At 68.8% G+C, this 54470-nt stretch carries 53 protein-coding genes and 2 riboswitches (1 of these 55 running past the window's edge); of the genes, 22 read left to right on the top strand and 31 right to left on the bottom strand.

All coding sequences use genetic code 11. From position 1 onward, the window contains the following. The 12 genes from rpsE to katG all read left to right on the top strand — a co-directional run. Positions 1-313: the 3' portion of a 30S ribosomal protein S5 gene (gene rpsE / locus RN02_RS16370; protein WP_009617173.1), read on the top strand. It extends 188 nt beyond the left edge of the window; the window shows 313 of its 501 coding nt (coding positions 189-501); its start codon lies off the left edge, out of view; its stop codon occupies positions 311-313. Positions 314-315: 2 nt separating this feature from the next. Beyond that, complete coding sequence (gene rpmD, locus RN02_RS16365) at positions 316-492, top strand: 50S ribosomal protein L30 (RefSeq protein ID WP_009617174.1); 177 nt, start codon at positions 316-318, stop codon at positions 490-492. Positions 493-495: 3 nt separating this feature from the next. Next, positions 496-930 (top strand): 50S ribosomal protein L15, encoded by a 435-nt coding sequence (gene rplO / locus RN02_RS16360; protein WP_009617175.1) that lies wholly within the window; start codon positions 496-498, stop codon positions 928-930. Next, positions 931-2265 (top strand): preprotein translocase subunit SecY, encoded by a 1335-nt coding sequence (gene secY, locus RN02_RS16355; RefSeq protein WP_009617177.1) that lies wholly within the window; start codon positions 931-933, stop codon positions 2263-2265. Between the two features lie 29 nt (positions 2266-2294). Next, positions 2295-2411, top strand: coding sequence for a 50S ribosomal protein L36 (rpmJ, locus tag RN02_RS32375; RefSeq protein ID WP_002555468.1), 117 nt, complete (start codon positions 2295-2297; stop codon positions 2409-2411). A gap of 130 nt (positions 2412-2541) precedes the next feature. After that, positions 2542-2898: a 30S ribosomal protein S13 gene (gene rpsM, locus RN02_RS16350; protein ID WP_009617178.1), complete on the top strand. Its 357-nt coding sequence runs from the start codon at positions 2542-2544 to the stop codon at positions 2896-2898. Positions 2899-2916: 18 nt separating this feature from the next. Then, entirely contained in the window at positions 2917-3306 is a 390-nt protein-coding gene (gene rpsK / locus RN02_RS16345; protein ID WP_003093689.1) for a 30S ribosomal protein S11, read from the top strand. A gap of 16 nt (positions 3307-3322) precedes the next feature. Next, complete coding sequence (gene rpsD, locus RN02_RS16340; RefSeq protein WP_009617181.1) at positions 3323-3943, top strand: 30S ribosomal protein S4; 621 nt, start codon at positions 3323-3325, stop codon at positions 3941-3943. Between the two features lie 22 nt (positions 3944-3965). Next, positions 3966-4967 carry a DNA-directed RNA polymerase subunit alpha gene (locus RN02_RS16335; protein WP_009617182.1) on the top strand — a complete coding sequence of 334 codons (1002 nt, stop codon included), beginning with the start codon at positions 3966-3968 and terminating at the stop codon, positions 4965-4967. Positions 4968-5010: 43 nt separating this feature from the next. Continuing rightward, a complete protein-coding gene (gene rplQ, locus RN02_RS16330; RefSeq protein WP_009617183.1) occupies positions 5011-5400 on the top strand; it encodes a 50S ribosomal protein L17 in 390 nt (129 codons plus the stop codon). 202 nt (positions 5401-5602) lie between these two features. Then, a complete protein-coding gene (gene bfr / locus RN02_RS16325) occupies positions 5603-6067 on the top strand; it encodes a bacterioferritin (protein ID WP_009617184.1) in 465 nt (154 codons plus the stop codon). A 260-nt stretch (positions 6068-6327) separates the two neighbouring features. Beyond that, positions 6328-8472 (top strand): catalase/peroxidase HPI, encoded by a 2145-nt coding sequence (katG, locus tag RN02_RS16320; RefSeq protein ID WP_177331062.1) that lies wholly within the window; start codon positions 6328-6330, stop codon positions 8470-8472. 304 nt (positions 8473-8776) lie between these two features. On the opposite strand, the gene uvrA is transcribed toward katG, so the two are convergent. Further along, positions 8777-11632, bottom strand: a complete 2856-nt coding sequence (gene uvrA, locus RN02_RS16315) for an excinuclease ABC subunit UvrA (RefSeq protein WP_009617186.1) — start codon at positions 11630-11632, stop codon at positions 8777-8779. A gap of 211 nt (positions 11633-11843) precedes the next feature. Between uvrA and RN02_RS16310 the strand changes: the two genes are divergently transcribed. From RN02_RS16310 to RN02_RS16300, 3 genes are all read left to right on the top strand, one after another. Beyond that, on the top strand, positions 11844-13232 hold the full coding sequence (locus tag RN02_RS16310) for an MFS transporter (RefSeq protein WP_043315336.1): 1389 nt from the start codon (positions 11844-11846) through the stop codon (positions 13230-13232). Positions 13233-13250: 18 nt separating this feature from the next. Beyond that, entirely contained in the window at positions 13251-13748 is a 498-nt protein-coding gene (gene ssb / locus RN02_RS16305) for a single-stranded DNA-binding protein (RefSeq protein WP_009617188.1), read from the top strand. 525 nt (positions 13749-14273) lie between these two features. Continuing rightward, positions 14274-14471: a hypothetical protein gene (locus tag RN02_RS16300; RefSeq protein ID WP_043315334.1), complete on the top strand. Its 198-nt coding sequence runs from the start codon at positions 14274-14276 to the stop codon at positions 14469-14471. A 42-nt stretch (positions 14472-14513) separates the two neighbouring features. Here RN02_RS16300 and RN02_RS16295 read toward each other — a convergent pair whose 3' ends face one another. The 26 genes from RN02_RS16295 to cobG all read right to left on the bottom strand — a co-directional run bounded on the left by RN02_RS16295 (position 14514) and on the right by cobG (position 40948). Then, complete coding sequence (locus RN02_RS16295) at positions 14514-15749, bottom strand: hypothetical protein (RefSeq protein WP_052267755.1); 1236 nt, start codon at positions 15747-15749, stop codon at positions 14514-14516. 356 nt (positions 15750-16105) lie between these two features. Further along, a complete protein-coding gene (locus RN02_RS16290) occupies positions 16106-17062 on the bottom strand; it encodes a PDR/VanB family oxidoreductase (protein ID WP_043315333.1) in 957 nt (318 codons plus the stop codon). Next, positions 17059-17496: a RidA family protein gene (locus RN02_RS16285; RefSeq protein ID WP_043315332.1), complete on the bottom strand. Its 438-nt coding sequence runs from the start codon at positions 17494-17496 to the stop codon at positions 17059-17061. The genes RN02_RS16290 and RN02_RS16285 overlap by 4 nt, the downstream gene beginning before the upstream one ends. Then, positions 17493-18524 (bottom strand): aromatic ring-hydroxylating oxygenase subunit alpha, encoded by a 1032-nt coding sequence (locus tag RN02_RS16280; protein WP_043315330.1) that lies wholly within the window; start codon positions 18522-18524, stop codon positions 17493-17495. Before RN02_RS16280 ends, RN02_RS16285 begins: the two co-directional genes overlap by 4 nt. Before the next feature lie 18 nt (positions 18525-18542). Further along, complete coding sequence (locus RN02_RS16275; protein WP_043315329.1) at positions 18543-18764, bottom strand: recombinase-like helix-turn-helix domain-containing protein; 222 nt, start codon at positions 18762-18764, stop codon at positions 18543-18545. A 1-nt stretch (position 18765) separates the two neighbouring features. Continuing rightward, entirely contained in the window at positions 18766-19083 is a 318-nt protein-coding gene (locus RN02_RS16270) for a hypothetical protein (protein WP_043315328.1), read from the bottom strand. A gap of 9 nt (positions 19084-19092) precedes the next feature. Then, the gene (locus tag RN02_RS16265) at positions 19093-20235 is read right to left on the bottom strand and encodes an FAD-dependent monooxygenase (RefSeq protein WP_043315326.1); all 1143 of its coding nucleotides are present in this window, start codon (positions 20233-20235) and stop codon (positions 19093-19095) included. Positions 20236-20246: 11 nt separating this feature from the next. After that, complete coding sequence (locus tag RN02_RS16260; protein ID WP_043315324.1) at positions 20247-21215, bottom strand: VOC family protein; 969 nt, start codon at positions 21213-21215, stop codon at positions 20247-20249. Then, positions 21212-22699, bottom strand: a complete 1488-nt coding sequence (locus tag RN02_RS16255; protein WP_043315323.1) for an aldehyde dehydrogenase — start codon at positions 22697-22699, stop codon at positions 21212-21214. The genes RN02_RS16260 and RN02_RS16255 overlap by 4 nt, the downstream gene beginning before the upstream one ends. A gap of 10 nt (positions 22700-22709) precedes the next feature. Continuing rightward, the gene (locus RN02_RS16250) at positions 22710-23513 is read right to left on the bottom strand and encodes an aspartate dehydrogenase (RefSeq protein WP_043315322.1); all 804 of its coding nucleotides are present in this window, start codon (positions 23511-23513) and stop codon (positions 22710-22712) included. 10 nt (positions 23514-23523) lie between these two features. Beyond that, positions 23524-25206 (bottom strand): thiamine pyrophosphate-binding protein, encoded by a 1683-nt coding sequence (locus RN02_RS16245; protein ID WP_043315321.1) that lies wholly within the window; start codon positions 25204-25206, stop codon positions 23524-23526. Next, positions 25199-25996 (bottom strand): SDR family oxidoreductase, encoded by a 798-nt coding sequence (locus RN02_RS16240; RefSeq protein ID WP_043315319.1) that lies wholly within the window; start codon positions 25994-25996, stop codon positions 25199-25201. The genes RN02_RS16245 and RN02_RS16240 overlap by 8 nt, the downstream gene beginning before the upstream one ends. Beyond that, the gene (locus RN02_RS16235; protein ID WP_043315318.1) at positions 25993-26814 is read right to left on the bottom strand and encodes an IclR family transcriptional regulator; all 822 of its coding nucleotides are present in this window, start codon (positions 26812-26814) and stop codon (positions 25993-25995) included. The genes RN02_RS16240 and RN02_RS16235 overlap by 4 nt, the downstream gene beginning before the upstream one ends. Before the next feature lie 4 nt (positions 26815-26818). After that, complete coding sequence (locus RN02_RS16230; RefSeq protein ID WP_043315316.1) at positions 26819-27655, bottom strand: alpha/beta fold hydrolase; 837 nt, start codon at positions 27653-27655, stop codon at positions 26819-26821. A 19-nt stretch (positions 27656-27674) separates the two neighbouring features. Next, complete coding sequence (locus RN02_RS16225) at positions 27675-28208, bottom strand: cupin domain-containing protein (RefSeq protein ID WP_043315315.1); 534 nt, start codon at positions 28206-28208, stop codon at positions 27675-27677. Positions 28209-28219: 11 nt separating this feature from the next. Then, positions 28220-28981: an SDR family oxidoreductase gene (locus tag RN02_RS16220; RefSeq protein WP_043315314.1), complete on the bottom strand. Its 762-nt coding sequence runs from the start codon at positions 28979-28981 to the stop codon at positions 28220-28222. A 10-nt stretch (positions 28982-28991) separates the two neighbouring features. Continuing rightward, positions 28992-29765, bottom strand: coding sequence for an ABC transporter permease (locus tag RN02_RS16215; protein WP_043315312.1), 774 nt, complete (start codon positions 29763-29765; stop codon positions 28992-28994). A gap of 16 nt (positions 29766-29781) precedes the next feature. Next, positions 29782-30780, bottom strand: coding sequence for an ABC transporter substrate-binding protein (locus RN02_RS16210; protein WP_043315311.1), 999 nt, complete (start codon positions 30778-30780; stop codon positions 29782-29784). A 20-nt stretch (positions 30781-30800) separates the two neighbouring features. Then, positions 30801-31643: an ABC transporter ATP-binding protein gene (locus RN02_RS16205; protein ID WP_152623772.1), complete on the bottom strand. Its 843-nt coding sequence runs from the start codon at positions 31641-31643 to the stop codon at positions 30801-30803. Positions 31644-32127: 484 nt separating this feature from the next. Beyond that, positions 32128-34569, bottom strand: coding sequence for a TonB-dependent siderophore receptor (locus RN02_RS16200; protein ID WP_043315308.1), 2442 nt, complete (start codon positions 34567-34569; stop codon positions 32128-32130). Between the two features lie 441 nt (positions 34570-35010). After that, on the bottom strand, positions 35011-35988 hold the full coding sequence (locus RN02_RS16195; RefSeq protein WP_043315306.1) for a FecR domain-containing protein: 978 nt from the start codon (positions 35986-35988) through the stop codon (positions 35011-35013). Further along, entirely contained in the window at positions 35985-36485 is a 501-nt protein-coding gene (locus RN02_RS16190; RefSeq protein ID WP_043315305.1) for a sigma-70 family RNA polymerase sigma factor, read from the bottom strand. Before RN02_RS16190 ends, RN02_RS16195 begins: the two co-directional genes overlap by 4 nt. A gap of 132 nt (positions 36486-36617) precedes the next feature. After that, complete coding sequence (gene cobJ, locus RN02_RS16185; RefSeq protein ID WP_043315304.1) at positions 36618-38261, bottom strand: precorrin-3B C(17)-methyltransferase; 1644 nt, start codon at positions 38259-38261, stop codon at positions 36618-36620. Further along, a complete protein-coding gene (locus RN02_RS16180; RefSeq protein ID WP_161796250.1) occupies positions 38261-39004 on the bottom strand; it encodes a precorrin-2 C(20)-methyltransferase in 744 nt (247 codons plus the stop codon). The genes cobJ and RN02_RS16180 overlap by 1 nt, the downstream gene beginning before the upstream one ends. Next, entirely contained in the window at positions 39001-39627 is a 627-nt protein-coding gene (locus RN02_RS16175; RefSeq protein ID WP_043273429.1) for a precorrin-8X methylmutase, read from the bottom strand. Before RN02_RS16175 ends, RN02_RS16180 begins: the two co-directional genes overlap by 4 nt. Further along, positions 39620-40948 carry a precorrin-3B synthase gene (gene cobG / locus RN02_RS16170; RefSeq protein WP_043315301.1) on the bottom strand — a complete coding sequence of 443 codons (1329 nt, stop codon included), beginning with the start codon at positions 40946-40948 and terminating at the stop codon, positions 39620-39622. The genes RN02_RS16175 and cobG overlap by 8 nt, the downstream gene beginning before the upstream one ends. A 91-nt stretch (positions 40949-41039) precedes the next feature. Continuing rightward, positions 41040-41223: riboswitch (cobalamin riboswitch) on the bottom strand. A gap of 77 nt (positions 41224-41300) precedes the next feature. Between cobG and RN02_RS16165 the strand changes: the two genes are divergently transcribed. The 3 genes from RN02_RS16165 to RN02_RS16155 all read left to right on the top strand — a co-directional run bounded on the left by RN02_RS16165 (position 41301) and on the right by RN02_RS16155 (position 44081). After that, positions 41301-42503 carry a bifunctional cobalt-precorrin-7 (C(5))-methyltransferase/cobalt-precorrin-6B (C(15))-methyltransferase gene (locus RN02_RS16165; RefSeq protein WP_043315300.1) on the top strand — a complete coding sequence of 401 codons (1203 nt, stop codon included), beginning with the start codon at positions 41301-41303 and terminating at the stop codon, positions 42501-42503. Continuing rightward, the gene (locus RN02_RS16160) at positions 42500-43228 is read left to right on the top strand and encodes a cobalt-precorrin-6A reductase (protein WP_043315298.1); all 729 of its coding nucleotides are present in this window, start codon (positions 42500-42502) and stop codon (positions 43226-43228) included. The genes RN02_RS16165 and RN02_RS16160 overlap by 4 nt, the downstream gene beginning before the upstream one ends. A gap of 229 nt (positions 43229-43457) precedes the next feature. Beyond that, complete coding sequence (locus RN02_RS16155) at positions 43458-44081, top strand: glutathione S-transferase family protein (protein ID WP_009617208.1); 624 nt, start codon at positions 43458-43460, stop codon at positions 44079-44081. 7 nt (positions 44082-44088) lie between these two features. Here the strand turns inward: RN02_RS16155 and RN02_RS16150 are convergent, their stop codons facing one another. Together RN02_RS16150 and RN02_RS16145 are read right to left on the bottom strand one after the other, a co-directional pair. After that, positions 44089-44772 carry a vWA domain-containing protein gene (locus RN02_RS16150; RefSeq protein WP_236695193.1) on the bottom strand — a complete coding sequence of 228 codons (684 nt, stop codon included), beginning with the start codon at positions 44770-44772 and terminating at the stop codon, positions 44089-44091. Next, complete coding sequence (locus tag RN02_RS16145; protein WP_043315297.1) at positions 44754-45755, bottom strand: ATP-binding protein; 1002 nt, start codon at positions 45753-45755, stop codon at positions 44754-44756. The genes RN02_RS16150 and RN02_RS16145 overlap by 19 nt, the downstream gene beginning before the upstream one ends. Positions 45756-45911: 156 nt before the next feature. Here RN02_RS16145 and RN02_RS34470 point away from each other — a divergent pair, with 156 nt between their 5' ends. Both RN02_RS34470 and RN02_RS16140 read left to right on the top strand, forming a co-directional pair. Further along, positions 45912-46046, top strand: a complete 135-nt coding sequence (locus RN02_RS34470) for a hypothetical protein (protein WP_267853702.1) — start codon at positions 45912-45914, stop codon at positions 46044-46046. A 275-nt stretch (positions 46047-46321) separates the two neighbouring features. Then, positions 46322-47419 (top strand): 3-deoxy-7-phosphoheptulonate synthase, encoded by a 1098-nt coding sequence (locus RN02_RS16140; RefSeq protein WP_043315295.1) that lies wholly within the window; start codon positions 46322-46324, stop codon positions 47417-47419. A gap of 378 nt (positions 47420-47797) precedes the next feature. On the opposite strand, the gene cobN is transcribed toward RN02_RS16140, so the two are convergent. Both cobN and cobW read right to left on the bottom strand, forming a co-directional pair. Next, the gene (cobN, locus tag RN02_RS16135) at positions 47798-51529 is read right to left on the bottom strand and encodes a cobaltochelatase subunit CobN (protein WP_043315294.1); all 3732 of its coding nucleotides are present in this window, start codon (positions 51527-51529) and stop codon (positions 47798-47800) included. A gap of 195 nt (positions 51530-51724) precedes the next feature. After that, positions 51725-52777, bottom strand: coding sequence for a cobalamin biosynthesis protein CobW (gene cobW, locus RN02_RS16130; RefSeq protein WP_043315292.1), 1053 nt, complete (start codon positions 52775-52777; stop codon positions 51725-51727). Positions 52778-52869: 92 nt separating this feature from the next. After that, positions 52870-53060, bottom strand: a riboswitch (cobalamin riboswitch). 99 nt (positions 53061-53159) lie between these two features. Here cobW and RN02_RS16125 point away from each other — a divergent pair. Then, positions 53160-53564 carry a cobalamin biosynthesis protein gene (locus RN02_RS16125; protein ID WP_043315291.1) on the top strand — a complete coding sequence of 135 codons (405 nt, stop codon included), beginning with the start codon at positions 53160-53162 and terminating at the stop codon, positions 53562-53564. Between the two features lie 46 nt (positions 53565-53610). After that, complete coding sequence (gene cobM / locus RN02_RS16120) at positions 53611-54360, top strand: precorrin-4 C(11)-methyltransferase (RefSeq protein ID WP_043315289.1); 750 nt, start codon at positions 53611-53613, stop codon at positions 54358-54360. Positions 54361-54470: the final 110 nt, after the last annotated feature.

Here is a 54470-nt window from a genome sequence, read left to right as displayed (position 1 = left end):
GGCCATGGAAGCTGCTCGCCGCAACATGATCCAGGTGGATCTGAACGGCACCACCCTGCAGTACCCGACCAAGTCCGCCCATGGCGCCTCCAAGGTGTACATGCAGCCGGCTTCCGAAGGTACCGGCATCATCGCCGGCGGCGCCATGCGTGCCGTCCTGGAAGTGGCCGGTGTGCAGAACGTTCTGGCCAAGTGCTACGGTTCGACCAACCCGGTCAACGTGGTATACGCCACCTTCAAGGGCCTGAAGAACATGCAGTCCCCTGAGTCGGTAGCGGCCAAGCGTGGCAAGAGCGTCGAGGAGATTCTCTAACCATGGCAACTGTCAAAGTTACCCTGATCAAAAGCCTGAACGGCCGTCTGGCCAATCACAAGGCCTGCGTCAAAGGCCTGGGCCTGCGTCGCATCAATCATACCGTCGAAGTTCAGGACACTCCTGAGAACCGCGGCATGATCAACAAGGCCTACTACCTGCTGCGTGTGGAGGGTTAATCCATGCAACTGAACGATCTGCGTTCCGCGCCGGGTGCCCGTCGCGAGAAGCTGCGTCCGGGCCGTGGCATCGGTAGCGGTCTGGGCAAGACCGGTGGCCGTGGTCACAAAGGTCAGACCTCGCGCTCCGGCGGCACCATCGCCCCGGGCTTCGAGGGTGGTCAGCAGCCGCTGCACCGTCGTCTGCCGAAGTTCGGCTTCAAGTCCCTGAAAGCCCTGGATCGCGCCGAGGTTCGCACCTCCGAGCTGGCCAAGGTCGAAGGCGAAGTCGTCACCGTGCAGGCCCTGAAGGATGCCAACGTGATCAACCGCAACGTACAGCGCGTCAAAGTCGTGCTGTCCGGTGAAGTTGCCCGCGCGGTCACCCTGAAAGGCATCGGCGCCACCAAGGGCGCTCGTGCGGCTATCGAAGCAGCTGGCGGCAAAATCGAGGACTAAATGGCTAAGCAAGGTGCTCTCTCTGCGCTGAGCAACGGTGGCGGTCTGTCCGAGCTCTGGGCACGTCTGCGTTTCCTGTTCCTGGCGATCATCGTCTATCGGATAGGTGCGCACATCCCGGTTCCGGGCATCAACCCCGATCGCTTGGCGGCACTGTTCCGGCAGAACGAGGGGACCATTCTTAGCCTCTTCAACATGTTTTCCGGCGGCGCGCTGGAGCGCATGAGCATCTTTGCACTGGGGATCATGCCGTACATCTCGGCGTCGATCATCATGCAGCTCATGACCGCTATCAGCCCGCAGCTGGAGCAGTTGAAGAAAGAGGGTGAGTCTGGGCGTCGCAAGATCAGCCAGTACACCCGCTACGCAACGCTCGTCCTGGCGCTCGTCCAGGCCATCGGCATGGCCGTTGGCCTGGGCAGCCAGGGCGTGGCCTTCTCCAATGACTTCGGCTTCTACTTCGTGGCAGTCACCACCTTCGTGGCGGGTGCGCTGTTCATGATGTGGCTGGGCGAGCAGATCACCGAGCGGGGCGTCGGCAATGGTATCTCCATGCTGATCTTCTCCGGGATCGTCGCCGGCCTGCCGCGCGCCATCGGGCAGTCCTTCGAGTCCGCCCGTCAAGGTGACATCAACATCTTCGCCCTGATCGCCGTAGGCCTGCTGGCCGTCGCGATCATCGCGTTCGTGGTGTTCATCGAGCGCGGTCAGCGCCGCATCGCCGTGCATTACGCCAAGCGCCAGCAAGGTCGCAAGGTGTTTGCCGCGCAAACCAGCCATCTGCCGCTGAAAGTGAACATGGCGGGCGTGATCCCGGCCATCTTCGCCAGCAGCATCCTGCTGTTCCCGGCGTCCCTGGGCGCCTGGTTCGGTCAGTCGGAGGGCCTGGGTTGGCTGCAGGACGTCGCGCAAGCGATCGCTCCGGGGCAGCCGCTGAACATTCTGCTGTTTAGTGCAGGGATCATCTTCTTCTGCTTCTTCTACACAGCGCTGATGTTCAATCCCAAGGACGTGGCGGAAAACCTCAAGAAGTCCGGTGCATTTATTCCGGGTATTCGTCCGGGCGAACAGTCCGCTCGCTACATCGATGGCGTGCTGACCCGTTTGACCATGTTCGGTGCCCTGTACATGACGGCGGTGTGCCTGTTGCCCCAGTTCCTGGTGGTGGCTGCCCACGTTCCGTTCTACCTCGGCGGGACCTCGTTGCTGATCGTGGTCGTGGTTGTGATGGACTTTATGGCCCAAGTACAATCGCACCTCGTTTCTCACCAGTACGAATCCCTCATGAAGAAAGCCAACCTGAAGGGTTATGGCGGCAGCAGCATGCTGCGCTGACCGGCCCGTAAGGTTAGTAGGAGTCACTGATGAAAGTTCGTGCATCGGTTAAGAAGCTGTGCCGCAACTGCAAGATCATCCGTCGCGAAGGCGTCGTTCGCGTGATCTGCAGCGCGGAGCCGCGTCACAAGCAGCGCCAAGGCTGAGTGTGATCCACGCGTTATAGCCCGGCAGCTAGTGCGCTGCCGGGTTGATTATTTGTTATTACAGCGCTAATATCCGCGCCCTTTCTTGGCTTCCTGGGCGCCGGGTAGCTGTCAATTGGAGTTTTTCTGAATGGCCCGTATTGCAGGCGTAAACATTCCGGATAACAAGCACACTGTTATCTCGCTGACCTACATCTATGGTGTAGGTCGCACCACCGCACAGAGCATCTGCGCTGCCACGGGCATCAGCCCGGTAGTGAAGATCAAGGACCTGAGCGAAGAGCAGATCGATTCGCTGCGCAACGAGGTGGCCAAGCTGACCACCGAAGGTGACCTGCGCCGCGAAATCAACATGAACATCAAGCGTCTGATGGACCTCGGTTGCTACCGCGGTCTGCGTCATCGTCGCGGTCTGCCGGTTCGCGGTCAGCGTACCAAGACCAACGCGCGCACCCGCAAGGGCCCGCGTAAGCCGATCCGCAAGTAATCGCTTAGGAATATAGTCATGGCAAAACCTGCTGCTCGTCCTCGCAAGAAAGTCAAAAAGACGGTGGTCGACGGGATCGCGCATATCCACGCGTCCTTCAACAACACCATCGTTACCATCACCGACCGTCAGGGCAACGCCCTGTCCTGGGCCACTTCCGGTGGTTCGGGCTTCCGCGGCTCGCGTAAGAGCACCCCGTTCGCTGCCCAGGTAGCGGCCGAGCGTGCCGGCCAGGCTGCTCTGGAATACGGTCTGAAGAACCTTGACGTCAACGTCAAAGGCCCGGGCCCGGGTCGCGAATCGGCTGTTCGTGCGCTGAATGCCTGCGGTTACAAGATCGCCAGCATCACCGACGTAACCCCGATCCCGCACAACGGCTGCCGCCCGCCGAAAAAGCGTCGCGTGTAATAGGAGACAGTGAGAAATGGCTCGTTACATTGGTCCCAAATGCAAACTGTCTCGCCGTGAAGGCACCGACCTGTTCCTGAAGAGCGGCGCTCGCGCGCTCGACTCCAAGTGCAAGGCCGAACAGGTTCCTGGCCAGCACGGCGCTCGCCGTGGCCGTCTGTCCGACTACGGTCTGCAGCTGCGTGAGAAGCAGAAAGTCCGCCGCATCTACGGCGTGCTGGAGCGTCAGTTCCGTGGCTACTACCAAGAGGCTTCCCGCCGCAAGGGCTCCACTGGTGAGAACCTGCTGCAACTGCTGGAATGCCGTCTGGACAACGTCGTCTATCGTATGGGCTTCGGTTCCACCCGTTCGGAATCCCGTCAGCTGGTGTCCCACAAGACCATCAGCGTAAACGGTCAGACCGTCAACATCCCGTCCTATCAGGTGAAGGCCGGCGACGTCGTTGCTGTTCGCGAGAAATCGAAGAACCAGCTGCGTATCGCTCAAGCCCTCGAACTGTGCGCCCAGCGCGGTCGCGTTGAGTGGGTCGAAGTGGACACCGACAAGAAGGCCGGTACCTTCAAGAGCGTTCCGGCTCGTGCCGACCTGTCCGCCGACATCAACGAAAACCTGATTGTCGAGCTCTACTCCAAGTAAGGGCTAGAAAATAGGTGCATCCATGCAGAGTTCGGTAAATGAGTTCCTGACCCCCCGCCACATCGATGTGCAGGTGGTCAGCCAAACCCGCGCCAAGATCACGCTCGAGCCTCTCGAGCGTGGCTTCGGCCATACCCTGGGCAACGCGCTGCGTCGCATCCTGTTGTCCTCCATGCCTGGCTGTGCAGTGGTCGAGGCCGAGATCGACGGCGTACTCCACGAGTACTCGGCGATCGAAGGTGTTCAGGAAGACGTCATCGAAATCCTGCTCAACCTGAAAGGTCTGGCCATCAAGCTGCACGGCCGTGACGAAGTGACGCTGACCCTGGCGAAAAAGGGCTCGGGTGTGGTGACCGCTGCCGATATTCAGCTGGATCATGATGTCGAGATCGTCAACGGTGACCATGTTATCGCCCACCTGGCCGATAACGGCGCGCTGAACATGAAGCTGAAAGTCGCTCGTGGCCGTGGCTACGAGCCGGCTGATGCCCGCTCGAGCGATGAAGACGAAAGCCGCAGCATCGGCCGTCTGCAGCTCGACGCCTCGTTCAGCCCCGTGCGTCGTGTTGCCTACGTGGTCGAGAACGCCCGTGTCGAACAGCGTACCAACCTGGACAAGCTGGTCCTCGATCTGGAAACCAACGGCACCCTGGACCCCGAAGAGGCTATCCGTCGCGCCGCTACCATCCTGCAACAGCAGTTGGCAGCGTTCGTGGACCTCAAGGGCGACAGCGAACCCGTCGTTGAAGAGCAGGAAGACGAGATCGATCCGATCCTGCTGCGTCCGGTCGATGACCTGGAGCTGACCGTTCGTTCGGCCAACTGCCTGAAGGCGGAGAACATCTACTACATCGGTGACCTGATCCAGCGCACCGAAGTAGAGCTGCTGAAAACTCCGAACCTGGGCAAGAAGTCCCTGACCGAAATCAAGGACGTTCTGGCCTCTCGCGGTCTGTCCCTCGGTATGCGCCTCGACAACTGGCCGCCGGCAAGTCTTAAGAAAGACGACAAGGCTACTGCCTGATCGTCGTAGCTACCGAACGTAAAGTTTGGAAAGGAATTGAACCATGCGCCATCGTAAAAGTGGTCGTCACCTGAGCCGCACCAGCGCGCACCGCAAGGCTATGTTCCAGAACATGGCTGTGTCGCTGTTCGAACACGAACTGATCAAAACCACCCTGCCGAAAGCCAAGGAACTGCGCCGCGTTGCCGAGCCGCTGATCACCCTGGCCAAGGAAGACAGCGTCGCCAACCGTCGTCTGGCTTTCGACCGTACCCGTTCGAAAGCTGCCGTAGGCAAGCTGTTCAACGAGCTGGGCAAGCGCTACGCCAACCGTCCGGGCGGCTACCTGCGCATCCTCAAGTGCGGTTTCCGCGCTGGCGACAACGCCCCCATGGCGTACGTCGAGCTGGTTGATCGTGCTGTCGGCGGCGAAGCGGTCGAAGCTGCTGAGTAAGGCGAACGCCACTCATGAAAAACCGGGCTCAGGCCCGGTTTTTTATTGCCCGCTGGAAATGTATCTCGTTCCCTTCGGCCCAGGATCCGCGCGTCTTGCAAGGCACTCTCGCGCCGGCGGGACTATCCTCGAATTGATGCGGGTCATGGTCGTCGAGGACCAAATTCTCTTCAATTATTCACCGGACTCATGGAGCTGACTGATGCAAGGCCATGCTGAAGTAATCGACTACCTCAATACCCTGCTGACCGGCGAGCTGGCCGCGCGCGACCAGTACTTCATCCACTCGCGCATGTACGAGGACTGGGGCTTCGCCAAGCTCTACGAGCGCCTCAACCATGAGATGGAAGAGGAAACCCAGCACGCCGACGCTCTGATCCGCCGCATCCTGTTGCTGGAGGGCACGCCGCGCATGCGTCCCGACGATATCCACCCGGGCCGTACCGTACCGGAAATGCTCGAAGCCGACCTCAAGCTGGAGCGCCAGGTGCGTGCGGCCTTGGCCAAGGGCATCGCGCTGTGCGAACAGCACAAGGACTTCGTCAGCCGCGACATGCTGAAGGTCCAGTTGGCCGACACCGAGGAAGACCACGCCTACTGGCTGGAGCAGCAACTCGGGCTGATCGCCAAGATGGGCCTGGAGAACTACCTGCAGTCGCAGATATGAGGTTTCGTCTGCAATGAAAGAAGCCCCTCGCGCCTATCGGTCGCAGGGGCTTTTTTGTTTCCACCAGGCGCGCCAGGGGGAGGATTCCGGTGCTGTATTTCCGTTGTTCGGGAGGCTATCGCGCACGGTTCTGCTAAGAGACAAAAACTATCGTGCCGTTGCTTTTCATAAATTGGTCCCCCCAGCGGAGCGGTACTAGTCTTAATCCACCGTCGGCAGCTGTCGACCAGACCGACCCGATGAGGACAAAGGAGAAAGCAATGTCGAATGAATCGAAATGCCCGTTCCATTATGTTGCTGGTGGCGGTACTACCAACGAGGACTGGTGGCCGAATCAACTGAAGTTGGACCTACTGAACCAGCATTCGGAAAGATCCAACCCGTTGGGTGAGAAGTTCAACTACCGCGACGAGTTCAAGAAACTCGACTACTCGGCCCTGAAGGCCGACCTGAAGCACCTGATGACCGACTCCCAGGAATGGTGGCCGGCCGACTGGGGCCACTATGGTGGCCTGATGATCCGCATGGCCTGGCACGCCGCCGGGACCTACCGTATCGCCGACGGCCGCGGCGGCGTGGGCCGCGCCCAACAGCGCTTCGCCCCGCTGAACTCCTGGCCGGACAACGTCAGCCTGGACAAGGCGCGGCGCCTGCTGTGGCCGATCAAGCAGAAATACGGCCAGAAGATCTCCTGGGGCGACCTGATGGTGCTCGCCGGCAACGTGGCCCTGGAAAGCATGGGGTTCCGTACCTTCGGCTTCGGCGCCGGCCGCGAAGACGTATGGGAGCCGGACAACGACGTCAACTGGGGCGACGAGAAGACCTGGCTCGTCCACCGCGACCCCGAGGCCCTGGCCAAGAACCCCCTGGCGGCCACCGAGATGGGCCTGATCTATGTGAACCCCGAAGGCCCCAATGCCAGCGGTGACCCGTTGTCGGCCGCGCCCGCCATCCGTGCGACCTTCGGCAACATGGCGATGAACGACGAAGAGATCGTCGCCCTGATCGCCGGTGGCCACACCCTCGGCAAGACCCACGGTGCCGGCTCGGCGGACCACGTCGGCGCTCCCCCGGAAGACGCCCCCCTCGAGCAGCAGGGCCTGGGCTGGGCCAGCAGCTATGGCTCCGGCGTCGGCGCCGACGCCATCACCTCCGGCATCGAGGTGGTATGGACGCAAACGCCCACCCAGTGGAGCAACTTCTTCTTCGAGAACCTGTTCAAGTACGAATGGGAACAGACCCGCTCGCCCGCCGGGGCCATCCAGTGGGTCGCCAAGGATGCGCCGGAGATCATTCCTGATCCCTTCGATCCGTCGAAGAAGCGCAAGCCCACCATGCTCACCACCGACCTGACCCTGCGCTTCGATCCGGAATTCGGGAAAATCTCCAAGCGCTTCCTCGATGACCCGCAGGCCTTCGCCGATGCGTTCGCCCGCGCCTGGTTCAAGCTGACCCACCGCGACATGGGGCCGAAGGCCCGCTACCTCGGCCCGGAAGTGCCGAAGGAAGACCTGATCTGGCAGGACCCGCTGCCGCCGGCCACGCACAACCCGAGCGCCGCGGACATCGCCGACCTGAAGGCGAAGATCGCCGAGTCCGGCCTGTCGATCGCCGAGCTGGTGTCCACCGCCTGGGCCTCGGCCTCCACCTTCCGCGGTGGCGACAAGCGCGGCGGCGCCAATGGCGCGCGCATTCGCCTGGCGCCGCAGAAGGACTGGGAGGTCAACAACCCGCAGCAGCTCGCCAAGGTATTGGCCAAGCTCGACGAGATCCAGCGGTTCTCCGGCAAGGCCTCGCTGGCCGACGTGATCGTGCTGGCCGGCAACGTGGGCGTCGAGCAGGCCGCCAAGGCTGCCGGCGTGAACATCGAGGTGCCCTTCGCTCCGGGCCGCGCGGATGCCCGCCAGGACCAGACCGACGTCGAGTCCTTCGAGGTGCTCGAACCCATCGCCGATGGCTTCCGCAACTACAAGAGCGCCAATCCCGGCGCGTCCACCGAGGCACTGCTGGTCGACAAGGCCCAGCTGCTGACCCTGACCGCTCCGGAAATGACCGTGCTCGTCGGCGGCCTGCGCATGCTGGGGGCCAACTACGACGGTAGCGCCCATGGCGTGTTCACCGACCGGCCCGGCGTGCTCAGCAACGACTTCTTCGTCAACCTGCTGGACATGGGCACCGTCTGGGCGCCGGTGGACGGCTCCGCGGAGGTCTTCGAGGGCCGGGCCCGCAAGGGCGGCGAGCTGAAGTGGACCGCTACCCGTGCCGACCTGATCTTCGGTTCGCACTCGGTGCTGCGGGCGCTGGCCGAGGTCTACGCCAGCAGCGATGCCAAGGAGAAGTTCGTGAAGGACTTCGTCGCCGCCTGGACCAAGGTGATGAACCTGGACCGCTTCGATCTGGCCTGATGTTCTTGGGCTGGGAAGAAAAGGCGCCGCTTTGGCGGTAGCAGTGGCCACTTGAAAGAAAATGCCGTTTCCCTTTTACGGGGAAGCGGCATTTTCATGTGGGTTGCCGGCTGCTTCGAGGTGCTTTTCGTAGGATGGGTTGAGCTTGCGAAACCCATGCGGCCATCGGTGATGGGTATCGCTTCGCTCAACGCCATCCTACGAAAAGCTACGCTCGCTCCTACGCCGCCCAGGCTATGACATTGCCATGTTGGACTCACCGGCCCCCGGACGCCCCGGGGGCACGGACAGCCCCTTTCAGCGGTCAGGCCCGATCGCGTTCCAGCAGTGGCTTGAGGAAGCGCCCGGTGTGCGAGGCCTCCATCTCCGCCACCTGCTCCGGCGTGCCGCTGGCGATGATCTGGCCGCCCTTGGAGCCGCCCTCGGGGCCGAGGTCGACCAGCCAGTCGGCGGTCTTGATCACGTCCAGGTTGTGCTCGATCACCACCACCGTGTTGCCGTGGTCGCGCAGGCGGTGCAGTACGTCGAGCAGTTGCTGGATGTCCGCGAAGTGCAGGCCGGTGGTCGGCTCGTCGAGGATGTACAGGGTCTTGCCGGTGTCGCGCTTGGACAGCTCGCGGGACAGCTTCACCCGCTGCGCCTCGCCGCCGGACAGGGTGGTCGCGCTCTGCCCCAGCTTGATGTACGACAGGCCCACGTCGATCAGCGTCTGCAGCTTGCGGGCGATGGCCGGCACGGCGTCGAAGAACGCGCGGGCGTCCTCGATGGTCATGTCCAGCACCTCGGTGATGCTCTTGCCCTTGTAGCGGATCTCCAGCGTCTCGCGGTTGTAGCGCTTGCCCTTGCAGACGTCGCAGGGCACGTAGATATCCGGCAGGAAGTGCATCTCTACCTTGATCACGCCGTCGCCCTGGCAGGCCTCGCAGCGGCCGCCCTTGACGTTGAACGAGAAGCGCCCAGGGCCGTAGCCGCGCGAGCGGGCTTCCGGCACGCCGGCGAACAGCTCGCGGATCGGGGTGAACAGGCCGGTGTAGGTCGCCGGGTTGGAGCGTGGCGTGCGGCCGATCGGGCTCTGATCGATGTCCACCACCTTGTCCAGGTGTTGCAGGCCGTCGAAGGAATCGTAGGGCGCGACTTCCAGGCTGGTGGCGCCGTTCAGCGCGGTGGCGGTGATCGGGAACAGGGTGTTGTTGATCAGCGTCGACTTGCCCGAGCCGGACACGCCGGTGACGCAGGTGAACAGGCCGACCGGGAGCTCCAGGTTGACGTTGCGCAGGTTGTTGCCGCGCGCGCCCTTGAGCTTGAGCAACTGCTTCTTGTTGCGCGGCGTGCGCTGCGCGGGCACCACGATCTTCTGGCGGCCGGAGAGGTACTTGCCGGTCACCGAGTCCGGGTGGCTCATGACCTGCTCGGGCGTGCCCTCGGCGACGATCTGCCCGCCGTGCACGCCGGCGCCGGGACCGATGTCGACCACGTAGTCGGCGAGGCGGATGGCGTCCTCGTCGTGCTCCACCACTATCACCGTGTTGCCCAGGTTGCGCAGGTGGGTGAGGGTGGCCAGCAGGCGTTCGTTGTCGCGCTGGTGCAGGCCGATGGAGGGCTCGTCGAGGATGTACATCACCCCCACCAGGCCCGCGCCGATCTGGCTGGCCAGGCGGATGCGCTGGGCCTCGCCGCCGGACAGGGTGTCGGCGCTGCGGTCGAGGGTCAGGTAGTCGAGGCCGACGTTGACCAGGAACTGCAGGCGCTCGCGGATTTCCTTGAGAATCTTCGCCGCGATCTCGCCGCGGCGGCCGGTCAGGGTCAGGCCGGCGGCGTATTCGCTGGCCTCGCCCACCGGCATCGCGGTGACCGCCGGCAGCGTCTTGTCGCCCACCCACACGTGGCGCGCCTCGCGGCGCAGGCGGGTGCCGTGGCAGTCCGGGCAGGGCTGGGTGCTGAGGAACTTGGCCAGCTCCTCGCGCACGGTCATGGACTCGGTCTCGCGGTAGCGGCGCTCCAGGTTCGGCAGGATGCCCTCGAAGGGGTGCGCGCGCTTGACGATGTCGCCGCGGTCGTTGAGGTAGCGGAACTCGACGTTCTCGCGCCCCGAGCCGCCGAGGATGAACTTCTGGTGCTCGGGCGAGAGTTCCTGGAAGGGCACCTCCAGGCTGAAGCCGAAATGCGCGGCCAGCGAGCCGAGCATCTGGAAGTAATAGACGTTGCGCCTGTCCCAGCCGCGGATGGCGCCCTCGGCCAGGGTCAGTTCGCCGTTGACCACCCGGCGCGCGTCGAAGAACTGCTTCACGCCCAGGCCGTCGCAGGTGGGGCAGGCGCCGGCGGGGTTGTTGAAGGAGAACAGCTTGGGTTCCAGCTCGCTGATGGAGTGGCCGCACACCGGGCAGGCGAAGCGCGCGGAGAAGATCATCTCCTCGCCTTCTTCGCCCTGCTTTTTGTCGTCTTCGTCGGGAAGGGGTGCTACCAGGGCGATGCCATCGGCCAGGTTGATGGCCGTCTCGAAGGATTCCGCCAGGCGCTGCTGCAGGTCGCCGCGGACCTTGAAGCGGTCCACCACCACGTCGATGGAGTGCTTCTGCTTCTTGTCCAGCTTGGGCAGCTCGTCCAGTTCGTAGAGCTTGCCGTCGACCCGCGCGCGGACGAAGCCCTGGGCGCGCATTTCGTCGAACACCGCCAGGTGCTCGCCCTTGCGCTCGCGGATCACCGGGGCCAGCAGCATCAGCCGGCGGCCCTCGGGCAGCGCCAGCACCTGGTCGACCATCTGGCTGACGGTCTGCGCCTCTAGCGGAATGTCATGGTCCGGGCAGCGCGGGATGCCGACGCGGGCGTAGAGCAGGCGCAGGTAGTCGTAGATCTCGGTGATGGTGCCCACGGTGGAGCGCGGGTTGTGCGAAGTGGACTTCTGCTCGATGGAGATGGCCGGCGACAGGCCCTCGATGGTGTCGACGTCGGGTTTTTCCATCATCGAGAGGAACTGCCGGGCGTAGGCCGACAGGGATTCCACGTAGCGGCGCTGGCCTTCGGCGTAGAGCGTGTCGAAGGCCAGGGACGACTTGCCGGAGCCGGACAGGCCGGTGATCACGATCAGCTTGTCGCGCGGCAGGGTCAGGTCGATGTTCTTCAGGTTGTGGGTACGTGCCCCACGGATGAGGATCTTGTCCACAGCGGCCTCGCATGGCGGGCGAAAACCGTTGAGTATACGTTTCCCCGGCAGTACGCGGCAAAGTGGCGCGTCTGTGCCTCCGGGCGGCTGGGCTGCTAGAATGCCCGGCTATTTTTCGGCGTCGGCGGCAGCCGGCCATCCGGGAACGGATGGGCACGCCATTGCGGGGGCAAGAAGCACAGCCCGCTCCAGTCATTCCCCTGAGGGACTTATGCACGACACCCACACTGAGCGCATGAGTGGCACCGAAACCCGCGCGGCCGTCGGCCTTTCCCTGGTCTTCGCGTTCCGCATGCTCGGCATGTTCATGGTCCTGCCGGTCCTGGCCACCTACGGCCAGGACCTGGCCGGCGCGACCCCGGCGCTGATCGGCCTGGCCATCGGCGCCTACGGCCTGACCCAGGCCATCCTGCAGATTCCCCTGGGCACCCTGTCCGACCGCATCGGCCGCCGGCCGATCATCGTCGTCGGGCTGCTGGTGTTCGCCCTAGGCGCGGCTGTGGCGGCCAACGCCGACAGCATCTGGGGCGTGATCGCCGGGCGGGTGATCCAGGGCGCCGGGGCGATCTCCGCGGCGGTGATGGCGATGCTCTCGGACCTGACCCGCGAGCAGCACCGCACCAAGGCCATGGCCACCATCGGCATGAGCATCGGCGTGTCCTTCGCCGTGGCCATGGTCGCCGGCCCCGTGCTGACGCACCTGTTCGGCCTGCACGGGCTGTTCTGGTTCACCGCCGGCATGGCCCTGGTCGGCCTGCTGATGATCCTGTTCTTCGTGCCGACCCCGGACCACCGCCTGCAGCACCGCGAGTCCAGCGTCGCCGGCCAGGCGCTGCTGCCGACCCTGAAGAACGCCGAGCTGCTGCGCCTGGACGCCGGCATCCTGGTGCTGCACGCGATCCTCATGGCCAGCTTCGTGGCCCTGCCGCTGGCCCTGGTGGAGCGCGCCGGGCTGCCCAAGGAAGAACACTGGTGGGTCTACCTGACCGCGCTGCTGGTGGGCTTCTTCGGCATGGTGCCGTTCATCATCTACGCCGAGAAGAAGCGCCAGATGAAGCGCGTGCTCGCCGGCGCGGTGGCCACCCTGATGCTCTGCGAGCTGTTCTTCTGGGAATTCGGCTACAGCCTGAAGGAACTGCTGTTCGGCATCGTCGTCTACTTCACCGCGTTCAACCTGCTGGAAGCCTCGTTGCCATCGCTGGTGAGCAAGGTTTCCCCGGCCGGCGGCAAGGGCACGGCGATGGGCGTGTACTCCACCAGCCAGTTCCTCGGCGCCGCCGTGGGCGGCATCCTCGGCGGCTGGATGTTCCAGCACGGCGGGTTGGATGGTGTGTTCATCGGCTGCGCCGTGCTGGCTGCCATCTGGCTGGCGATTGCTGTTACCATGCGCGAACCGCCGTATGTAACGAGCATCCGCCTGCCTTTGTCCGACGAAGCGCTGCGCGATGCCTCGTTGGCCGAGCGTTTCAAGGCATTGCCCGGTGTGAGCGATGTGATGGTGGTCGCCGAAGAGGCCGCCGCTTATGTCAAAGTAGATTCCCAACAAGTTGATCGCACGTCCCTCGAGCGCCTGGCAGGCGCCGAGCCGGCGACGTGCTGAAGCCTTTAGGAGAGCGTCATGGCCCGTGGGGTTAACAAAGTCATTCTGGTGGGTAACGTCGGTGGCGATCCGGAAACCCGCTACCTGCCCAACGGCAACGCGGTGACCAACGTCACCCTGGCCACCAGCGAGAGCTGGAAGGACAAGCAGACCGGCCAGCAGCAGGAACGTACCGAATGGCACCGCGTGGTGTTCTTCGGCCGCCTGGCGGAGATCGTCGCCGAGTACGTGCGCAAGGGCTCGCAGATCTACGTCGAAGGCAGCCTGCGCACCCGCAAGTGGCAGGGCCAGGACGGTCAGGACCGCTACACCACCGAGATCGTGGTAGACATCAACGGCAACATGCAACTGCTCGGCGGCCGTCCGGGCGCCGGTGGCGACGACGCCCCGCGCGCGCCGCGCGAACCCCAGCAGCGCCCGCAACAGGCCCCGCGCCCGGCGCCGCAACAACAGGCCGCCCCGGCCCCGCAACCGGCCGCCGACTACGACAGCTTCGACGACGACATTCCGTTCTAAGCGTCGGACAGGTCCGAAAAAGCCCGGCATTCCCTTTGGGGATGCCGGGCTTTTTCATGTCCACCTGCAGAGCCTCGGCTGTCTTGCCGGCTCGGCCCGCGATCCGCGCCGGGGCGTCCGGCTATCGCGGACAAGGTCCGCTCCTACGGGGGAGGCATACCGTGCCTGCCGGCAACCTGTAGGAGCGGGCCCTGCCCGCGAAATCGCGCGCAGGGCGCGCTCCTACATGGGAATGGCGCGGGTGGGGCAGCGTAGCGGATCTCATCCGCGATCCGCGCCGGATCGTCCGGCTATCGACACCCCGTAGGATGGCGTTGAGCGAAGCGATACCCATCGCCATGACCGCATGGGTTTCGCAGGCTCAACCCATCCTACGAAAGCGCCCCGGCGCGGCGGGCAAGGCAATTGCCTCGCGTTCCCCACGTTTTTCGCAAAAAACCTTTGCTGATTCGGCTATTTCGTTAGCCGGCTAATTAAGTGAATCTGATTCCGCCTTGATGCAAGTCAAACAACGGAGAACAAGCGATGAGCGTAGTTGTCAGCGAACGCGACGAAGACCACAAATCCCGCGAATTCCGTGCCCTCGGCCGGCGCTGCTGGGACGTGCACCAGCAGGGCCTGCTGGTCGGCGTGTTCTACAGCGAGCAGGAGGCCCACGCCTACCGCGAGAGCCTGGAGCAGGACGAGACGCGGCGCCACGCCCAGGCGGCGGAGCGCTTCTGAAGACCGGCGGGGCCAGGCGCCGGCCTGGCCCCGCCGCCCGGCTCAGAAGTAGTAGCCGATGTTCAGGTTGGTGCGGAAGTACCAGTCGTTGCTGCCCGAGGAGGTGGTCGAGGTCCAGCCCGTGCCGTTCTCCGCGCCGCCCCAGGGGTTGGCGTTGCGCGCCCATGTGAAGTCCAGCCAGGCCATCACCGGCAGGGCGAAGAACTGGATGCCGGCGGTATACATCTGCGAGTCGTCCCAGCCGCTCTTGTCTTTCCACAGCCGGCTGTAGTCGTTGTACAGCTTCACCTTCTTCACCGGCCCCAGCCAGGGCGTGGCGACGTCGTAGCCGACGTTGAGCCCGCCGATGCTGCCCTTGGCCGCCACCAGGAAGGCCGGGGTCAGGCCGTTGCCGCCCATGAGCACCGAGTCGTCGCTGACGCCGCTGGGGTTCTTCGGATCGTATTCGTAGCGGATCGCCTGGGTCGAGATAGTCCAGGGACCGTTCTTGAACACCCCGTGGGCGCCGGCCGCCCAGAAGCTGCCGTTGTCGTCGGTGGTGGCGTTGTACAGCCGCGAGGCTGCCAGGGAAGCACCCACCTCGTTGTTCCAGTCGCCGGCCTGGAAGCTGCGCGCCAGGCGCAGGTTGACCTGGTTGCGCTTCTCGTTGTCCTGGCGGCCGTGCAGCGCCGGGATGGCGTTGTCCTTGAGGTCCGCGTAGCGCCCGACTTCCGGGGCGTAGCGGATGCTCGACGGCAGCATGCGCGGGTAGTAGGCGGCCTGGAAGTCCCAGTCGCTGTCCTTGTAGCCGTACTTCAGACCGGTACCGGTATTCACGCCGAAGCCGAGGAAGAACGGGATGTGGTAGCTCCAGCCGAACTGCGGGTAGGGCAGCAGGCCGAAGGGCCTGGCCGGTGCGCCGACCTGCAGGTCGGAACGCTCGTCGAAGCGGTAGCCGAGATAGGCCCGGTCGACTGCGCGCTTGTTGCGGTCCTGGAACCAGTAGCCGGCATCGAGGTTGAACTGCTGGTAGCGGCCCTGCACGTCCAGGCGGAAGGTGTCGAACAGCCAGCGCGCCGGGCGGTTGATGCTGCTGTCCCAGTCCTCGTAGCGGTAGTTGGCGCGCAGCGCGCCGCCGACGTCCAGGCTGGCGTCGCCGTCCTCGCTGCGCCAGGAGATGTGCGGGAAGGGCTTGTTCTGCATGCCCTGGCTGATGGTCGGCGCCGGGCCGGGCTCGGTGGCGAAGAGCAGCGGAGCGTGTGCCAGCGTGAATGCGGCCAGCAGGGTGGGTCTCAACATGGAAGCGTCACCTCGGAAAAGGCAGCCCCGGAAGCGGGCCAGCAGGGCCGCACGCAGCTTCACGGAGGCTGGTCGTTTTTGTTTCTTGTATGAATCAACGTTTCAATTTCCTGCCCGAGGAGAAGAGCAGTTTCCATGCCATGGAGAGGAGGCTGTTTTTCGATATATTTCCTATTCATATCAATGTGTTATGGGTGAAACGCGAGCATTTGAACCACCCGTGAAACGCCCCCGGATCGGTGTTACGCGGATGCCCAGGCGTGGGGCGCGAGGGGCGAATCCGGTGCGTTGGGAAACGCCGGCAAAAACGCAAACGGCAGCCCAGGGGCTGCCGTTCTGCGCAAGGCGAGGAGAGGCTACAGGTCGAGCACCAGGCGCCGGCTGCGGCAACCGGAGACGCAGACCATCATCGACTGGTTGGCCGCGCGCTCGGCCTTGGTCAGCACGCCGTCGCGGTGGTCCACCTCGCCTTCCAGCACCTTGACCTCGCAGGAGCCGCAGACGCCCTCGCGGCAGCTGTAGTCGAGGTCGCAGCCCTGTTCCAGCAGCACGTCCAGCAGCACCATGCCGGCTTCCATGCGCAGGTGCCTGCCGCTCTTGCGCAGCTCCACCTCGTAGCTGTCCAGGGCGTCTTCCGCGGCGGCCTGCTCGACGGCGGCGAAGCGCTCGATGTGCGCGTTGGGGTAGCCCAGGGCTTCGCAGGTGCGTTCGAAGGCGTCGAGCATCGGCGTCGGGCCACAGCAGTAGAAGTGCGCGTCGGCGGAGCGACCGGCCAGGTAGGCGGCGAGGTCCGGCGGCACGCCTTTCTCGTCGTCGAAGTGCAGTTGCACCCGGGCGTCCAGGCCGCGCAATTCTTCCAGCAGCGCGGCCTCGCGGCGCGAGCGCGCGCAGTAGATCAGCTCGGCGGAGCGGCCGAGGGCGAGCAACTGGCGGAACATGCAGTAGATCGGCGTGATGCCGATGCCGCCGGCCACCAGCACGCTGTGACTGGCGCTGGCGTCCAGGGCGAAGTTGTTGCGCGGCGCGGAGATCTGCAGCTGGGTGCCGACGCGCAGGTTGTCGTGCACCCAGCGCGAGCCGCCGCGGCTGTTGCGGTCACGGAGGATGCCGACCACGTAGCGCCCCTGGTCGCTCGGCGAGTTGAGCAGCGAGTAGCTGCGCACCAGGCCATTGGGCAGGTGCAGGTCGATGTGCGAACCGGCCTCGAACGGCGGGAACCGGGTGTCGCCCCAGGGGCGCAGTTCCACGCTCATGATGCCTTCGGCCTCGTGGCGCAGGGTGTGCACCAGCGCCGGGATGGTTGCGTTGCTCATGGCTGTACCTCGGCGGTGCGCAGGTCGACGTCCAGGCGCGCGCTGGCCTCGATCTCGACGCGCAGTTCGGGGAACACCAGGCCGCTCACTGCCACCAGGGTGGAGGTGGGGTAGCTGGCCTGGCCGGCGAAGAAGTCGCGGCGGGCGCGGCCGACTTCGTCCTTGGCGGCGATGTCGGTGACGTAGACGGTCAGCCGGTAGAGATTGCCGACGTGGCCGCCGGCGGCCTCGACCAGCGCCCGGCACTTGCCCAGCACCAGCAGCGTCTGCTCGTAGACGCCCAGCGGCGCGCCGCGCTCGGCGGCCTCGCGGGTGGCGGGATGCCCGGTCATCCCGGACATCACCACTTCGTTGCCGATGCGCAGGGCGTTGGACCAGCTGGCGCCGGGCGCTTCCGCCAGCGCCTCGGCCCGTACCCGGACGACTGCGTTCATAGCTGCGTGGCCTCGATCAGTTCCAGCTGCTCCTTGGCCTTGCTCTTCAGGTAGCGGCGGATGCGCACCACGCCCAGGTCGTGCTGGTAGAGGTTCTCGCGCTGGTTGGCGTCCGGCTCCATATGTTCCAGCAGCACCCGGTCCTGCTCCAGCACCGCCCAGTGGCGCGCTTCCAGGCGGTTCTTGTAGAGGAAGCGCCAGGTGTCGCGCTGCCAGCCGGTGAGCGGCCGGCAGCGCCAGTGGAACACCGCGCACAGCTGCGGGCTGCTGGGCGTGTAGCTGCCGACGATGGTGAAGTTGCCGCCCGGGCCGCCGGTCTTCGGGTAGGGGATTTCCAGGCGCAGCCAGTGGCAGCCGTTGTCGACGAACTCGGTCCAGTCGAAGTTCACCCCGCGCTGGCCTTCCTTCTCGAAGAAGAAGCCCTGCTCGGTGTCGCGGGTGACGAACTTGGCGCTGGCCGCGCCTTCGCTCATGGAGTGGGACATCTTGTGCAAGTAAGTACCGTGCATCGGGTCCATGACGTTGTCGATGACGTAGCGGTAGTCGCCGCGCCACTCGGTGTAGCAGATGAAGCTGCTCCACTCGGGCGAGGTCAGCTGCTCGGGCAGCACCAGCTCCGGCGGGCTTTCCAGGTGCGGGTCGGCGGCGTTGTAGAGGAAGATCGCGCCGGCCGCCTCGCGGACGTGGAACATGCGCGTCGGGCGGCTGCCTTCGAGCTTGCAGCCAGGGCTGCCGGGGACCTTGGTGACGGTGCCGTCGCAGCGCACTTCCACGCCGTGGTAGGGGCACTGCAGGCGGTCGCCCAGCACCGGGCCGAGGGACAGCGGCGCGCCGCGGTGCGGGCAGTGGTCCTCGAGGGCGTGGACGCTGCCATCGTTGTCGCGCCAGAGGGCGATCTTGTAGCCCAGGCGGCGGATGGACAGCGGCTTGTCGCTCAGCAGGTGCGAGGGGAGGACGGGGAACCAGAGGTTCTTCAGGCCATTGGCCAGGATCTTCTCGACAGGATCGACGGTCAGTTGCGCGGTCATTTTCTCGTTCCTCGCCCGTTATTCGCCCAGGCGGGCCATCAGGGTCTTGTAGGCGTCTTCGGTCCACTCGCCGCTGGTCAGCGGGCAGGGCGGGCCGGCCAGGTTCAGGTGTTCCAGTAGGCTCGGCAGGTCGTGTTTGCCGGCGGCGTAGGCGCGCTCGATGGAGTCGCCCAGCAGGTCTTCGAAGGGCGTACTCGGGCGGCTGCGCGACTGGTGCGTTTCGTTGTAGGGCTCGGTCATTTCATTGGCCTCCATTGCGGACCCGTTCGCGGATGTTTTCGCGCACCGGGACGAAGTCGTAGGTCGGGTAGCATTCGCTGCGGAACACGCCCCAGGCGGAGCGCTCCAGTTCGACGTTGACGCGCGGCAGCAGCGCCGGCGGCAGGCGCAGGGTGACGATCTGGCCCAGGCCCATGGCCACGGTCCAGGAGACGATCTCCACGCCTTCGCCGGGGAAGCGTTCCCACCAGTCCATCTTTTTCATGTGGGCCTGGATGTCCTCCAGGTTCTTCGACTGGTCGTGGCGCAGCAGCACGGTCAACAGCAGGGTTTCGCTCATGCTCGTTCCTCAGGCCGCGTGGTCGACGGGGATGGCCCAGGCGTCGTAGCCGTACACCCAGTCGGCGTTGCCGCCGGCCTTGAGCCACTGGTTGCCGCGCGAGCCGATCTGGATCTGGCTGGCGCGTTCCAGGCGCGCGTCCTGATAGGCCGCGAGCGCCGCCGGGACCTGCGCCAGGTCGCCCACGCCGGCGAGCATGCGGCCGAGCACCACGGCGTCCTCGATGGCCTGGCCGGCGCCCTGGGCCATGAACGGCATCATCGGGTGGCAGGCGTCGCCGAGCAGCGCCAGGCTGTCGCGGGTCCAGTAGGGCAGCGGGTCGCGTTCGTAGAGGGCGGTCTTGAGCACTTCGTCGCAGGCTTCCAGCAGGGCGCGGGCGTGTGGGTGGTAGTGGGCGTAGCTTTCGCGCAGTTCCTCGACGCTGCCCTGGGTGGTCCAGCTTTCCAGGTGCCAGCTGTTCTGGGCGGTGGTGGCGAAGATGAAGATGTCGCGGCCGCGGTTGAGCGGGAAGGTGACGATCTGGCTCTGCGGGTTCGGCCCCCACCATTTGGTGAAGGCCTGGATGTGCGGCACCTGGGCGACCTTCACCGCCGGCACCACGGCGCGGTAGGCGACCACCCCGGTGAAGCGCGGGTGCTCCTCGCCGAACAGCGCGGCGCGCACCACCGAATGGATGCCGTCGGCGCCGATCAGCACGTCGACGCGGTCCTGGCTGCCGTCGGCGAATTCGATGTGCACGCCGTCGGCCTCCTGGCGCACGGCCTGGGCGCGCCGGGCGAAGCGCACGCGCTCCAGGGGGAAGGCTTCGGCCAGGGTGGTCAGCAGGTCGGCGCGGTGGATGGTCAGCTGCGGCGCGCCGTACTTGCGCTCGGCGGCATCAGCCATCTCCAGGCGCGAGGTTTCCTCGCCGCTGTCCCAGGTGCGGCTGATGCGGTGGGTGGGCCGCGCCGCGCTGGCGCGCACCGCCTCGCCGACGCCCAGGCCGTCGATGGCCTTGACCGCGTTGGGCGTCAGGTTGATGTCGGCGCCGACGCGCAGGAACGCCTTGGCCTGTTCGTACACTACGACCTCGTGGCCGGCGCGCAGCAGGGCGATGGCGGCGCACAGGCCGCCGATGCCGGCGCCGAGCACGCCGATCTTCAGCTTGGACATGGGCTTTCTCCTCAGCTCTTGTTCTTTTCGGTCAGGAATTTGCCTTGCGGGCCCTCGGCGCCTTTCTGCCGCCGGGTGACGCCGTCCAGGCCACCGGCGATGGCCCACTCGGCGAACACCGTGGGGCCTGGTTCGAAGCTGCGCGGCTGCCAGTCGCCGGTCAGTTGGTCCTCGTCGGCGTAGTACTCCACCAGGGCGCCGGCGGGGTTCTTGAAGTACCAGAAGAAGGCCGAGGACACCGGGTGGCGCCCGGGGCCGATCTCGGTGTCCCAGCCGCAGCGGGCGATGTGCATGCCGCCGCCGAACACCTCGTTGATGTCGCGCACGGTGAAGGCGACGTGGTTCAGCCCGGCGCGCGGCGCCGGCAGTTGGAGCATGAACAGGTCGTGGTGGCCGCCTTCCTCGGCGGTGCGCAGGAAGGCGCCGCGGCCGGGGTAGCGGTCCGAGGTCTGGAAGCCGAAGGCTTCGCGGTAGAAGGCTTCGCAGGCGTCGACGTCCTTGACGAAGAACACCACGTGGCCGACTTCCACCGGGGTGGCGCGCTCGTAGACCGGGCTGGGCTTGTTGATCCGCGCCTTGCTGTTCCAGGTGTTGTGCGCGCCGCATTCCTCCAGCACCAGCTCGCGCTTGCGGGTGACCTGCAGGCGGATCGCCAGGCCGTTGGGGTCGGTGCAGCCGATGCGCCCGCCGCCCTCGACGAAGCCCGGCGCCGTGGCGATGCGGCTGGCGTAGAGCGCCAGGTCGTCGGCGCTGGCCACGCCCCAGACCACCTCGCGCACCGTCGAGCCGGGCTCGATGGCCGGCGGCAGACCGGGCTTGTCCAGGGCGGCGACCACCACGCGGCAGCCGTTGAGGGTTTCGAAGACCACCTGGTCGGCTCGCTCGTCGACCAGGCTCAGGCCCCAGTCCTCGAAGAAGCGCCGGCAGCGCGGCAGGTCTTCCACGCCGTAGGTGATCTCGTCGATGCCAAGTACGCTCATGCTGTCGCTCCGGCCCAGGCGATGGGCTGCTGGTTGAGGCCCCAGTACAGGGCTTTCTGCTCCATGTACTGGAGGATGCCCAGGCGCCCCTTCTCGCGCCCCAGGCCACTGTCGTTCCAGCCACCGAAGGGGGTGGCGATGGAGAATTGCTTGTAGGTGTTGATCCACACGGTGCCGGCCTGCACGGCGCGGCCCAGGCGCCAGGCGCGCTGGAAGTCGCGGGTCCAGATGCCGGCGGCGAGGGCGTAGACGCTGTGGTTGGCCTGCTCGATCAGCTGGCGCTCGTCGTCGAAGGGCAGGGCCGCCAGCACCGGGCCGAACACCTCCTCCTGGCACAGGCGCGTATCGTTGCCCAGGCCGTCGATGATGGTCGGGGTGTAGAACCAGCCGCGCTCGTACTGTTGCCCTTGCGGGCGGCGGCCGCCGGCGAGCAGGCGCCCGCCCTCGGACAGACCGAGGTCGACGTAGCGCTCGACGCTCTCGCGGTGGCGCTCGCTGATCAGCGGGCCCATCTGCGTGGCCTCGTCGGCCGGGTCGCCGATGCGCAGGCGCTCGGCGCCTTCGACCAGGCGTTGCAGGAAGCGTTCGTACAGCGGCCGGGCGACGAACAGCCGCGAGCCGGCGATGCAGGATTCCCCCGAGCTGCTGAAGATGCCGTAGAGCACCCCGGCCACGGCGTGGTCGAGGTCGGCGTCTTCCAGGACGATGGTCGGCGACTTGCCGCCCAGCTCCATGGACACCGGCATCATCTTGTCCGCGGCGATGCGCGCGATGTGCTTGCCGGTGCTGGTGCCGCCGGTGAAGGACACGCGCTTGACCAGCGGGTGGCGGGTGATGGCGTCGCCGATCAGCGAGCCCTTGCCCGGCAGCACGCTGATCAACCCGGCCGGCACCCCGGCCTGGATGCACAGGCGCGCCAGGGCCAGGGCCGCCAGCGGGGTGATCTCCGCCGGCTTGATCACCACCGCGTTGCCGGCGGCCAGGGCCGGCGCCAGCTTCTGCGCCTCGGAGGCGATCGGCGAGTTCCACGGGGTGATGGCGGCGACCACGCCCATGGGCTCGTACACGCTCATGCTGAGGAAGTCGCCGCGCGAGGGGCTGATGCTTTCCTCCAGGGTTTCGCAGGCCGCGGCGAAGAACTGGAAGGTGCCGGCGGCGCTAGCCACCAGGGCGCGGGTCTCGCGGATCGGCTTGCCGTTGTCCAGGCGCTGCAGTTGCGCCAGTTCCTCGGCGTGCTCGCGGATCAACTGCGCCACGCGGTACAGCACCGCGGCGCGCTCGTGGGACTTGCGCTGCGCCCAGCCGCTGGCGAGGAAGGCGCGCTGGGCGCCCTGGATGGCTTCTTCCACGTCGGCCAGGCCGGCGGCGTGCAGGCGGGCGATGGGCGAGCCGTCGGCCGGGTAGTGGCTGGCGTACAGGTCGCCGCCGCCCAGGCGCCACTGGCCGGCGATGCAGATGGGTTGGATTGCGTCGAGATCGAGCATGGCGCTGTCCTCAGATGGAGACGGCGTGGGCGTGGTTGCCCAGCGCGCGGACGATGCTGAGCACGGTCAGCATCGAGGTCTTGGGGTTGGCCGCCAGCGGCTTGCCGCGCAGGGTCATCTCGAATTCGCCGAAGGCGCCGCGGGCCTGGTAGTGGTGCACGTTCTCCTCGCTGGTGGGGTCGGCGATCAGGCGCACGCGGGTGGCGTCCAGGCCCAGGCCGGCCAGCGACAGGGTGGCGGCGACGTTGGCGTTCTTCGGGTAGCGCGAGGAGGCCTCGCGGGCGCTGCCCTCGAAGATCACCGTGGGCTCGGTGAGGCCGTCGAGGTCGAAGCGCTCGTCGGCCGGCGTGCCCTTCCAGGCGCGGCTCGGCTTGCGCCCGCTGTAGACCACCGAGTCCAGCCCGGCGACCTTGGCCGCGGCCAGCGCGTCGATGCCGCCGATGGCCCCGGAGAGCAGTTCGACCTGGGTGCCGCCGCGCCGCGCGGCTTCTTCCAGGCGCGCGGCCAGGCCGTCCTCGGAGAGCGCGCCGATGGACACCAGCAGGCACGGGATGCCGCGTTCCAGGGCCGGGATCACGTGCTCGGCCAGGGCCGCGTGGCCGGCGCATTCCACCAGCAGGTCGGGGCGCCGGGCGTAGTCCAGGGCCTCGACGACGCGGGCCTGCGCGGCGATGCCGGCCAGGCGCTGGCGCGCCTGGTCGAGGTGGCCGGCCGGGACCACCACCTGGTCGAGCGCCAGGTCGCGGTCGTCCTTGAGCATTTCCAGCACGCTGAGGCCGATGGCGCCGCAGCCGATCATGGCGATGTGCAGCATGGCGGGGTCCTCAGGCCGTGGCCTTCTGGTGGCGGGTTTCCATGTTCGGCGGGCCGGCGAACTGCTTGGCGAAGTTGCCCACCGCGCACATGTCCACTTCCAGCAGGAAGGGGCCGTCGGCGGCGTAGGCGCTTTCCAGCACGCCGGCGAAGTCCGCCAGGTCCTTGACCAGCGCGTGGCGCAGCCCCACCGACTCGGCCAGGCGCGCGTAGTCCGGGGTGTGCAGGTCGACGTAGCAGTGGCGGCCGCCGTACACGGCGTCCTGGATGTTGCGGATCACGCCGTAGCGCTGGTCGTTCATCAGCAGGATCACCACCTTGGCCTTCTCCTGCACCAGGGTGGCGATCTCGCCCAGGTTGAGGATGAAGCCGCCGTCGCCGCACAGCGCGAAGACCTTGCGCTGCGGGGCGTTCTCCGCCGCCGCGATGGCCGCGCCTATGCCCATGCACAGGCCCTGGCCGATGCCGCCGCCGAGGGCGTGGATGCCGGCCTGGGGGTGGAACAGGTGGATCAGGCGGTTGCCCCAGATGCTGTTGGACAGGGTCACGTCGCGCACCCAGGTGAAGTCGCGGCCGGTCATGCCCTGCAGTTGCTCGACCATCGAGGCGTAGGGGCCGAGTTCTTCCAGCAGTTGCGCGCGCGACTGCTCGCGCACCTGGCGCAGTTCCTCGGCGAAGCCAGGCTCGACGTTCAGCCGGCCTTCCAGGCGCTCGGCCAGGCCGGCCAGGGCCAGCGCCGAGTCGCCGCAGATGAACAGCTCGCTGTTGTAGCAGCGGCCCTCGATGGCCGGGTTGGCGTCGATGCGGTAGGTCACCGGCGGCAGCTTCAGGGCGTACTTGAAGGTCTCGTTGCTGCGCAGCCGCGAGCCGGCCACCAGCAGGGCGTCGCAGCCTTGCAGGAAGGCTTCCACCCGCTTGTTCTGGGAGAAGGCGCCGAGGCAGCGCGGGTCGTCCTCGTTGACCACGCCGCGGCCCTGGGTGGAGGTGATGATGCCCACGCCCAGGTCCATCAGGCGCTTCACTTCGCGGCCGGCGTGGCGGGCGCCGCCGCCGAGCCAGAGCATCGGCCGGCGCGCGCTGGCCAGGCGCTCGGCGACGCGGTCCAGGGCCTCGGCGGTGGGCGCTGCGATCGGCACCGGCAGCGGCGCCAGGTCTTCGGGCATGGGGATGCAGGCGGACTGGATGTCGATCGGGATTTCCACGCTGACCGGGCCGGCCGGTGCGCTCAGGGCGGTTTGCACAGCGAGCTTGAGGGTGCTCAGCGCGGTCTCGGCGCTGCGCACGCGGAAGGCCGCCTTGGACACCGCCTTGAGCATCGCCAACTGGTCGCGGGCCTCGTGGATGTAGGCCAGGTCCTGGTCCAGGTAGGGCGTCTCGATCTGCCCGGTCAGGTGCAGCAGCGGGGTGCCGGCGGTGAGCGCCTCGACCAGGGCCCCGGCGGCGTTGCCGGCGGCGGTGCCGGTGGAGGTCAGGCACACGCCCAGGCTGCCGTTGGCGCGGGCGTAGGCGTCGGCCATGTTGGTGGCGCCGGCTTCGCCGCGGGCCATGACGAAGCGGATGTTGCCGCGCACGGCGAAGGCATCGAGGATCGGCATGTTGTGGATGGAAATCACCCCGAAGGCGGCCTTGACCCCGCACTGTTCGAGGAAGGCGGCGATGGCGGCGCCCACGGTGACCGAGTTTTCGTTACGCATGGCGGGACAAGCCTCCGGATACATCGATGTGGCTGCCGGTGGTGTAGGCCGACAGCGGTGAAACGAGGAACAGCAGGGCGTTGGCGGCTTCGCGCGGCAGGCCCAGGCGCCCCAGGGGAATCTGTTTGCTGCGTGCCAGTTGCGCGGTCCATTGCGCCCAGTCCAGCTCGCGTTCTTCGCGGGCCTCGAAGCGCCGGCGCCACTGGCCGGACTCCACCAGGCCGATGAGGATGCCGTTGACGCGGATGCCCTTCGGGGCGAACTCGACGGCCAGCGAGCGCACCAGGTTCTTCAGCCCGGCGCGGGCCGCCGAGGTGCAGACCATGTGCGGCTCCGGCTGGCTGGCGAGCAGCGAGTTGGTGCAGACGATGGCGGCGTCCGCCTGGCCTTCCAGCTGCGCCAGGAAGACGCGCACCGGGTGGATCACCGAGAAGAACTTCAGCTCCAGCTCGTCGCGCCAGGCTTCGTCGCTGGTCTGTGCGAAGGTGGAGACGCGGCCCTGGCCGGCGTTGCACACCAGCATGCTGGCGGCGCCCAGTTGCTGTTGGCACCGCGCGGCGAAGTCGCGCACCTGGCCGGCGTCGAGCACGTCGCAGGGGGCGGCCAGCAGGCGCGCGTCGGGGAAGCGCTGGCGCAGTTCGGCCTCGGCTTGCGCCAGGCGCCCGCCGTCGCGGCCGCAGAAGGCCACGGCGGCGCCGGCTTCCAGCAGCAGTTCGACGGTGGCCAGGCCGATGCCGGAGCTGCCGCCGGTGACCACGGCGACGCGGCCGCGCAGGTCGCACAGGCTCATGAATGCACCCTCTGCAGCGACAGGACGTTGGGGTTGGGCATGTGCCCGAGCAGGCCGGAGAGTTCTTCGGCGCTGTTGCGCACCTGGCGCACCAGCGGCTCCAGCAGGTGCTCGGCGATGCGCGTGGCGGGGATGGTCACGCCCATGGCGGCGCAGACGCGCCCGGTGTGGTCGCGCACCGGCGCGGCGACGGTGGAGATGCTCGCCTCGAAGAAGCCTTCGCTCAGCGCATAGCCGCGCAGGCGGTCGTTCTGCACCAGGTCGAAAAGCTCCTCGGTGTTGCGCGGGGTGCCCTCGGAGAAGCGCTCCAGCTGCTTCTCCGGGTACAGCTCGCGCAGCGCGGCGAGGTCCAGGTCTTCCAGGAGGATGCGCCCGAGCACGGTGGCGTGGGCCGGCAGGCGGGTGCCGACGTTGACCGCGCTGGTGAGGATCGACGGCGGCGAGATCTTCGCCACGTAGACGATGTTGCGCCCGTCGCGCACCACCAGGTTGCAGGAGTAGCCGATGGCGTCGCACAGGCGGCGCAGGATCGGCTGGCCCAGCTCGGTGAGTTCCAGCGAGGCCAGGTATTCGAAGCCCAGGCGCAGCACCGCCATGCCCAGGCGGTATTCGTTGCCGCTGCGGGTGACGAAGCCCAGGGCCTCCAGGGTGGCCAGCAGGCGGAAGATGGTGGTGCGCGGCAGTTGCAGGCGGCGCGCCAGTTCCGGGGCGGTGAGGGTGCGGTCGTGGCGGGTGAACTCGCCCAGCAGTGTCAGGCCGCGTTCCAGCCCCGGAACCATGTAGCGTTCCTGGTTTTCGGTGAGGGTGTCGGTACTCATGGTTTCAGTCCTTGTCGAGGAAGCGGACGAGGTGTCCGGCCAGGGCTTCGGGGCATTCGATGGGGCTGGCGTGGCCGGCGCCGGGGACGAGCTGGAAGGGCGCCGCCAGCGCCGCGGCGACTTCGCGGCAGGCGGCCGGCAGAGTGATGCCGTCCTCGCTGCCGCACAGCACCTCGACGGGCACCGGCGGGCGGCCCAGGCGCAGCAGGTCGTCGCCGCACAGCAGCTCCACCGCCTGGCGGTAGCCGTGGGGCTTGAGCCGCGCCATGTTCCAGCGCACCCAGGCCAGCGCCTCGGCGCTGGGGCTGGCGCCGAGCATGGCCGGGGCGCGGCGTTCGGCGAGGCCGGCGATGCCCTCGCTGGCCAGAGCGGCCAGGCGCCGGCTGCGCACCGCCTCGCCTTCGGCCGGGCGCGCGCCGTAGCCGCGCGCCGGGCTCAGCAGCAGCAGGCGGGCGACGCGCCGCGGCTCGGCGTTGGCCAGGGCTAGGGCGGTCAGCGCGCCCAGGGAATGCCCCAGCAGCACGCAGCGCTGCACGTCCAGCGCGTCCAGCAGCTCGCGCAGGCGCTGCATGTAGGCTTCCGCCCGCGGCGCAGCTTCGGGCAGCGGCGTGGATTCGCCGTAGCCGGGGGCGTCCCAGGCGATGAGCCGCGCGTGCGCCTTCAGGCACTGCGCCAGCGGCAGCCAGGAGGCTGAGCCTGAGCCGATGCCGTGCAGCAGCACCAGCGCCGGGGCGTCGGCCGCGCCGGCCTCGCGCCAGGCGCTGACGACCTCGCCGTGGCGCGCCAGGCGCTGCGGGAAGTCGCATTCCAGGTCGGCCTGCCAGGCGGCCGCCGTGCTCATCGCCGTCATCGTCCGGCCCTCAGCGCTTGATGCTGGCCAGCGGGTGCTCTGGCGGGTAGGTCGGGGTGATCGGCTTCTTCGCCCCGAGCATCACGCACATCAGCGCGTCCTCGTCGCCGATGTTGATTTCCTCGCGGTACACGCCCGGCGGCACCGAGATCACGTCGCGGTCGCCGAGGATGGTCTCGAAGCGCTCGCCGTCCTTCTCCAGGATCACCTTGAGCTTGCCGCGCAGGACGAAGAACACCTCCTCCACATCGACGTGCAGGTGCGGCGGGCCTTCATGCCCGGCCGGGATGACCATGGTGGAGAAGGTGAAGTGCTCGGAGGGGATGGTGTTGTTGTCGGCGTTCACCCCGGTGCCGCCGGTGCCGATGTAGCGCATCTGCGCGCGGCGGTACTTGGGGTCGTAGTCGGCCTGGAACTTCAGCGCGTTCCAGTCGTACTGGCGGGTGGAATAGCGCGCGATGCGCGAGTTGCACCACTGCTCGAAGCTGGCGCCGGCCGGACGTTCCCAGCTCTTGGGTTGTTGTTGCAGGTTGAGATCGGTCATCGGTTTTCTCCTCAGAGCATGACGAACCCGCCGTTGACCGGCAGGGTCTGGCCGGTGACGAAGCGGGACAGGTCGGACAGGGCGAACAGCACGGCGCCGCTCACGTCCCCGGGCAGCTGCGCGCGCTGGATGGCGCGCTGGCGGCGGTACAGTTCGTGGCGCTCGGCGGGGACGTAGGCGGTGGCCTCGACCTCCACCAGGCCGGGGGCGATGGCGTTGACGGTGATGCCGTCGGCGCCCAGCTCGCGCGCCAGGGTGCGTGTCATGGCGATCAGCGCGCCCTTGCTGGCGGTGTAGGCGAGCAGGTTGGGCGCGCCCCACAGCGGGGTGTCGGAGGCCAGGTTGACGATGGCGCCGCGGCCGCTTGCGCGCAGCGCCGGCAGGCAGGCGTTGGTCATCAGCCAGGCGCCGCGCACGTTGACCTGCATGACCAGGTCCCAGGTGGCGATGTCCAGCGCCTCGCCGGGCTTGCCGCCGGAGTTGGTCACCGCGGCGTTGTTGACCAGGCCGTCGAGGCCGCCGAGGCGTTCCACGGCGGCTTCCACGCAGGCGGCGATGGAGTGCGGTTCGCGCAGATCGAGGGCCAGGCCGTCGACCGGCAGCCCCTGCTCGCGCAGGTTGGCAGCGGCTGCCTGGACCGCGTCGGCGCGCAGGTCGGCGATTGCCACGCGAGCCCCGGCGCGGGCCGCCGCTTCGGCGAAGGCCAGGCCCAGGCCGCCGGCGCCGCCGGTGATGAGCACGCGGCGCCCTTGCAACAGGTTGCTTGCAGTCATGGGTGCGTCCTCAGGCGGTGGCCAGGTTGGCCTTGGGCAGGTAGTGCAGGACGCGCTTCTCGGCCCAGACCACCGCGGCGTAGGCGAGCACGCCGATCAGCGTCAGCGCGACTATGGTGACGAACACCCCGGCGGTGTTGCCCTGGCCCTCGGCGTCCACCAGCAGGAAGCCCAGGCCCTTGTTGCCGCCGACCAGCTCGCCGACGGTGACGCCGATCACCGCCAGGGTGGAGGCGATGCGCAGGCCGGAGAACAGCGCGCTCATCGCCGAGGGGAACTCCACCAGGCGGAACAGCTGCCAGCGGTTGGCGCTCAGGGCGCGGACCAGGTTGATCATGTCCGGGTCGACGGTGCGGATCGCCGAGAGCACGTTGATCATCACCGGGAAGAACACGATGAGGATGGCGATGAGGATCTTCGGGTACACGGTGTAGCCCAGCCACATCACGAACAGCGGGGCGAAGGCCACCTTGGGGGCGATCTGCAGCGCCAGGATGTACGGCGAGAGCATGGCCTCGGCCGACGGCGACAGGCCCAGGGCGACGCCGATGACCACTCCCAGCAGGGCGCCCAGGGCGAAGCCGACGATGATCTCCAGGGTGGTGATCAGGCTGTGCTCCAGCAGGTTGCCGGCCTGCCACATGGCCACGGCCTCCCGGGCCACGCGGGTGAGGTTGGGCAGGACGAACTCGGGCATGCCGAGCAGGCCCGGGCCCCATTGCCAGAGGGCGAGGAAAACCACCAGCAGCGCCAGGCTGCCGGCGCTCGAACGGGAAAGCGTCATGTGCGACTCCGGGTGCTTACTGTTGCGCCAGGCGGGCGGCGTTGGCCTCGACGAAGCGGTTGGTGTAGAGCTCGGCCAGCGGGGTGGTGCGCGGCACTATCTTTTCCTCGACGTAGAAGCGCGCGACCTGGGCCAGGCGCTGCTCGTCGATGTGCCCGGGGACTGCCTGGCCCGGGTACACGTGCTCGTCGTAGAGCCGGAAGATGCGCTCCAGCGAGGCCTCCTTGCCCTTGTAGGCCGGCACGGCGGCGGCGAAGGTGGCGGCGGCGCCCTTGGGGTCGGCCATGATGTCGGCCATGCCCTTGAGGGTGGCGCTGACCACGCCCTGGACCACATCCGGGTGGTTGGCGATGGCGTCGTCGGAGGCGAGGATGGCCTGGGCCATGCTCTCGAACACCTGGTCCTGGGGCAGCAGCCTGGCCTTCAGCCCGGCGTCCTCGGCGTTGACGAACCAGTCCGGCACCCCGGCCATGGCCTGCGCCTTGCCGGCGGAGAACAGCTGCCAGACGCCGGCTGGACCTGCGGCCTGGATGTCCACGTCGTCGCGGCCCAGGCCGGCCTTGCGCAGCGAGGCGAGCAGGGCGTAGTAGGTGGTGTCGGAGTAGGACATCACCGTCAGGGTCTTGCCCTTGAGCGCCTTCACCGAGTCGATGCCACTGTCGGCGCTGGCCGCCAGCAGGGTCACGCCGCCGCCGCCGAGCACGGCCACGGCCTTCACCGGCACGCCGTTGGCGCGCACCACGATGGGCGTGTCGCCGATGGCGCCGCCGACCAGGGCGTTGCCCGAGCCGATCTGCTTGGCCACGTCGACGCCGCCCTTGCCGGCTAGGAAGGTCACCTTGAGGTTCTCGGCCGCGTAGTAGCCCTTCTGCTGGGCGATGACCCAGGGCGCGAAGGCCGGCGAGCTGGGCGGCGCCGGCAGCAGGTAGGTGACCTCGGTGGGCGCGGCGCTGGCGGCGCAGGCGCACAGGGCGAGCAGCGGCCCGGCGAAGCGGGAGAGCAGGGTGTTGCGCATGAGCGGGTCCTCGTGCGGGGTCAGTGGAGAAGGTCGTCGCCGACTTTCAGCAGGTCCATCAGGCGCCCGACCAGGGGGCCGGCGCCGGGCAGCTTGCGGCGTTCCAGGGGGTTGTCGCGGTGCGGCAGGTCGACCTCGATCTCCTCGATGATGTTGCCGGGGCGGGCGCTCATGACCAGGATGCGGTCGGAGAGGGCAATGGCTTCCATGAGGTCGTGGGTGATGAACAGCGCGGTCTTCTGCTGCTCATAGAGCATCTGCGCCAGGTCCTGCTGGAGGATCATCTTGGTCTGCGCGTCGAGGGCCGAGAACGGCTCGTCGAGGAACAGCACCTGCGGGTCGATGGCCAGGGTGCGGGCCAGGGCCGCGCGCTGGCGCATGCCGCCGGAGAGCTGGAACGGGTAGTGGTCGCCGAAGCCGGCCAGGTGGCACTTGTCGATCAGCCGCTCGGCCACCGCGCGCCGCTGCGCCGCGGCCACGCCCTGGATCTCCAGGCCCAGCTCGACATTGCGGCGGATGCTACGCCAGGGCATGAGCAGGTCCTTCTGCAGCATGAAGGCGACCTTGGCCACTGGCTTGACCACGCGCTCGCCGCCGACGAACACGGCGCCTTCGCTGGGGGTATAAAGCCCGCTGCCCATGTTCAGCAGGGTGCTCTTGCCGCAGCCGGAGGGGCCGATGATGGAAACCACCTCGCCCTTGCGGATGCTGAAGTTCAGCCCGCGCACGGCGAAGGGCGCATCGCGCTCGCCCTTCTTCGGGAAGCACTTGCCGACGTTCTCGAAGACGATCTCCACGTCGGCCGGCCGCGCACCTTCCTGGCGACGCATGGAGTCGGTTCCCCGTTCTACGACGGCGTACATCTCTTGGGTGGCAGCCATGTTCCTCATCTCGCTTTGTTTCATATACGGTGCGTTGATTTATGCATGAACAATGCCACGTGATTTTTCTGACGAGTGCTTTTGTTTATTCCTTATTAATCAAATAGTTGTGCGTTTCCGCTGTGAAACGCCCGATTGTTTCACCCATGAAATGGTTTTTCGAAGGCACTGGGAAATTTCTGCACAGCGAGGTAGCAGATCGGTTGCGGGTGCTACCTATCAGTGTGCCATCAGGGGGCGCGGCGGGAGGGCGAGGGATTTGCGGGGGAGGCGAGGGGACTTTGTAGGAGCGAGCTTGCTCGCGAACGGGCCCCGCTGCGGAAGCGGTTCGCGAGCAAGCTCGCTCCTACAGGGAAAGGCGCCCTCACCCCAGACCTCTCCCGCGCGACTGGTCCTGGGGAGGGCATGCGGCGGGCGCGGAAGAGGGCTGGGGTGAGGGGCCGCCCGCGGTGCGGGCGGCTTGGGTTCAGAACTGGTAGTTGAGCGTGGCGGTGACGTTGCGTTTCTCGCCGAAGTAGCAGTAGTCGAGGTTGTAGCAGGAGGCGACGTAGTCCTTGTCCAGCAGGTTGTTGGCGTTGAGGCTGACGTCCAGGCCCTTCATGCCGAGCTTGCCGAGGTCGTAGCCGATGCGGGCGTCGACCAGGGTGTAGTCGGGCACGCGCAGGGTGTTTTCCTTGTCCGCCCAGGTCTCGCCGACGTAGCGGGCGCCGCCGCCGATGCTCAGGCCGTCCAGGGGGCCTGCGTCGAAGGCGTAGTCGGCCCACACCGAGGCCATGTGCTTGGGCGCCTGGTTCGGGGTGTGGCCCTGGTTGCCGTCCAGCGCCTTGCTGTAGGTGATGTCGGTGTAGGTGTAGCTGCCCAGCAGCTTCAGGTTCTGCGTCGCCTGGATGTGCGCTTCCAGTTCCAGGCCCTGGGAGCGGATCTCGCCGACCGAGGTGTAGAAGTTGTCCTGCGGCTCCTTGGTGGCCACGTTTTCCTGGGTGATGTGGAACAGCGAGGCGGTGTACAGGCTGGCGCTGCCCGGCGGCTGGTACTTCAGGCCCAGTTCCCACTGCTTGCCTTCGGTGGGCTCCAGCGGGGTGCCGTTCTGGTCGGAGTAGGCGTTGGGGTTGAACGACTCGGAGTAGCTGACGTAGGGCGCGATGCCGTTGTCGAACAGGTAGAGCACGCCGGCGCGGCCGGTGAATTTCTTCCAGTCGTCGTCGGCCTTGCTGCCGCTGCTGCGGTTCTTGTCTTCCACCGTCACCCAGTCCTGGCGCATGCCCAGGGAGAAGCGCCAGTTGTCCAGGTCGATCAGGTCCTGGGCGTAGACGCCGGTCTGCTCCAGGCGGCGGGTGTGGTTGTCGTCGGGGTAGTAGCTGATGGCGGCGTTGCCGTAGACCGGGTCGAAGGCGTCGATGGGCGCCACCGAGCCGGAGGACCAGTCCACCGAGGTGTGCCGGCGCTGGTAGTCCAGGCCCATCAGCAGGGTGTGCTGCGCCGCGCCGGTGGCAAATTCGGCCTGGGCCATGTTGTCGATGATGTAGGCCTCCAGGCGCTCGCGGGCGCCGGAGAAGTAGCGTGTCAGCTCGTTGCTGTCCGCGGCGGTCCAGCCGTAGCCGTAGACCTGCGCCAGGCTCACGTCGGACTCCAGGTAGCGGAAGTTTTGCCGCGCCGACCAGACGTCGTCGATGCGGTGCTCCAACTGGTAGCCGAACATGCGCTGGGTGCGGTCGAAGTCGTCGATGCCCGGCTCGCCGTCGAAGAAGTCGCGGTCGATCTTGCGGCCGTTGTGATGGTACAGCGCGCCGTCGGCCGGCACGCCGCTGTGGTAGCCGCCGTTGGGGTCGTGCTGCAGGTAGCCCTGGAGGGTCAGGGTGGTGTCGTCGCTGAAGTCGATGGCCAGGCTCGGGGCGATGGCGTAGCGCTCTTCCTTGGTGTGGTCGAACTGGGTGTCGGCGCCCTTGCCCAGGCCGACCACGCGGTAGGCGATGCGTTTCTCCTCGTCCAGCGGGCCGCTGAAGTCGAAGCCCAGCTCGCGCTGCTGCATGTTGCCGACGCTGGCGGTGACCTGGTGGTAGTCCTCGTACAGCGGCTTCTTGCTGGTCAGCGCCACCAGGCCGCCGGGCAGGCTGCGGCCGTAGAGCACCGAGGACGGGCCCTTGAGCACGTCGATGCGCTCGAGGAAGTACGGGTCGACCTGCATCGAGCTGAAGGTGCCGCTGTCGCCCATGGCCTTGAGGCCGTCCAGGTAGATGTTGTCCACGCTGTTGTCGGCGAAGCCGCGCATGACGATGTAGTCGTAGCGGTTGGAGGCGCCGACCTGGCCGGTGAAGATGCCGGGGGTGTAGCGGATCGCCTGCTGCACGGTCTTCGAGCCCTGGTCTTGGATCTGCTCGCGGGTCACCACCGAGACGCTCTGGCTGGTTTCCAGCAGGGCCTTGGAGGTCTTGGTGGCGATCTGGCTGTGGGTGGCCAGGTAGCCGTCCTCGCTGCCCAGCGCGTTGCCCAGGGCGAACACGCTGGTGGCCGGCATGGCCAGGGCGTCCTGGGGCGCGACGCTGCGCAGCACGTAGCTGCCGTCGCCCTGGTCTTCGGCCTGCAGCGGGGTGTCGGCGAGCAGGCGGGCCAGGCCCTGGTCCACCGAGTAGGTGCCGTTGAGCCCTTCGGACTGCAGCCCGGCGGTCTGCTGCGGGGTAGCCGAGAGGGTGATGCCGGCCTCGCGGGCGAAGCTGTTGAGCACCTCGCCCAGGGGCCCGGCGGGGATGGCGTAGGCGCGGCTGCGGGTGACGCTGGCGGCGTCGGCGGCCCAGGCCGTCAGGGGCAGGGCGCTGCCCAGGGCGGCGCACAGCAGGGCGCCGCGCACGGCGATGGAGAGGCGGCTGGCGGGGGAGTTCGGGGCGGGAGATCGGGCCGGGACTGCGCGCATGGAGGGGTATCCGTCAGGGCGGGAAATGGGAGGGTTTATCTCCATGCCGGGCCAGTGGGGAAAACCCGACAAAAATAATTCTCATCCGCGAAAAGGTTTCCGATGGCGCCCATGCGGCTCTTCGTAGGAGCGAGCTTGTTCGAGAATGGAGTTCCCCGGTCGTGGCGGTGCCAGGCATGAGAGCGCCCTCTCCCTAACCCTCGGCTGCGCGCCCCGCCCTGAAGGGAGAGGGGACCGTTCGGTGTGAAGCGTGATTTCGGCGCTCGCCGGACACTCCGGTATTGCCGGATGGCACGAAAATCACCGGTGGCACGGGGATAGCCCCCTCTCCCTTCAGGGAGAGGGCTGGGGAGAGGGGGCGGAGTCAAACCAAAACACCTAAACCACCTGGAAACTCCATTCGCGAGCAAGCTCGCTCCTACAGGTACAGGGGAGTCCGGTTCAGGCGCGGGCCTCGACGGTCACCCACCAATCGCTGCGACGCATGACGCGTACCGGCAGGGTGCGCGGCAGCAGGTCGAGGAGTTTGTCGGTGTCGTCCAGGCGGAACACGCCGGACAGGCGCAGGTCGGCCACCAGCGGGTCGCAGCCGAGGTGGCCGTGGCGGTAGCGGGCGACCTCGGCGAGGAAGTCGGCCAGGCGCATGTCGCGGCTGACGATCAGGCCGTCGGCCCAGGCGCCGCTGTCCATGCCGCTGGCGGCCAGCGGGGTGGCGCCGTTGGCGTCGACCAGATAGCGCTGGCCGGCCTCGGCCAGCGTGCTGGTCTGGCCCAGGCGGCGCGGGGCGATGGCCACGGCGCCCTGCTGCACGCTGAGCAGGGTGTCGCTCGCGTTCTGGCGCAGCACGAAGCGGGTGCCCAGGGCTTCGAACAGGCCGTCGCGGTTGCGCACGCGCAGCGGCCGGGCGGGGTCCTTGGCGGTGCTGACGAGGATTTCGCCGCGCTGCAGGACCAGCAGGCGCTGCTGCGGAGCGAAGAAGACGTCGACGGCGGTGTCGGTGTTCAGTTGCAGTTTGCTGCCGTCGGCCAGGACGAAGCGCTTGCGTTCGCCGATGCCGCTGGCGTAGTCGGCGCTCCAGCGCTGCCAGGGGCCGAGGTCGCGGCTCAGCCACAGGGCGGAGCCGCCCAGGGCGACCACCGAGAGCAGTTTCAGGGCCTGGCGCCGTTGCAGGCGCTGGCTGCCTTTCTCCAGGGTTTCCAGGGCCACGCGGCTGCCCGGCACGCTCTGCAGGCCGCTGCGCAGTTCCTGGTTCAGCGACTGCACGCGTTGCCAGGCTAGCTCGTGCTCGGCGCGCTGGGCGCGCCAGCGGGCGCAGGCTTCCTGCGCGGCCGGGTCGGCGCCGCCGGAGAGGCGCAGCATCCACTGGATGGCCTGCTTGACCACCCGGGCGTCGGGTTGCAGTTCGGCGCTGGCGTTCATTCGGCGTAGCGCGCCTGGTAGCAGTGGAACAGCGTCTCGGCCACGTAGCGCTCCACCGAGCGCACGGAAACCCCGAGCCGTTCGGCGACCTGCGCGTGGGGCAGGCCCTCGCACTGGGCCAGGAGGAAGGCGCTGCGTACCTTGGGCTTCAGGCCGTCGAGCAGGCGGGCGATGCCTTCCAGCAGCTCCAGGAGCATTTCGCGGGTTTCCGCCGAGGGCGTTTCCGCCTCCGGCAGGTGGGCGATGGACTCCAGGTAGGCGCGCTCCAGCTCCTCGCGGCGCCAGTGGTCGATCACCAGGCCGCGGGCGATGGTGCGCAGGAAGGCGCGCGGGGTGCGCAGCTCCAGCAGCTCCTGCTTGAGCAGCACGCGCAGGAAGGTGTCCTGGGCCAGGTCGGCGGCATCCGCGGCATTGCCCAGGCGGCTGCGCAGCCAACCGTGCAGCCAGCCGTGGTGGTCGCTGTACAGCTGGTCGATGTCGAGGGTGGAGGAGGCCATGGGCGCCGGGAAAGATGAAGAATGATAATTCGTCGCATTTTCATCAACGCACTGGCCATTTGCAAGCGGGCGCCGAACTTCCAGGGACGTAGCGCGCATAACCGTTCGCGGTTATCCGCCGCCTGGCCTGCCTCAGCGATACCACCGCGGCGTGTACACCCAATCGCCGCCACCGGCCCGCGGGAGTCGGCGGGTCAGCGACGAGCCGATGATCACGAGGGTGCGCATGTCCACCATCTCCGGCTGCAACTCGCCGAGGGTGAGCGTGCGCAGCGCCTCGGCCGGGCGGCCGATGTCGCGGCCGAGCACCACCAGGGTTTGCGGCGTGCGGTGCTGGCGGACGATCTCCAGCGCACGGCCCAGTTGCCAGGGGCGGGCCTTGGAGATGGGGTTGTAGAAGGCCATGGCCAGGTCGGCGGCGCCGGCGTGGTCCAGGCGCTTTTCGATGACTTCCCAGGGCTTGAGGTTGTCCGACAGCGAGATCAGGCAGAAGTCGTGGCCCAGCGGCGCGCCGGCCTTGGCCGCGGCGGCCAGGGCGGCGGAGACGCCGGGCAGCACTTCCAGTTCGACGTTGTGCCACTCGGCATCATTGCTTTCATGCAGCGCCTCGACCACCGCCGCGGCCATGGCGAACACGCCCGGGTCGCCGGACGACACCACCACCACCCGCCGGCCGCTGGCGGCCAGTTCGAAGGCGTGGCGGGCGCGCTGCATCTCCTCGCGGTTGTCGCTGCAGTGGCGCAGCTGGTCCGCGCGCAGCGGCTCGGCCATCTTCACGTAGGTCTCGTAGCCGAGCAGGTCCTGGGCTTCGTCCAGGGCGCGGCGCACTGCGGGCGTCATGTGCTCGGCGGCGCCGGGGCCGAGGCCGACCACGCTCAGACGCCCGCGTGGGCGGCCGATGCTGGCGGCCTGCTCGGGGGAGTCGGCGAGGCGCAGGTGGATGCCATCCTGCGCCGCCGGCAAGGTTTGCTCATCGATGAAGCGCAGCGGCACGCCGAGCGCCTGTGCGGCCTCGGCCAGGCCCGCATCGGCCATGTGCCGGCGCGGGGCGATCAGCGCGGCCAGGGCGGCTTCCGCCAGCCCGGATGCGCGCAAGGCCTGGCGGACCTGCTCGGCAAGGTCGTCCACAGGCGCGGCGACTTCCGCCAGCACCTGGCGCGGGTGGATCAGCAATTCGTCGCGCTGCGCCGGGCGTGCCTCGCAGGTCACCCGCACGCTGTGCCGGGCGTCCTCGGCCAGCGGCAGGCGCGCTGCGGCCAGCCAGGGCGCGTCGCCGTCGATGCGCAGGCTTTCGCCGCCCAGCAGGTCGGCGACGAAGCGCTTGCCCTGCTCGATGTCGGCCAGGGCGTAGCCTGGCGGCGGCTCCAGCAGGCAGGTGCCGAAGCGCAGCTCGCCGCTGGTGGTGATGGCCGGTGCCACGTCCAGCGCGGCGGCGATCTCCCGGGCCAGGCGGTTGACCCCGGCCAGGCCGCCGAGCAGCGGCACCACCGCGCTGCCGTCCTCGGCCACGGCCAGCACCGGCGGCTCCGCGCCCTTTTCCTGCAGCGCCGGGGCCAGGCTGCGGATGACGATGCCGGCGGCGCACAGGGCGATGATCGGCGTACCGCTGCGGTAGAGCGCGCGCAGGCTGTCGCCGAAGTCCTGGTAGCTTTCCTCGGCGCCCTCGACGCGGCCCAGCAGGCCGTGGATGCGCGCCTGTGGATAAAGCGCCTGCACGCGTCGCGCGGTGGCCAGGGCGCTGGCGCCGAGGATGACGATGGCGGGGGAGGCGTTCATCAGCCGCGCCACCTCTGCCCGGGGATCACCACCATGGAGAAGTAGGGCGAGGCCATCGGGTCCACCTCGTCCAGCGGCACGATGCGCTGCTCGCGCATGGTCGCCCGTTCCACGTAGTGCGCGCCGCCGTCGCGGCCCAGTTCGCGCAGCACGCGGCGGACCTTGTCGAAGTTGCGCCCGAGCTTCATCACCACCGCCGCGTCGGCGGCCGCCAGGCGCTGCTTCAGCTCGTCCTCCGGCAGCACGCCGGAGAGCACCGAGAGGCTCTGGTTGCGGTACACCAGCGGCACGCCGAGCACCGCCGCGCTGCCCAGCATGGAGCACACGCCGGGCACCACTTCGGCCGGGTAGCGCTCGGCCAGGCGGTCGTGCAGGTACATGTAGGAGCCGTAGAAGAACGGGTCGCCCTCGCAGATCACCGCGACGTCGCGGCCGGCTTCCAGGTGGCCGGCGACCTGTTCGGCGGCGGTGTCGTAGAAGTCGCTGATGACGCCCTCGTAGGTCAGCGGCGGTTCCAGTTTCTCGGTGGTCACCGGGTACACCAGGGGCAGGCGCTGCTGGCTCTCGCCCAGGTGCTGCTCGATGATGCCGAAGGCGTTGCCGCCGTGGCCGGCGTGGTGCTTGGCCTTGGCCACGAAGTAGGCGACCACGGGCGCGGCTTGCAGCAGGCGCAGGGCCTTGAGGGTGATCAGCTCGGGGTCGCCGGGGCCGACGCCCAGGCCGAGCAGGCGGCCGGTCATCATTCCACCTCCGTGGCCAGGGCGTTCACCGCGGCGGCGGCCATGGCGCTGCCGCCGCGGCGGCCGCGGACGATGACGTAGGGCACGCCGCGGCTGTCGGCGGCGAGCAGGTCCTTGGATTCGGCGGCGCCGACGAAGCCCACCGGGAAGCCGAGGATCAGCGCCGGCTTCGGCGCGCCGGCGTCGAGCATTTCCAGCAGGTAGAACAGCGCGGTGGGGGCATTGCCGATCACCACCACGCTGCCTTCCAGGTGTTCGCGCCAGTGCTCCAGGGCTACCGCCGAGCGGGTGTTGCCCAGCTCGCGGGCCAGGGCCGGGACGTCCGCTTCGTTGAGCGTGCAGATCACCTCGTTGGCCGCCGGCAGGCGCGCGCGGGTGACGCCCTCGGCGACCATGCGCGCGTCGCAGAGGATCGGCGCGCCCGCCGCCAGGGCCGCGCGGCCGATGGCGCCGGCGCCGGGGGAGAAGCGCAGGTCCTGCACCACGTCGACCATGCCGCAGGCGTGGATCACCCGCACGGCGAGCTTTTCCAGGTCAGCGGGAATGGCCGAGAGGTCGGCTTCGGCGCGGATGGTGGCGAAGGACTGGCGGTAGATCGCCTGGCCGTCGCGGATGTAGTCAAGCATCGGGTAGGGCTCCGGGATCGCGCAGCCGGTCGGCCGCGGCGTCGAGGGTCAGGTCGCGCGCCAGCGGCTGGCCGAAGCCGGCGTGGCCGGGGGCGCGGCGGTAGAGGTCGTAGCGGCCGTCGGCGACGGCCAGCAGGGTCAGCGGCGCCACGTGGGCGGCGGCGCAGGAGCGCGGGCAGCCGCACAGGTGCACGCCGGCGGGCAGCGGCGCGCGCAGGCGTTCGGCCAGGCGCAGGGCGTCGGCCTTGGTGTCGGCCAGGCCGCGGGCGCAGCCGGCCGAGCCGCTGCAGGCCACCAGCCGGGACAGCGGCTGTGCGGCCGAGATGATCAGGCCCTGGCTGTCGAGTGCGGCGAGCACGGCGCTGGCGCGCGCAGCCGGCACGTTGGGCAGCAGCAGGCCCTGCCAGGGCGTCAGGCGCAGGCTGCCGTCGCCTTCGCGTTCGGCGAGATCGGCCAGTTCGCGCAGCAGCCCGCTGTGCAGGCGGCCGAGGACGAAGCCTGCGCCGACGCTGCACAGGCCGCCCTGGCGCTGCGGGCGGATGCCCAGGTGGGCGAAGGGCTCGACGGCGGCGCGGCGCCAGTCGGCCACGTCCTGTTGCAGCGGCAGATCGAGGCGCGCCAGCAGGTCTTGCGCGGGCACCTTCGCCAGCAACTGGCGCATGCGCGAGACGCCTTCTCCGGCCAGGTCGAGGAACAGGTTCAGCAGCGCCTCGACCAGGGCCGGCAGCTGTTCGCTGGCGACGGCGGCGAGCGCGGGTCTGTCCTGCGCGCGCAGCGGCGGGCAGCCGGCCAGGCCGAAGGCGAAGCGCCCGGCGTCCATGGCCGACAGCCAGATGTCGTGGGGGTGTTCGAGCATCGCCAGGGATTCGCCGCCATCCAGTTGCAGGGCGAACTTGGGCGACAGGCCGTGGAAGCGTGGCTCGTCCTGCAGCAGGTCGAGCAGCGTGGCGGCCAGCGGCGCGACATCCAGGGCCTGGGCCGGGTCGAGGCCGGCGGCGGGGCTGAGCAGCAGGTTGCGCACGTCGTCGGCGGCGGCCACCCGCGGGCCCAGCCCGGCCCGCAGCAGCTCGGCGGACAGCGCCGCGCCGGCGCCTTCGTGCACGCCGCGGATCTGCAGGTTGGCGCGGTTGGTCGCCTCCAGCACGCCGTCGGCATGGCGTTCGGCGGCGCGGGCGATGGCCCTGGCGCCGCTGGCGTCGAGGCGCCCGCCGGGCAGCTTGATGCGGCAGATGCCGCCATCGCCGGAAGCGACCACGCGCAGCAGCCCCGGGCAGGGCGACGGGCGGATTTCGACAGGGGGAACAGGCGGCAGATTCGGCACAGGGTCACCATGGCTGGGTCGCGGTGACCTTGCGGATCGCCCCTGATTGGGAGGATCTACAACATCGATACACCCCGCTCGATGCTTGCACACGCGACTGGTCCCGTCGGCAGGTCTCCTGGCTGGCAGGTCTTTGCCCGACGCGGCCTTCCCGGTTTCCCAGTGGCCAATGACGCGTGGACTCGCTGCTTACAGTTGCGGGGGCAGCCGCGCTTGGATGGCTCCTGCGCGTTCCCTCTTCGGCCCTGATGGGCACCGACGAAGGCTGTATTATGCCCGCTTTGCCCGACCCCTTGAAAACCCTGCCCGTCGAAACGCCGGCGGCGCAGTGTCGCAACGCAGAGGAACCCCCATGACGCCCTGGCTGACCATCGTCGGCATCGGCGAGGACGGCTATGCCGGCCTCGGCAAGACCGCCCGCCGCGCCCTGCTGGCGGCCAGCGATGTGTTCGGCGGCGAGCGCCAGCTGGCCCTGCTGCCGCCGTGCATCGGCGCGCAGCGCAGGCGCTGGCCGAGCCCCTTCGACATGGCGCCGTTGCTGGCGCGGCGCGGCACCCCCACCTGCGTGCTGGCCAGCGGCGACCCGCTGTTCTTCGGCGTGGGCGCGAGCCTCGCGCGGCAACTGCCGGCGGCGGAAATGCGCGTGCTGCCGGCGCCGTCCTCGGTGAGCCTGGCGGCGGCGCGGCTGGGCTGGGCGCTGCAGGACGTGGAGCTGCTGTCGCTGGTGGGCCGCCCGCTGGCGGCGCTGAACGCGCGCCTGCATCCGGGGCGCCGCCTGCTGGTGCTGTGCGCCGATGGCCGCAGCCCCGCAGCGGTGGCCGCGCTGTTGCGTGAACGCGGCTTCGCGCCGAGCCGGCTGAGCGTGCTGGAACACCTGGGCGGCGAGCGCGAGCGGCGCATCGACGGCCTGGCTGCCGACTGGTCGCTGGACGAGGCCGCTGCGCTCAACGTTCTGGCCATCGACTGCGTGGCCGGCGCCGATGCCCGGCGCCTGGCGCTGACCCCCGGCCTGCCCGACGACGCCTACCGCCACGACGGCCAGCTGACCAAGCGCGACGTGCGCGCGGTGACCCTCGCGCGCCTGGCCCCGGAGCCGGGCGAACTGCTCTGGGACGTCGGCGCCGGCTGCGGCTCCATCGGCATCGAGTGGATGCGCGCGCACCCCAGTTGCCGGGCCTTCGCCATCGAGGCCGAGGAAAGCCGTCTCGGGCACATCGCCCACAACCGCGACGCCCTCGGCGTGCCCAGCCTGCAACTGGTGGCCGGGCGCGCACCGGAAGCCCTGGAGGGCCTGGAGGCGCCGGACGCCATCTTCATCGGCGGCGGCGTCACCGTGCCGGGCGTGCTGGAGTATTGCTGGGATTGCCTCAAGCCCGGCGGCCGGCTGCTGGCCAACGCGGTGACCCTGCAGAGCGAGGCGGCCCTGGTCGGCTGGCGCGAACGCCACGGCGGCGAGCTGGTGCGCCTGCAGGTGGCCCAGGCGCAGCCCCTGGGCGGTTTCGACACTTGGCGCGCGGCCCTGCCGATCACCCTGCTGGCGGTGCGCAAGCCGTGAACGGCAAACGCATCCTGCTGCTGGGCGGCATCGGCGAGGCCCTGGCCATCGCCCGCCGCCTCGGTCCCGGTCACCTGTACAGCCTGGCCGGCCTGGGCAAGGTGCCGGACGACCTGGCCTGCCAGGTGCGTGTCGGCGGCTATGGTGGGGCAGAGGGCCTGGCGGATTTCATCGCCGGGCAGGGCTACGATCTGCTGCTCGACGCCACCCATCCCTATGCCGCGCAGATCAGCCGCAACGCCGCCCGCGCCGCGCAGCTGGCCGGCGTGTCCTGCTGGGCCCTACGCCGCCCCGGCTGGCAGCCCGGGCCCGGTGACGACTGGCGCGAGGTAGCAGGCTGGGCGCAGCTGATCGCCGCCCTGGCGCCGTTCCGCCGGCCGCTGTTCACCCTGGGGCGCGAGCCGCTGGAGCACCTCGGCGAAATTCCCGAACATCAGTTCTGGACCGTGCGCTGTTTGCAGAGCCTGCCCGGAACCGAACGCGCCGAGGTGCTGGGCGCGCGCGGGCCCTTCAGCCTGGAGGGCGAGCGCGAGCTGTTCGCGCGCCTGGGCACCGACGTGCTGGTGAGCAAGAACAGCGGCAGCCAGGCCACCGAGCCGAAGCTGCAGGTGGCGCGCGAGCGGGGCGTGCCGGTGCTGATCCTGGCGCGGCCGGAATTGCCTGAGGTGGATCGGCAGTTCGATAGCGTCGAGGTGCTATGGGCAGCGCTGGAGCCGCTTCTGTAGGGCTGGGTTCGCCGACACACTGCCGAAGTTGGAGCTGCCCGAGGTGGATCGACAGCGCTGTGCCCACTCGCATGAGAGCCCCTCTCCCCAACCCTCTCCCGCAAGCGGGAGAGGGGGCCGTTCGGCGTGGGCGGGTTGTCCGGCGTCAGCCGGCGCGATCGACGCGGCGGGGGGCGCCGGCGTATAACCGCGAACGGTCATACGCACGACGCGAACAGGGAGTGGCGGAATGTTGCGAATCCTCGGCAAGGCCTCATCGATCAATGTGCGCAAGGTGCTGTGGACCTGCGCCGAGCTGCAGCTTCCCTACGGTAGGGAAGACTGGGGCAGCGGTTTCCGCGCCACCGACTCGGAGGAATTCCTCGCGCTCAATCCCAATGCGCTGGTGCCGGTGCTGGTGGACGGCGATTTCGTGCTCTGGGAGAGCAATGCCATTTGCAGTTACCTCGCCAGCCAGTACCCGCGCGACGAGCTGCTGCCGTCCGCGCCTCGCGAACGGGCGCTGGTGGAGCAGTGGATGGGCTGGCAGGCCACCGAGCTGAACAACGCCTGGCGCTACGTGTTCATGGCGCGGGTGCGCAACAGCCCGGCTCATGCCGATGCCGCGGCCATCGCGGCGAGCGAGCGGGAATGGGGCCGGCTGATGGCGCTGCTCGACCGCCAGCTGGAGCGCACCGGCGCCCATGTCGCCGGCGAGCGTTTCAGCCTGGCCGACGTCGCCATCGGCCTGTCGGTGCAGCGCTGGTTCATGACGCCGATGCAGCGCCCCGAACTGCCTGCCGTGGCCGCCTATTACCAGCGGCTGGGCCAGCGTCCGGGGTTCTGCGAGCACGGTTGCAACGGCCTGCCCTGAGCCTGCTTCAGCGCAGGGGCAGGTCGCCGATGGCGCGGTATTCGGCGCCGAGGTTCGCGGCCAACTGGCGGGCGCGGCCCAGGCGCACGGGGCCGCTCTCGATGTCCACCAGCAGGCTGGCGCAGGGCAGCGGCGCCAGGGGCGGGCAGTCGCTCAGGCGGCCGTCGGTGACGATCAGCAGGCGCTGGCGTTCGCCGGGCTTGTGGCGCTGGCGCTGCTGCAGCCAGTCGGCGGCCTGGGCCAGCGCCTCGGGCAGCGGCGTGCCGCCGCCGGCGCCCAGTTCATGCAGCCAGTCGCGCAGCTGCGCCGAAGCCTTCTGCCCCTGCCACAGCCAGCGCGGCTGCCGCCCCGCGGCGTGCAGCACGGCCAGGCGCGCGCGTTGCCGGTAGGCCTGCTCGAAGACTTCCGCCAGCAGGCCCTTGGCCAGGCCCAGGGCGCCGTGCCGGCGGGTGCTGGCCGAGGCGTCGACGATCACCAGCCAGAGTTCGCGGGGCTTGGCGCTGCGGGCGCGCAGCACCAGGTCGTCACGTCTCTTCGGGCGCCCGCGCAGGAGGGTGGCCGGCCAGTCGATGCGCGACTGCGCGCCGTGCCGGCGGGCGCCGCTGCGGCCGCCGGCGAGTTGGCCGGGTGTGGGGCTGGCATCCGCGCCTGGGGCCGGGCGCGGGCGGATGCTCAGGGCTTTTTTGGCCAGCCCGGCAGTTCGCGGGCGGCGCCGGCGGGCACGGCGCGGGGCGGCAGTTCGCCCCACTGGCCTTCGTTTTGCGCGCCTTGTTCGGGCTGGTTGGCGACCGGGGCCTGGGGTGCCTGCGACTGTGCTGGCGGTGGCGGCGCATGGCGGCGGCGGTGGGCGAGGGCGAAGGGCTCCAGGGCGTCGATATCCTCCGTCGCGATGCGCTCGGCGCCGCGCCAGGCGGCATGGGCGCGGGCGCCGCGCAGCCAGACCAGGTCGGCGCGCAGGCCGTCCACCCCGGCGGCGTAGCAGCGCTCGGCGATGGCCTGCAGCGCGGCGTCGTCCAGGGGAATGCCGGGAAGACGCTGGCGGGCCTGGGCGCAGCGCTGGCGCAGGGCGTCCTGCTCGGCCTGCCAGTGGCCGAGGAAGGCCTGTGGGTCGGCGTCGAAGGCCAGGCGGCGGCGGACGATCTCGGCGCGCTCGGCCGGCGGCGGCGTGCCGCCCAGCTCGACCTTGAGGCCGAAGCGGTCCAGCAGTTGCGGGCGCAGTTCGCCTTCCTCGGGGTTCATGGTGCCGATCAGCACGAAGCGCGCCGGGTGGCTGTGGGACAGGCCATCGCGCTCGACGTGGTTGACACCGCTGGCGGCCACGTCCAGCAGCAGGTCCACCAGGTGGTCGGGCAGCAGGTTCACTTCGTCGACGTAGAGCACGCCGCCGTCGGCGTTGGCCAGGATGCCCGGGGAGAAGCGCGCGCGGCCCTCGCCCAGGGCGGCGTCGAGGTCCAGGGTGCCGACGATGCGTTCCTCGCTGGCGCCCAGGGGCAGGGTGACGAAGCGCCCGCCGTCGAGCAGGTCGGCCACGCCGCGGGCCAGGGTCGACTTGGCCATGCCGCGCGGGCCCTCGATCAGCACCCCGCCGATGGCCGGGTCGATGGCGGCCAGGCACAGCGCCAGTTTCAGGTCGTCGGCGGCGACCACGGCGGCGAGGGGGAAGTGCGGTTGCATGGGCGTTACCTGCGGCGAGCTTGGGCATGCTTGAAAGGCGAATGGTAGCGAAGCCGGCGCGGCCGGGCGAGGCGCCGTCGATGAAGGCGATAGGAAAGGATGATTGAAAGCCCCGCGCCGATGCGGTAGCTTGGCCGGCATCTTGTGGAGATAACCATGCCGTCCAGCCTGTCCATCCAGTTCCTCGCCCGCCCCGGTGCCATCGGCTCCGCGGTCGTTCGCGCGCAGGTGCTGGCCGCTGCCGCCGGTTATTTCTTCTATGGGTATTGGTTTAGCCACAGGCGCGCCTGATACCCCACAGGCGCCCTAGCAAGCAGGGTCGCCAACCAGACAGTTTCACGAAACCCCGGTCGGCAACCCGACCGGGGTTTTTGTTTTTCCGGCCCACAAGGCCAACGCAATTCCAACAGAGGATCGAAACATGACCGCCTACACCACCTACCGCTATTACCGCACCTCCGACTGGCGATTTAGCAGCCGTACCGCTGCCACACCCGAACTACTCAGTCGAACACTCAGATAGCGCCGCGCGCGGCCATGACCGCGCCGGCCAAGGATGCCAGTCCATGAATTCCTCCGTTTCCGCCCTGATCCGCAACGACCTGCCGCAGTCCGCCGAAGTCCTCGAGCTGCCGCGCCCCTCCGCCCGCCGCCGCGAACAGCCGCTGCCGAGCCCCGCCGAACTGCGCCAGCGCCTGCCGCTTTCCGCCGCCCTGGCCGAACGCGTACAGCACGACCGCCAGGCCATCCGCGCCATCCTCGACGGCCGCGACCCGCGCCTGCTGGTGGTGGTCGGCCCCTGTTCCCTGCACGACGCCGATTCCGCCCTCGACTACGCCGAACGCCTCGCCGCCCTGGCCCCTGAAGTGAGCGACCAGTTGCTGCTGGTGATGCGCGCCTACGTCGAGAAGCCGCGCACCACCGTCGGCTGGAAGGGCCTGGTGTACGACCCGCGCCTGGACGGCAGCGGCGACATGGCCGAGGGCCTGGCGCTGTCGCGCCGGCTGATGCTGGACATGCTCGAACGCGGCCTGCCGGTGGCCACCGAGCTGCTGCAACCGCTGGTGGCCGGCTACCTCGACGACCTGCTGGGCTGGGCGGCCATCGGCGCGCGCACCAGCGAATCCCAGGTACACCGCGAGATGGTCAGCGGCCTGGACCTGCCGGTGGGCTTCAAGAACGGCACCGACGGCAGCCTCGGCATCGCCTGCGACGCCATGCGCTCGGCGGCGCACCCGCACCAGCACTTCGGCATCGACGGCCTGGGCCGCCCGGCGCTGGTGCAGACCCTCGGCAACCCGGACACCCACCTGGTGCTGCGCGGCGGCCACGGTGGGCCGAACTACGACGTGGCCAGCGTGCGCGCGGCCCGCGAGGGGCTGGAGAAGCAGGGCATCCCGGCGCGGATCATGGTCGATTGCAGCCACGCCAACAGCGCCAAGGACCCGCTGCGCCAGCCGGCGGTGCTGGCCAGCGTGCTCGACCAGCGCCTGGGCGGCGACGCCTCGCTGCGCGGGGTGATGCTGGAGAGCCACCTGTTCGACGGCTGCCAGCCGCTGAAGGGCGAGCTGCGTTACGGGGTTTCCATTACCGATGGGTGCCTGGGGTGGGGTGGGACCGAGGCGTTGTTGCTGGATGCGGCGGGGCGGTTGCGGCGGGGGTAATGGGCTCGGCGTAGGGCGTATAACCGCGAACGGTTATACGCCCTACGTTACTGGATGCCTGTAGGAGCGAGCTTGCTCGCGAAGGGAGTTTCCCGGTCGTGTCGGTGCCAGGTATGAGAGCGCCCTCTCCCTAACCCTCGGCTGCGCGCCCCGCCCTGAAGGGAGAGGGGACCGTTCGGTGTGCTCGGGTATTTCGGAGTTAGCCGGCAGCGCCGAAGGTTTCCGGCAGAAACCACTCCTCCTCTCGGCGCGGACTAGCCCCCTCTCCCTTCAGGGAGAGGGCTGGGGAGAGGGGGCGGACTCAGCCGAAAACACTGGAGTCGCCGGCGAGCCCCTGTTCGCGAGCAAGCTCGCTCCTACGAAGAGCCAGCACGCGCCTCACTGCTCCTCGCTATCCACCAGAATGTTCTCCAACGCCTCGCGATACTCCCCAGGCTCCTGCCAAAGCCCGCGCTGCTGCGCCTCCAGCAGGCGTTCGGCCATGTCGCGCAGGGCTTCGGGGTTGTGGCGCTGGATGAATTCGCGGGTGTCTTCGTCCAGCAGGTAGGCGTCGGCCAGTAGCTGGTACTGGTGGTCTTCCACCAGTTCGCTGGTGGCGTCGAAGGCGAACAGGTAGTCCACCGTGGCGGCCATTTCGAAGGCGCCCTTGTAGCCGTGGCGTTTCATCCCGGCGATCCATTTCGGGTTCACCGCGCGGGCGCGCAGCACGCGGCCGAGTTCTTCCTTCAGCGTGCGGATGCGTGGGTTGTCCGGCTGGCTGTGGTCGCCGTGGTAGCTGGCCACGCGGCGGTCCTGGATGACCTCGGCGGCGGCGAGCATGCCGCCCTGGAACTGATAGTAGTCGTTGGAATCGAGGATGTCGTGCTCGCGGTTGTCCTGGTTGTGCAGCACCGCCTGCAGGCCGTCCAGGCGCTGGGCGAAGCGCTCGCGGGCCGGGGTGCCGTCGTCGCCGGCGCCGTAGGCGTAGCCGCCCCAGTTGAGGTAGGCCGCGGCGAGGTCGGCGCGGTTCTCCCAGCTGCGTTCCTCGATCACCCCTTGCACGCCCGCGCCGTAGGCGCCGGGCTGGGCGCCGAAGATGCGCCAGCCGGCCTGGCGCCGGGCTTCTTCCTCGGTCACGCCGCTGGCTTGCAGCTGCGTACTTTCGGCGCGCACGCGGGCGGCCAGGGGGTTCATGTCTTCCGGCTCGTCCAACGCGGCCACGGCTTGCACCGCGGCGTCGAACAGGCGGATGAGGTTGGCGAAGGCGTCGCGGAAGAAGCCGGAGACGCGCAGGGTCACGTCCACCCGCGGGCGGTCGAGCAGGCTCAGCGGCAGGATCTCGAAGTCTTCCACACGCTGGCTGCCGGCCTGCCATACCGGGCGCACGCCGAGCAGCGCCAGGGCCTGGGCGATGTCGTCGCCGCCGCTGCGCATGGTCGCCGTGCCCCACACCGAAAGGCCGAGCTGGCGCAGGTGGTCGCCGTGGTCCTGCAGGTGGCGCTCCAGCAGGCGGCTGGCGGACTGGAAGCCGAGGCGGTAGGCGGTGGGCGTGGGCAGGTTGCGCACGTCCACGGTGAAGAAGTTGCGCCCGGTGGGCAGCACGTCCAGGCGCCCGCGGCTGGGCGCGCCGCTGGGGCCGGCGGGGACGAAGCGGCCGTTCAGCCCGGCGAGCAGTTGGCCGATCTCGTTGGCGCCGCAGGCGTCCAGTAGCGGCGCGACGTTTTCCCGCAGTTGCCGGAGGACCAGCGCGCTGGCTTCGCCGGGGCCGTCGAGGTCCTGCTCGATCAACTGCAGGGCCAGCAGTTCCAGGCGCTCGCGGGTGTCGCCGTTGCTGCGCCAGGGTTCGTCGCTGACTTGCCGGAGCACCTCGGGGCGCGGACCATCCCAGGCTTCGGCGAAGTTGCTGTCCAGCGGATCGCGGCCCAGTTGCAGGTCCGCCGCCAGGGCGCGCAGCAGGCTGGCGTTGCCGCCCTTGCCGTCGCCCCGCGGGATGCGCACCAGCGACAGCAGGGTGTCGCGGCGCAGCTGGCCCGCCGGCGATTCGCCGAACACGTGCAGGCCGTCGCGGATCTGCGATTCCTTGAGGTCGCAGAGGTAGGCGTCCAGTTGCGGCAACCAGCTGTCTTCATCGTCGTTGAGTTGCAGGCCCAACTCGCGGTCCAGGGCGGCGGCGCGCACCGCGTCGAGGATTTCCCCACGCAGTTGCACGGCGCGGCGCGGGTCCAGCAGCGAGGCGTCGTAGTACTCGTCGGCCAGGCGCTCCAGGTCGCGCAGCGGGCCGTAGTTCTCGGCGCGGGTCAGCGGCGGCATCAGGTGGTCGATGATCAGCGCCTGGCTGCGGCGCTTGGCCTGGGCGCCCTCGCCGGGGTCGTTGACGATGAACGGGTAGAGGTTCGGCAGCGGGCCGAGGATCGCGTCCGGCCAGCATTCCTCGGACAGGCCCACGCCCTTGCCCGGCAGCCATTCGAGGTTGCCGTGCTTGCCGACGTGGATCAGTGCGTCGGCGCCGAAGGCCTCGCGCAGCCAGAAGTAGAAGGCCAGGTAGCCGTGCGGCGGGACCAGCGCCGGGTCGTGGTAGATGGCCGCCGGGTCGAGCTGGTAGCCGCGCGCCGGCTGGATGCCGACGAAGGCCAGGCCCAGGCGCAGGCCGGCGACCATCATGCGGCCGTTGCGGTGCATCGGGTCCTGCTCGGGCTCGCCCCAGCGTTCGCGCACGGCGCGCTGGTTGGCCTCGGGCAGGCGCGCGAAGCAGGCCAGGTAGTCGGCCAGCGCCAGGCTCTGGGCGCAGGGGCGCAGGTCGAGGTTGTCGAGGTCGTTGCTCACCCCGCCGAGCAGGCTGTGGATAAGCGCATCGCCAGTCTCCGGCAGGCCGGCCACCGGGTAGCCTGAGGCTTCCATGGCGCGCAGGATGTTCAGCGCCGCGGCGGGCGTGTCCAGGCCGACGCCGTTGCCGATGCGCCCGTCGCGGGTCGGGTAGTTGGCCAGGATCAGCGCCACGCGCTTGTCGGCGTTGGCCTTGCGCGCCAGCAGCACCCAGCGCCGCGCCAGCTCGGCGACGAAGTCCATGCCCGGGCGGTGCGCCAGGTAGCAGACCACGTCGCTCTGGCTGCGCTCGCTGCGCCAGGCCAGGCCCTTGAAGCTGATGGGACGGGTGATCAGGCGGCCGTCCAGCTCCGGCAGCGCCACGTGCATGGCCAGGTCGCGCGGGCCCAGGCCCTGGGCGTTGGCGCGCCAGAGGTCGAGGTTGTCCAGCGAGCAGATGGCCTGCAGCACCGGCACGTCGCGGCGGAACGGGCGGGCCTGGGGCGCGTCCGGGTTGGACTGGGCGAAGCCGGTGGTGTTGATGATCAGCTCGGCGCAGGCCTCGTCCAGCAGCGCCTCGACCTGCTCCAGGCAGGCCGCTTCCTTGAGGCTGGCCACGGCGATCGGCAGCGGGTTGAGCTGCTGCGCGCGCAGGCTGGCGCAGAAGGTGTCGATGAAGCCGGTGTTCGCCGCTTGCAGGTGGGTGCGGTAGAACAGCAGCGCCGCCACCGGCCAGCCGGGGTTCCACTCGGCCTGCCAGTGGGTGAGGGTGGCTTCAGCGTGGCCGGGATGGTGCAGGGCGACGCGGGGCAGGGCGCGCGGTTCGTTCCAGGGATAGGCGCGGTCCAGGTACTGGCTGGCCAGGTTGGCGAAGAACTGCCGGGCGTTGTCCAGGCCGCCCTGGCGCAGGTACTGCCAGAGGCGTTCGGCCTCCTCGGGGGGCACGCTGCACAGCGCGCTGAGTTCGGGGTCGGGCTTGTCGTCGCCGGGCACCAGGATCAGCGTGGCGCCGCGCCCGGCCAGGGCCACCAGTTGCTCGATGCCGTAGCGCCAGTAGCCGACGCCGCCGTGCACCGAGATCAGGATGACCTTGGCGTGCCGCAGCACCTCGTCGACGTAGAGGTCCACCGAGGCGTGGTTCTGCAACTGCATGGGGTTGGCCAGGCGCAGGCTCGGGTAGTCGTCGGGCAGTGCGCGGGCGGCCTCGGCGAGCAGCGCCAGGTGCGAGTCGCCGCTGCAGAGGATGACCAGCTCGGCGGGCGTCTGGGCCAGGTGGGCGATGCCGTCGTCGGGGACGAAGCCGCCGGGTTGGGTGCGCAGCAGGTGCATGCGGGGGACCTCTTTCGCTCGGTCAGGAGCGCCCTCTCCCCAGCCCTCTCCCTGAAGGGAGAGGGGGCCGGTTCGGTGTGCGCGCGGACATTGTGCTTACCGATGGGCATGGCCCGTGCTCGTGCGCTGGCATATCGGCGAAGCGCCGGATCAGCCCCCCTCTCCCTCCGGGAGAGGGGTTGGGGGTGAGGGTATTCACGCCAGCGCGGTGCGCAACTCGTTGGCGATGGCGGCCTGGTCCAGCTCCTGGCCGATCACCACCAGGCGGGTGGCGCGGGTTTCGTCGCTCAGCCACTGGCGGTCGAAGTGCTTGTCGAAGCGCTTGCCCACGCCTTGCACCAGCAGGCGCATGGGCTTGCCGGGGATGGCCGCGAAGCCCTTGACGCGCAGCACCGCGTGGCGCTCCACCAGTTGGCCGAGGGCGGCGAGCAGGGCCTGTTCCTGCACTTCCGGGAGGTCGACGTGGAAGGAGTCGAACTCGTCGTGGTCGTGGTCCCCATGGCCTTCGTGGTCGTGGTGGGTGGGGCGGCTGTCGATGTGCAGCTCGGCCTCGGCGTTGAGCCCCAGCAGCACCGACAGCGGCAGCTGGCCGGCGCTGGCTTCGACGATCTTCACCGCCGGCGGCAGTTCTTCGGATACGTGCGCGCGCACTTGCGCGAGGGCGTCGGCATCGAGCAGGTCGGCCTTGTTCAGCACCACCAGGTCGGCGCTGGCCAACTGGTCTTCGAACAGCTCGTGCAGCGGCGATTCGTGGTCCAGGTTCGGGTCCTGCCTGCGCTGCTCGTCCACCTGCTCGGGATGCGCGGCGAAGGTGCCGGCGGCCACTGCCGGGCTGTCGACCACGGTGATCACCGCGTCGACCGTGCAGGCATTGCGGATTTCCGGCCACTGGAAGGCCTGCACCAGGGGCTTGGGCAGGGCCAGGCCGGAGGTCTCGATGAGGATCTGGTCCAACTCGCCGCGACGCGCCACCAGTTCGCGCATTACCGGGAAGAACTCTTCCTGCACGGTGCAGCACAGGCAGCCGTTGGCCAGTTCGAAGACGCGGCCCACGGCTTCTTCTTCGCTGCAGCCGATGGAGCATTGCTTGAGGATTTCGCCGTCGATGCCCAGTTCGCCGAACTCGTTGACGATCACCGCGATGCGGCGACCTTCGGCGTTGTCGAGCATGTGCCGGAGCAGGGTGGTCTTCCCGGCGCCGAGGAAGCCGGTGACGATGGTGACGGGGAGCTTGGCCAGGGTTTGCATGGTCGCCTCTGTGCTGCGATGGCGGGAGGCAGAGGCGCGCGCACGGAGGTTCCGCGCGTCGGAAGCCGCCACCGGATCACCCCGCCCGGTTGTGGTAATGCTGGTTCGAGGCAGGTCTCCTGGCTCACGATCCGGCTTGCGCCTGGCCTTCGCCTTCCCGCCCGTGGGCAGTGGCATTCGAAGGGGTTTGGATCGTTCACAGTTGCGGGGGCAGCCGTGGCCTTGACCACGTTCCCTCTTAGCTCCGGCGCCGGGCCGGAGAACCTCGAAGCGGCAAAGGCTACGCAGTGCCCGGCGGGCGGTCAATCGCCGCCGGGCCGGTTGACGCCCCAGCAGGGCCGTGCTGTGCTGCCCGGCGACTGCCCGTGGAAGGATCGCCCGCGTGATACTGGTTGCCGGACTGGGGTGCCGCCGTGGCTGCGGCGCCGACGAACTGCTCGCCCTGCTGCGCGCCTGCCTGCGCGAGGCCGGCCTCGACGAGGCGGCGCTGAACGCCCTGGCCAGCAGCGAGGCCAAGGCCCTGGAGGGCGGCCTGCGCGACCTGTCGCGGCAACTGCGCCTGCCCCTGGAACTGCTGGATGCGCAGCGCCTGGCGCCTTACGAGCAGCGCCTGACTTCCACTTCCGAGCGGGCTCGCCAGGTCACCGGCAGCGCTGGCGTGGCTGAGGCTGCTGCCCTGGCATTGGCCGAAGCGCTGGCCGAGGGCGCGGCGCGGCTGGTGGTGCCCAAGCGGCGTAGCGCCAACGCCACCTGCGCGCTGGCCATGGCGCCGGCTCTGATGGGATAGCGGGCTGGGGTAGACTGCGCCTTTCCCGATCCGAAGCGAAACGCCCATGACGGTCTATTTCATCGGCGCCGGCCCCGGCGATCCCGAGCTCATCACGGTCAAGGGCCAGCGCCTGCTGCGCAGCTGCCCGGTGATCCTCTACGCCGGCTCGCTGGTGCCCGAGGCGGTGCTCGAAGGGCACAGCGCCGAGGTGGTGGTGAACACCGCCGAGTTGCACCTGGAGCAGATAGTCGCGCTGCTGGCCGAGGCCCACGCGAAAGGCCAGGACGTGGCGCGCGTGCATTCCGGCGACCCTTCGCTGTACGGCGCCATCGGCGAGCAGATCCAGCACCTGCGCCGGCTCGGCATTCCCTACGAGATCGTCCCCGGCGTCACTGCAACTGCCGCCTGCGCCGCGCTGCTGGGCTGCGAGCTGACGCTGCCGGAGGTGTCGCAGACGCTGATCCTCACCCGCTACGCCAGCCGCACGAAGATGCCCGAGGGGGAATCCCTGGACGACCTGGCGCGGCACCGGGCGAGCATGGCCATCCACCTGGGCGTGGGGCAGCTGGAGAAGATCGTCGCGGAGCTGTTGCCGCACTACGGCGCGGACTGCCCGATCGCGGTGATCCACCGCGCCAGTTGGCCGGATCAGGACCAGGTCAGCGGCACTCTTGGCGACATATTGCCCAAGGCCCGGGCCAAGGGCTTCAAGCGGACTGCGCTGATTCTGGTCGGGCGGGTGCTGGCGGCGGAGGGGGGCGGCGAGTCGTCGTTGTATAGCGCGGGGCATGGGCATTTGTATCGGCCGGACTGACGGCAGATGGCTGGGGCTTGTTTGTAGGAGCGAGCTTGCTCGCGAACGGTGCCAACCGGATGCTCTGGTGCTGGGTGTGGCGCCTTTTCCCCCCCCCCCCCCCCCCCCCC

The sequence above is a fragment of the Pseudomonas sp. PI1 genome (assembly GCF_000812405.1).
Taxonomy (GTDB): domain Bacteria; phylum Pseudomonadota; class Gammaproteobacteria; order Pseudomonadales; family Pseudomonadaceae; genus Pseudomonas; species Pseudomonas citronellolis.
This window is presented reverse-complemented; position numbering and strand designations above follow the sequence as displayed.

Excerpts from the sequence above, each read along its gene's own strand:
- rpmD (WP_009617174.1), top strand. The coding sequence starts at position 316 with ATGGCAACTGTCAAAGTTACCCTGATCAAAAGCCTGAACGGCCGTCTG.
- rplO (WP_009617175.1), top strand. The coding sequence starts at position 496 with ATGCAACTGAACGATCTGCGTTCCGCGCCGGGTGCCCGTCGCGAGAAG.
- secY (WP_009617177.1), top strand. The coding sequence starts at position 931 with ATGGCTAAGCAAGGTGCTCTCTCTGCGCTGAGCAACGGTGGCGGTCTG.
- rpmJ (WP_002555468.1), top strand. The coding sequence starts at position 2,295 with ATGAAAGTTCGTGCATCGGTTAAGAAGCTGTGCCGCAACTGCAAGATC.
- rpsM (WP_009617178.1), top strand. The coding sequence starts at position 2,542 with ATGGCCCGTATTGCAGGCGTAAACATTCCGGATAACAAGCACACTGTT.
- rpsK (WP_003093689.1), top strand. The coding sequence starts at position 2,917 with ATGGCAAAACCTGCTGCTCGTCCTCGCAAGAAAGTCAAAAAGACGGTG.
- rpsD (WP_009617181.1), top strand. The coding sequence starts at position 3,323 with ATGGCTCGTTACATTGGTCCCAAATGCAAACTGTCTCGCCGTGAAGGC.
- RN02_RS16335 (WP_009617182.1), top strand. The coding sequence starts at position 3,966 with ATGCAGAGTTCGGTAAATGAGTTCCTGACCCCCCGCCACATCGATGTG.
- rplQ (WP_009617183.1), top strand. The coding sequence starts at position 5,011 with ATGCGCCATCGTAAAAGTGGTCGTCACCTGAGCCGCACCAGCGCGCAC.
- bfr (WP_009617184.1), top strand. The coding sequence starts at position 5,603 with ATGCAAGGCCATGCTGAAGTAATCGACTACCTCAATACCCTGCTGACC.
- katG (WP_177331062.1), top strand. The coding sequence starts at position 6,328 with ATGTCGAATGAATCGAAATGCCCGTTCCATTATGTTGCTGGTGGCGGT.
- RN02_RS16310 (WP_043315336.1), top strand. The coding sequence starts at position 11,844 with ATGCACGACACCCACACTGAGCGCATGAGTGGCACCGAAACCCGCGCG.
- ssb (WP_009617188.1), top strand. The coding sequence starts at position 13,251 with ATGGCCCGTGGGGTTAACAAAGTCATTCTGGTGGGTAACGTCGGTGGC.
- RN02_RS16300 (WP_043315334.1), top strand. The coding sequence starts at position 14,274 with ATGAGCGTAGTTGTCAGCGAACGCGACGAAGACCACAAATCCCGCGAA.
- RN02_RS16295 (WP_052267755.1), bottom strand. The coding sequence starts at position 15,749 with ATGTTGAGACCCACCCTGCTGGCCGCATTCACGCTGGCACACGCTCCG.
- RN02_RS16290 (WP_043315333.1), bottom strand. The coding sequence starts at position 17,062 with ATGAGCAACGCAACCATCCCGGCGCTGGTGCACACCCTGCGCCACGAG.
- RN02_RS16285 (WP_043315332.1), bottom strand. The coding sequence starts at position 17,496 with ATGAACGCAGTCGTCCGGGTACGGGCCGAGGCGCTGGCGGAAGCGCCC.
- RN02_RS16280 (WP_043315330.1), bottom strand. The coding sequence starts at position 18,524 with ATGACCGCGCAACTGACCGTCGATCCTGTCGAGAAGATCCTGGCCAAT.
- RN02_RS16275 (WP_043315329.1), bottom strand. The coding sequence starts at position 18,764 with ATGACCGAGCCCTACAACGAAACGCACCAGTCGCGCAGCCGCCCGAGT.
- RN02_RS16270 (WP_043315328.1), bottom strand. The coding sequence starts at position 19,083 with ATGAGCGAAACCCTGCTGTTGACCGTGCTGCTGCGCCACGACCAGTCG.
- RN02_RS16265 (WP_043315326.1), bottom strand. The coding sequence starts at position 20,235 with ATGTCCAAGCTGAAGATCGGCGTGCTCGGCGCCGGCATCGGCGGCCTG.
- RN02_RS16260 (WP_043315324.1), bottom strand. The coding sequence starts at position 21,215 with ATGAGCGTACTTGGCATCGACGAGATCACCTACGGCGTGGAAGACCTG.
- RN02_RS16255 (WP_043315323.1), bottom strand. The coding sequence starts at position 22,699 with ATGCTCGATCTCGACGCAATCCAACCCATCTGCATCGCCGGCCAGTGG.
- RN02_RS16250 (WP_043315322.1), bottom strand. The coding sequence starts at position 23,513 with ATGCTGCACATCGCCATGATCGGCTGCGGCGCCATCGGCCTCAGCGTG.
- RN02_RS16245 (WP_043315321.1), bottom strand. The coding sequence starts at position 25,206 with ATGCGTAACGAAAACTCGGTCACCGTGGGCGCCGCCATCGCCGCCTTC.
- RN02_RS16240 (WP_043315319.1), bottom strand. The coding sequence starts at position 25,996 with ATGAGCCTGTGCGACCTGCGCGGCCGCGTCGCCGTGGTCACCGGCGGC.
- RN02_RS16235 (WP_043315318.1), bottom strand. The coding sequence starts at position 26,814 with ATGAGTACCGACACCCTCACCGAAAACCAGGAACGCTACATGGTTCCG.
- RN02_RS16230 (WP_043315316.1), bottom strand. The coding sequence starts at position 27,655 with ATGAGCACGGCGGCCGCCTGGCAGGCCGACCTGGAATGCGACTTCCCG.
- RN02_RS16225 (WP_043315315.1), bottom strand. The coding sequence starts at position 28,208 with ATGACCGATCTCAACCTGCAACAACAACCCAAGAGCTGGGAACGTCCG.
- RN02_RS16220 (WP_043315314.1), bottom strand. The coding sequence starts at position 28,981 with ATGACTGCAAGCAACCTGTTGCAAGGGCGCCGCGTGCTCATCACCGGC.
- RN02_RS16215 (WP_043315312.1), bottom strand. The coding sequence starts at position 29,765 with ATGACGCTTTCCCGTTCGAGCGCCGGCAGCCTGGCGCTGCTGGTGGTT.
- RN02_RS16210 (WP_043315311.1), bottom strand. The coding sequence starts at position 30,780 with ATGCGCAACACCCTGCTCTCCCGCTTCGCCGGGCCGCTGCTCGCCCTG.
- RN02_RS16205 (WP_152623772.1), bottom strand. The coding sequence starts at position 31,643 with ATGTACGCCGTCGTAGAACGGGGAACCGACTCCATGCGTCGCCAGGAA.
- RN02_RS16200 (WP_043315308.1), bottom strand. The coding sequence starts at position 34,569 with ATGCGCGCAGTCCCGGCCCGATCTCCCGCCCCGAACTCCCCCGCCAGC.
- RN02_RS16195 (WP_043315306.1), bottom strand. The coding sequence starts at position 35,988 with ATGAACGCCAGCGCCGAACTGCAACCCGACGCCCGGGTGGTCAAGCAG.
- RN02_RS16190 (WP_043315305.1), bottom strand. The coding sequence starts at position 36,485 with ATGGCCTCCTCCACCCTCGACATCGACCAGCTGTACAGCGACCACCAC.
- cobJ (WP_043315304.1), bottom strand. The coding sequence starts at position 38,261 with ATGAACGCCTCCCCCGCCATCGTCATCCTCGGCGCCAGCGCCCTGGCC.
- RN02_RS16180 (WP_161796250.1), bottom strand. The coding sequence starts at position 39,004 with ATGATGACCGGCCGCCTGCTCGGCCTGGGCGTCGGCCCCGGCGACCCC.
- RN02_RS16175 (WP_043273429.1), bottom strand. The coding sequence starts at position 39,627 with ATGCTTGACTACATCCGCGACGGCCAGGCGATCTACCGCCAGTCCTTC.
- RN02_RS16165 (WP_043315300.1), top strand. The coding sequence starts at position 41,301 with ATGACGCCCTGGCTGACCATCGTCGGCATCGGCGAGGACGGCTATGCC.
- RN02_RS16155 (WP_009617208.1), top strand. The coding sequence starts at position 43,458 with ATGTTGCGAATCCTCGGCAAGGCCTCATCGATCAATGTGCGCAAGGTG.
- RN02_RS16145 (WP_043315297.1), bottom strand. The coding sequence starts at position 45,755 with ATGCAACCGCACTTCCCCCTCGCCGCCGTGGTCGCCGCCGACGACCTG.
- RN02_RS34470 (WP_267853702.1), top strand. The coding sequence starts at position 45,912 with ATGCCGTCCAGCCTGTCCATCCAGTTCCTCGCCCGCCCCGGTGCCATC.
- RN02_RS16140 (WP_043315295.1), top strand. The coding sequence starts at position 46,322 with ATGAATTCCTCCGTTTCCGCCCTGATCCGCAACGACCTGCCGCAGTCC.
- cobN (WP_043315294.1), bottom strand. The coding sequence starts at position 51,529 with ATGCACCTGCTGCGCACCCAACCCGGCGGCTTCGTCCCCGACGACGGC.
- cobW (WP_043315292.1), bottom strand. The coding sequence starts at position 52,777 with ATGCAAACCCTGGCCAAGCTCCCCGTCACCATCGTCACCGGCTTCCTC.
- cobM (WP_043315289.1), top strand. The coding sequence starts at position 53,611 with ATGACGGTCTATTTCATCGGCGCCGGCCCCGGCGATCCCGAGCTCATC.